This is a genomic window from Streptomyces krungchingensis (assembly GCF_054729265.1).
In genome coordinates this window covers 8,340,357-8,398,027 of sequence record NZ_JBPUKY010000001.1, presented here as the reverse complement: position 1 = coordinate 8,398,027, position 57,671 = coordinate 8,340,357, and the positions used below count along the sequence as shown (strand labels likewise).

Sequence of the window (57,671 nt, the reverse complement as noted above, 5' to 3'; positions counted from 1 at the left end):
CGGCCCGGGCCGCCCCGACGCTCCCACCTGGATTGATGGGTGCTGCGCGACGGGGCTGCCCATCAATGGTCCGGCGTCTGGACTCGGCGGTGTACGCCCTCGGGCCCCGTCAGCGGGGGCCGCGAGGTTCCGCCACGCACCGGAGCCGGTCATCGCCACCACACACACTTCCAGACCGCCGCACGCCCCCGAACGGTTGACGGCACCCGCGCCCCGCGCACCCCTCCCGGTGCTCGTTCCCACCGTCGTGTCCCTCGCCCTCGGGCTCTGGGGCGTACGGCGGGGCGGCACACTGTGGCGCGACGAGGCGGTCACCTACGACATGGCGCGGCGCGCCCTGCCGGACCTGTGGGCGACGCTCGCCGGTGCCGACGCCGTGCACGGCCTGTACTACCTGGTGATGCACGCGCTGTTCGCGGTGTGCGGCGGACTGGACCCGCTGCTGGTGCTGCGGCTTCCCTCGGTCCTCGCCACCGCGGCGGCGACGGGCGCGGTCGCCGCGCTCGGACGGCGCCTGGCCGGGCCGGGCACGGGGCTGCTGTCGGGAACCGTGTTCGCCCTGCTCCCGCAGGTCCAGCGGTACGCGCAGGAGGGGCGGTCCTACGCCCTGGTGTGCGCCCTGGTCGTCTGGGCGACCCTTCTGCTGGTGCGGGCCGTGGAGCGGCCGGGCCGCCGGGCCTGGGCGGGCTACGGAGCGGTGCTGCTCACGGCGTGCCTGCTGCACGAGTTCGCCGTGCTGGCGCTGGTGGGACACGCTCCGGTGGTGCCGCGCGCGGTCCGCCGCGGCTGGGCCGTGACCGGCACCGCGGTCCTGGCCGCGGTGGCGCCGCTCGCCGTGCTCAGCGCGGGGCAGTCGGCGCAGGTGGCCTGGATCGGACGGCCGGGCACCGGGGCGATCGCCGGCTTCGCGGGCACCGGCGTCCTGGCCCTGGCCTGTGCGCGGGCGCTCGGGCGCGGCGGCGCGCACCGCGCCCGGCTGCCCGTGCTCGCGCTGTCCCTCCTCGTGCTGCCCGCCCTGCTCCTGCTGCTGGTGTCCCTGGCCGAACCCCTGTACGTGGACCGGTACGTGCTCTACTGCCAGGCCGGCACCGCTCTCCTGGCCGGCGCCGCCCTGGACCGGCTCGTACGGGCCCGGCGGACCCGCGTGGTGGCGGCGGCCTGCGCGGGCGCCGCCGTGCTCGCGCTGCTTCCCGCGAGCCTGCAGCTGCGCACACCGCAGAGCCGCACCGACGACGTCACGGCGGTCGCCCGCGCTCTCGCGCAGGCCAGGACGGGCGGCGGCGGTGTGCTGTTCATGCCGGCCCGGCGCCGGGTGTGGTCCCTGCCGGATCCCGGTTCGGTGCGCGGGCTGCGCGACCTGGCCCTGGACCGGAATCCGGTCGCCTCGCACACCCTGTACGGCACGGAGGTGCCCGCGGAGGTGATCCGGGCGCGCATGCTGGCGGCGCCCCGCATCGTGGCCGTCCGCGACCCGGCGGGTCAGCCGCTCGACGCGGCCCCGGGCGAGGCCGTCAAGCGGCTGACCCTCGCGGAGCACTTCGTGGAGTGCGGCACACGACGGGTGCGGGGCGCGCGGATCACGGTGTTCGCCCGCCCTGGCCGGTGCCCGGGGCGTGTCTTTCGGACCAGGTCGGGTCAGCCCGCGGCGTCCGGTGCCGTGCATCGCAACGCCGAGGAGGGAGTCCATGCGGAGCATCGGCGACTGACGAGAACGCCGCGAGGCGCGGTGCCGGGCGTCGCGGGCCCGGCATGATCCGAACGACACGACCCAGTCTCGTGATCACGCGGGCTTGACGCCGACGTGGACGGTCATCGCCGTCAGCAGGAAGGCGTCGGGGCGGTGGTGCACGCTCGCCTTGTCGTCCGGGTCGACCAGCCGGTCGAGGGTGGCGACGTCGTCGGCGTCCAGGGCCTCGGCGAGGCCGTCGCGGCGCCGGGTGAGGGAGCTGACGACGAAGGCGCGCGCCTCGTCGGAGAGCGGGGCGGGCAGGTCGAGGAGGAATGTACGGGTCGCCGTGTGGCGCAGCCCGGCCGCGGTCAGCAGTGCGGGCCAGTCCTCCGGCTCGGTCACCGCGCCGGGCAGGTCGGCCCGCATCCTCGCGAACCACTCCTCCTGCGCCGCGTCGACCCGGGCCTGGAGACCGGGTCGGCCGATGCCGAAGTCGCGCGGCAGGAACCGGCTGGGCAGTCCGCCTTCGAGGAGGGCGAGCACGCCGCCGGGCGCGAGGCCTTCCGCGAACCCGGCGAGAGCGGCGCGCTGGTCGCCGACGTGGTGCAGCGACCTGCTGGCCCACACCAGGTCGGCCGGATAGTCCAGGAAGCCGAGCCCGTCGGCGAGTTCGGCCTCGACCGTGCTGAACCGGTCGGCGACGCCGAGCCGCTCGGCGCGGGCGCGGGCCTGCGCCAGCAGGGATCCGGCCACGTCCACGGCGACCACGCGCGCCGCCGGGAAGGCGTCGGCGAGGAGGCAGGAGATGACGCCGGGGCCGCTGCCCGCGTCCACGACCAGTTCGGCTCCGGGGCGTACCTCCCGCAGCCAGGCCGCGGCCTCGACGTAGGCCGGGGCGTACAACTCGGCCTCCTGCACGAGCAGCGGGAGCATGTCGGCGAAGTCCACATGGGTGTGGTCGTGCGGGGCGTGCCCGTGCGAGGTGTGGTCGTGCGAGGTGTGGTCGTGGTGCTGTGGCATGGTCGCGGGCCTCTCGTTCGGCATGCCGACAGCGTGCGCCTGCGCTCCCGGAAACGGCCAGCCGTATTGCTCGAACGGCAAAATCCCGGCCCGTCCGCCCGTCCGTCCTCCGTCCGACCGGGGCGTCCCCATGAGTGGCGGCGCGGTGCGGTGCCGCGTCGCCGAGGACCGCCGCGGTGGGTGCGCGATCCACCGGGGCCCGGCCGTTGCGGCCCGGCCCCGGCGGATCATCCGTTCGCCGGGACTACAGCGCCGGGTAGGCGTTCGCCATCAGTTGCTGGAACTGCGCGGAGAACCAGTGCCCGGACAGCGGGGCGTTCGGCAGGGCGCCGGACAGGTTGTTCCCGTTGCGGGCGTTGCCCGTGTACGTCGGGTCGCACATGCGGTCGAAGCCCTTGCCCTCGTCGTTCGAGATCGCCGAGCTGGAGCCGTCGGACTCACCCGGGGGCTTCATCCACACGTAGGCGTCGATGCCGGTCGCCGGGGCGGCCTGCGGACGCTCGCCGAGGCCGGCACCGGACTGGTTGCACCAGTTGCCGATGTGGATGCGGCGGTCGTAGCGTCCGCCGTCGACGTAGGTGTCCACGCTGGTCGTGGCGCCGGGACCGGTGGGCCGTGCGCTGCCGCCCCAGCCGTTCCTGGAGGTGTCGATCAGCATGCCGATGCCGGAGTTGAAGCCGACCGAGACGAGCTGGTTGCGGAAGGCCTGCGCGTAGGACAGCTCGTCGACGTAACGGTTCCAGTCGACCCACTTGGACTGGCGCACCGTGGTGCCGTTCACCGAGTCGTTGACGGTGAAGTTGTTCTCCTTGAGCGCGCTGTAGTTGGCGGTGTTGGTGATGAAGCCGTGCACGTCGTCGACGGTCGCGCCCTCACTGGTCGCCGCCTGCTTGAACAGGGTCGCGGACGGGCCGAAGTTGTCGTCCCAGCCGAGCCAGCCGTGGTGCCCGGCGTCGATGTAGTTGTAGACGTTGGGGATCGCGCCGAGCTTGGCCAGGGCGTAGCCGACGCCCTTCACGTAGTTGCCGTTGGCCTGCATGGTGTCGCACTGCGGGGTGGCAGTGGCGCGGCTGCCGGTGTTGGTGACGAGGTTGGGCAGCGAGTCGATCTCGATGGTGGTGACGATGCGCAGCGAGGCGTACTTGCTGTCCGAGAGGATCGCCGCGATCGGGTCGATGAACTGCGTCTTGTACTTGTCGATCTCCGTCGGGCCGAGTTCGCCGTTGGACGCGAGGGCCGCGCAGTCACGTCCGGGCAGGTCGTAGACGACGAGCTGGACGACCTCTTCGTTGCTGCCCTTCTGGGCGAGCGCCGCGTCGAGGTGGTTGCGCAGGCCCATGCTGCCGCCCGCGCCGTTGATGGCGGCGATCCGGTCGAGCCAGACACCCGTGGGCTGGTTGGAGATCCGGCTGCCGCCGGGTTCGGCCGCGGCCTTCGCGGACCACTCGGGATTCACGTACACCTTGGCGCCGGCGTACGGGTTGTCGACCCTGCCGGAGGGGTCCGGACCGGGGTCGGGGTCGCCGCCGCCACCGTCGTCGACGTTGCAGGTCACGCCGTCGAGCGTGAAGCTGGTCGGCAGGGCGTTGGTGCCGCTGTAGGAGGCGTTGAAGCCGAAGCTGACCGAACCGCCGCTCGCCAGAGTGCCGTTGTAGCTCTCGTTGGCGGCGGTGACGGCCGTGCCGCTCTGGGTGATCCTGGCGTTCCAGCCGGAGGTCACCTTCTGATTCCCGGCGTACGACCATTTCACCGACCAGGACGACTTGGCGGCCGAGTTGTTGGTGACGGTGACGGCGGTGGTGAAGCCGGTGTCCCACTGGTTCTGCACCTTGTAGTCCACGGTGCAGGGGACGGCGGCGATGCCGGGCTCGGGGGCGACGACGGCGGCCGCGGTGCCGGTCGTGGTCGCGCCGCCGAGGAGGACCAGGCTCGCCAGTAACGCTGTTCTGGTGCGACTCATGAGTGCGGGTGTCCTATCCGTTGACGTGTGTGTCTCATCCGTTGAGGGCGCGCAGGTGGTCGCGCAGCCCGATGCCGTACGAGGTGGGGGTTCCGTCGTAGTCGGAGATCAGGGAGGGGCCCGAGGAGCAGTCCCAGGTGTTCCAGGTCCAGCCGAGGTAGGAGAGGTTCCGGTCGTCGAACCACTTCATGACGGTGTCGACGAAGCCGTGGGAGCAGGTGTTCTCGCCGATCTCCCCGGCCACGAGCGGGACCTGGGCCGCCACCGGGGCGAGTGTCGAGTTCCAGCAGCTCTCGCTCGCACAGGTGTTGAAGTTGTAGACGTGGTAGGCGGCGACCAGATTGCCGGTGGGATCGGACGGCTTGTACGTGAGCCACTGGCTGAGGTCGTTGGAGTACGCGAGACCGCCGGCCAGGATGAGGTTCTTGGCGCCGGTGCCGCGGACGGCGTCGACCAGGTCCTGCATCCCGGCGACCTCGTAGGAGATGCCGGGGCAGGTGCCGCCGTCCCGCCAGCAGGTCCACGCCTGGGTGGTCGTGGACGTCGCGCGGTCCGGGTAGGGCTCGTTGAACAGGTCGAACGCGACGGCCGGGTCGTCCTTGAAGGTGCCGGCGACCGAGGCCCAGAACGACGGGGTGTACTGCGCGTCCGGCATCGGCTTCTGGCAGGTGGCGTGCACGTCGGAGCAGCCGGCGGAGTTGCCGGTGTACTGGCCGTAGCTCCAGTGCAGTTCGACGAGCGGGGTCATGCCGTGCGCCTCGACCTTGGCCACCAGGTCCTTGACGGCGGCGATGTAGTTGGCGCCGCCGTACTCGGGTTTGATGTTGGACAGGCCGAGCCAGCACTCCTCGTTCAGCGGGATGCGGACCGTGTTGGCCTTCCAGTCGGCGATCGCCTCGACGGCGGCGTCGTCGACCGGTCCGTCGAAGATGCCGTAGCCCTGGACGCACATGAACTCGCCGCCGGAGCGGTTGACTCCGAGCATCCGGCGGGTGGCGCCGCTTGCGTCCACGAGCTTGTTCCCGGACACGTGGAGCTTCGGCGCCTCGCCGGTGGGCGGCGGATCGGTGGGCGGCGGATCGGTGGGCGGTGGATCGGTGGGGGTCGGCTCGCCGTCCACATTGCACGCCGTGCCGTTGAGCTTGAATCCGGTCGGTGCCGTGTTGCTCCCGGACCACGAGGCCAGGAAGCCGGCGCTGACGCTCGCGCCGGAGGCCAGCGAGCCGTTCCAGCTCTCGTTGGCCGCCGTCACCGACGTGCCGGACTGGGACCACTTGGCGTTCCAGCCCTGGGTGACCTCCTGGCCCTGGGCGAAGTCGAAGGTGAGGCTCCAACTGCTTACCGAGGCCATGTTGTTGGTGATTTTCACGGAGCCCTGGAAACCGGCGTCCCACTGGTTGGTGACGGAGTACTCCACCGTGCACGCGGGAGTGGCTCCCGAGGCCGTGACCGTCGGCGCGATCGCCGTGCCCACGAGGGCGACGGCGGCGCCGACGAGTAAAAGTCCTGAACGCGGGGGGTGTCGCATGAGCGACTCCTTGCAGCTCGGGCGCGTCGTGACGGACGCGTCGACTGATGGAATCGCTCCCACTGGTGCGGATGAAGTTAGCGCCAAGTGTCCGCAAAGGACAGAGGTGTTGCGTTGTTGATCAATCGAATCATTTCGACTCACCGAGCACCTTGACCGCTCACAGCCCGCTCTCCACTATGGGAGCGCTCCCACTGGTTCAAGGCTTGTTGCTCCTCCCCCATTCTCCGAGCCGCAAGGAGGAACCAGCACATGCTCCCCAGACCGGGACGTCGCACGTCGCGACGTCTGTGGACCGCTGTCGTGGCGGCCCTGGCACTCCCCCTGACGACCTTGGCGACGGGTACAACTCCCGCACACGCAGCGGCAGTTCAGTGCAGCGTCGACTACAGGACCAATGACTGGGGCTCCGGATTCACCGCGGATCTGACGATCACCAACCGCGGCACGGACGCGATCGCCGGCTGGACCCTCAGCTACGCCTACACGGGCAACCAGACCCTCACCAACGGCTGGAACGGCACCTGGTCCCAGTCCGGCAGAACGGTCACGGTGAAGAACGCGGACTGGAACGGGACGATCGCCGCCGGGGCCGCCGTCACCACCGGCGGCCAGTTCACGTACAGCGGTACCAACACCGCCCCCACGTCCTTCACGGTCAACGGCACCACCTGCGCCGGCGCGCACCAGCCGCCGGTGACCGTGCTGACCAGTCCCACCGCGGGAGCCGTCTACTCCCAGGGCGACGCCGTGCCGCTGGCGGCGACCGCGGCCGCCGCCGACGGAGCGACGGTCAGCAAGGTCGAGTTCTACGACGACACCACGCTGCTCGGCACCGACACGAGCTCGCCGTACACGCTGTCGGCCAATGGCTTGACCGTGGGCAGTCATTCACTGATCGCGAAGGCGTACGACAGTCTCGGCGCGTCCGCCGACTCCACGCCGGTCGGCATCACCGTCGCCTCGGGTCCCGCCGTGGTGGCCTCGCCCTCCCAGCTCGGCGTCCAGCAGGGCAAAACGGGCACCTTCGACGTGAAGCTGTCCACCCAGCCGTCGGCGAACGTGACGGTCGCCGTGGCCCGGACGGACGGCAACACCGGCCTGTCGGTCACGGGCGGCTCCTCGCTCACCTTCACACCGTCGAACTGGAACACCGCGCAGAAGGTGACGATCACCGCCGACGCCTCCGGCACCGGCGCCGCCACCTTCACGGCCTCGGCCACCGGCCACACCAAGGCCACCGTCACCGTGACGGAACTGGCCGCCTCGAAGGCGTACGACGCGCGGTTCCTGGACCTCTACGGCAAGATCACCGACCCGGCGAACGGCTACTTCTCCCCCGAGGGCATCCCCTACCACTCGGTGGAGACGCTGATCGTCGAGGCGCCGGACCAGGGACACGAGACGACGTCGGAGGCGTACAGCTATCTGATCTGGCTGCAGGCCATGTACGGGAAGGTCACCGGCGACTGGTCCAAGTTCAACGCCGCGTGGCAGACCATGGAGACGTACATGATCCCCACGCACGCCGACCAGCCGACGAACTCCTTCTACAACGCCTCGAAGCCGGCGACGTACGCCCCTGAGCTGGACACCCCGAACGAGTACCCGGCCAAGCTCGACACCGGCGTCTCCGTGGGACCGGACCCGATCGCCTCCGAGCTGAAGAGCGCGTACGGCACGGACGACGTGTACGGCATGCACTGGCTCCAGGACGTCGACAACGTGTACGGCTACGGCGACGAGCCCGGCAAGTGCGAGGCGGGCCCGACCGCGACCGGCCCCTCCTACATCAACACCTTCCAGCGCGGCGCGCAGGAGTCGGTGTGGGAGACGGTGCCGCAGCCGACCTGTGACGCGTTCAAGTACGGCGGAACCAACGGGTATCTGGACCTGTTCACCGGCGACTCGTCGTACGCGAAGCAGTGGAAGTACACCGACGCGCCCGACGCCGACGCGCGCGCGGTGCAGGCCGCGTACTGGGCCGACGTGTGGGCCAAGGCGCAGGGCAAGGGCGGCGACGTGTCCAGCACCGTCGGCAAGGCCGCGAAGATGGGCGACTATCTGCGCTACGCCATGTACGACAAGTACTTCAAGAAGATCGGCAACTGTGTCGGCCCGTCGACGTGCGCGGCCGGTACCGGCAAGGACGCCTCGCACTACCTGCTGTCCTGGTACTACGCGTGGGGCGGCGCCACCGACACCTCCGCGGGATGGGCCTGGCGGATCGGCTCCAGCCACACGCACGGCGGCTACCAGAACCCGCTGGCGGCCTACGCGCTGAGCTCGAACGCCGACCTGAAGCCCAAGTCGGCCACCGGACAGGCGGACTGGGCCAAGTCGCTCGGCCGGCAGCTGGAGTTCTACCGCTGGCTCCAGTCGGACGAGGGCGCGATCGCGGGCGGCGCGACCAACAGCTGGGCGGGCCGCTACGCGACCCCGCCGGCCGGCACCCCGACCTTCTACGGCATGTACTACGACCAGCAACCGGTGTACCACGACCCGCCGTCCAACCAGTGGTTCGGCTTCCAGGCGTGGTCGATGGAGCGGGTCGCCGAGTACTACCAGCAGACGGGGAACGCGAGCGCCAAGGCGATCCTCGACAAGTGGGTCTCCTGGGCGCTGTCCAAGACGACCGTCAACCCGGACGGCACCTATCAGATCCCGTCCACCCTCCAGTGGTCCGGCGCCCCGGACACCTGGAACGCGTCGAGTCCCGGCGCCAACAGCGGACTTCACGTCACCGTCGCCGACTACACGAACGACGTCGGGGTGGCCGCCGCGTACGCCAAGACCCTGTCGTACTACGCCGCCAAGTCCGGCAACGCCCAGGCGAAGACGACGGCGAAGGCGCTCCTCGACGGCATGTGGAGCAACTACCAGGACGGTCTGGGCATAGCCGTCCCGGAGACACGCGCCGACTACAACCGCTTCGACGACGGCGTCTACGTCCCGAGCGGCTTCAGCGGCACGATGCCGAACGGCGACAAGATCAACTCTTCCTCGACCTTCGCCTCGCTCCGGTCCTTCTACAAGAACGACCCGGCCTGGTCGAAGATCGAGAGCTATCTGGCGGGCGGCGCCGCGCCCTCCTTCACGTACCACCGTTTCTGGGCCCAGGCGGACATCGCACTCGCCATGGGCTCGTACGCGGAGCTGCTCGAATAGTCCCCGCTGAGGCTCCGTGTACACGGCCCTGTCCCTGACGGCAGGGCCCCGGCCGGGCGGTCCCTCACCCGCACTGAGGGCCGCCCGGCCTTCGCGCCTTTCCCTCCCCCCGCATTCCCCCGGAGAGGACCCCACCGTGCGCAGAACCCGCAATCTGACGGCCGTGCTCGCGCTCGCGGCCGGATTACTGGCCGGCACCCCGCCCGCACTCGCCGCGGACGCCCCGACGGCCACCGGCTCCCCGGACACCGCACAGACGGCGCTCGCCGCGGACACCTACACCTGGAAGAACGCCCGGATCGACGGCGGCGGCTTCGTCCCCGGCATCGTCTTCAACCGCTCCGAGAAGAACCTCGCCTACGCCCGCACCGACATCGGCGGCGCCTACCGCTGGGTCGAGTCCACCAAGAGCTGGACGCCGCTGCTCGACTCGGTCGGTTGGGACGAGTGGGGCCACACCGGAGTCGTCAGCCTCGCCTCGGACTCCGTCGACCCGGACAAGGTGTACGCCGCGGTCGGCACGTACACGAACAGCTGGGACCCGACCGACGGCGCCGTGCTGCGCTCCTCCGACCGGGGCGCCAGCTGGCAGAAGGCCGACCTGCCGTTCAAGCTGGGCGGCAACATGCCCGGCCGCGGGATGGGCGAGCGGCTGGCCGTCGACCCCAACAGGAACAGCGTGCTGTATCTCGGCGCGCCCAGCGGCAAGGGGCTGTGGCGCTCCACGGACTCCGGGGCGAGCTGGTCGCAGGTCACCGCCTTCCCCAACGCCGGCAACTACGTCCAGGACGCCACCGACACCAGCGGCTACGCCTCCGACAATCAGGGGATCGTCTGGGTCACCTTCGACGAGTCGACCGGCACGAAGGGCAGTACGACGCAGACGGTCTACGTGGGCGTCGCCGACAAGGACAACGCGGTCTACCGCTCGACGGACGGCGGCACGACCTGGTCCCGGCTCGCGGGGCAGCCCACCGGCCACCTCGCCCACAAGGGCGTGCTCGACGCGGCGAACGGCTACCTGTATCTCGCCTACAGCGACAAGGGCGGACCGTACGACGGCGGCAAGGGCCGGCTGTGGCGGTACGCGACCCGCGGCGGGACCTGGACGGACATCAGCCCGGTCGCGGAGGCCGACACCTACTACGGGTTCAGCGGACTGACCGTCGACCGGCAGCACCCCGGCACCGTGATGGCGACGGCGTACAGCTCCTGGTGGCCGGACACCCAGATCTTCCGGTCGACGGACAGCGGCGGCACCTGGACGAAGGCCTGGGACTACACGTCGTACCCGAACCGCTCGAACCGCTACACGATGGACGTCTCCTCCGTGCCCTGGCTGACCTTCGGAGCGAATCCCGCACCGCCCGAGCAGACCCCCAAACTCGGCTGGATGACCGAGGCGTTGGAGATCGACCCGTTCGACTCCGCACGGATGATGTACGGAACCGGCGCGACGATCTACGGCACCGAGAACCTCACCGACTGGGACACCGGGGGCCGGTTCACGGTCGAGCCCATGGTCCGGGGACTGGAGGAGACGGCCGTCAACGACCTCGCCTCTCCCCCGTCGGGTGCTCCGCTGCTCAGCGCGCTCGGTGACATCGGCGGATTCCGGCACACGGATCTCACCGAGGTCCCCTCGATGATGTACACCTCGCCGAACCTCACCACCACGACCAGCCTGGACTACGCCGAGACGAACCCGAACACGGTGGTCCGGGTCGGCGACCTCGACTCCGGCCCGCACATCGGCTTCTCGACCGACAACGGCGCCAACTGGTTCGCGGGCACCGACCCTTCGGGCGTCACCGGCGGCGGCACGGTCGCCGCGGCCTCGGACGGCAGCCGCTTCGTGTGGAGCCCGTCCGGCACCGGGGTGCAGTACACCACCGGGTTCGGTACGTCGTGGTCGGCGTCCTCCGGCATTCCGGCCGGGGCGCGGGTCGAGTCCGACCGGGCCGACCCGAAGACCTTCTACGGCTTCAAGTCCGGCACGTTCTACGTGAGTTCTGATGGCGGCGCCACCTTCACCGCGTCCCCGGCGAGCGGACTGCCGAGCGGCGACAGCGTGCGCTTCAAGGCACTGCCCGGCACGAAGGGCGACGTGTGGCTGGCGGGCGGCGCGAGCGACGGGGCGTACGGGCTGTGGCACTCGACGGACGGCGGCGCGACCTTCACCAGGCTGGCCGGCGTGGAGCAGGCCGACACCATCGGCTTCGGCAAGGCCGCCACCGGCGCCTCCTACCAGACGCTCTACACCAGCGCGAAGATCGGCGGAGTGCGCGGGATCTTCCGGTCCACCGACAAGGGCGCGACCTGGACCCGCATCAACGACGAGGCTCACCAGTGGGGCTGGACCGGCGCGGCCGTCACCGGCGACCCGCGGGTCTACGGGCGGGTGTACGTGTCGACGAACGGGCGCGGGATCGTCTACGGCGACACCTCCGGCACGAGCGGCGGCGACGGCGGCGGGACCGATCCGACACCGGCGGGTGCCTGCGCGGTGACCTACCGGATCACCAACCAGTGGTCGGGCGGCTTCCAGGCGGACGTGTCCCTGACGAACACCGGCACGAGCGCCTGGGACGGCTGGACGCTCGGCTGGACGTTCCCCGACGGCCAGCGGATCACCCAGCTGTGGAACGCGGACCACACCCAGGACGGCACGGCCGTGACCGCGCGGAACGTCAGCTGGAACGCCACCGTGGCACCGGGTTCGTCGGTGGGCTTCGGCTTCACGGGCAGCTGGACGGGCTCGAACACGAAACCCACGTCGTTCCGGCTCGACGACCGGACCTGCACGGTGACCTGACCGGCCGGGGATCCGGACACGCCCGGGGCAGCCGCGCGACGGGATCGCGCGGCTGCCCCGGCCCGTTCTCCGCGGGCGCCGCCTCAGCGGATCACGGCGCGGTGCGGCACATGGGCGACGCCGAGAACGCGCCCTGACAGCAGCGAGCCCCCGCGCCGGGCATCACGTTGGGGCATGACCGACCTCGGCATCGCCCCAAGCACAGCCGGGCTATGACCACAGAGCGTTCCGGACACGCCGTTCCCAGGCACCCTTGACGGTCGCCACACAACCGCTTCGCGGCTGCTGCCGGATGCCGCACCTGCCCTGGTGCGGGACCCGGCAGCCGGACTACTTGGTCACGACCGCCTGATCATCGATCTCGATGGCTCCAGGGGTCATGTCCGAGAAGGCATCGGCCTTCATACCTGCTTGGATCTTCTGCCGGTATCGGCCGATCGCCTCCGCGCCATATGCATCGACGAGGGCCACATGCAGAGTCACGGCAGTGTCCTTCGGGTCCGCCGAGTTGGCCGGCCGGACCGTCGGGCAGTGCCAGTCGATCCCGTTGTCGTCGATGTTGCACGAACTGAAGGTGGGGTAAAAGTGGTTGCTGTCCACCTCGACGAACGCCCACAGCGCGTAGCCCTTCGGCACGTGCTGGATGCTCCCCTTCAGAATGACGCTCTGTCCCACTGCCCTCCCGTCCAGGCTGGTGATCTTCCCTGTTGGCTTAGGCGCCTCGGCAGCAGCGACCGGAGCGTCCCTGTCTGCCGGGTTGATGATCGCCGTACCCACGACTCCGATGATCGCTCCGATGGCAGGCGGCACGATCCGCTTAGCCCACTTGCCCCACCGTGGCCCACGCCCCGATCCCCCGGTTCCTCCTGCAGCCATGGCGTCCCCTCCCTGTTAGTGCGTGGGCGGTAATCTGCCCTAGTTTTGGGAGGGATTAAGACTGCTTTTTGTCGCAGTTCTGCCACATGTGGTGATCAATACCGGAAGTATCCTTGGAATGCCGATGTATGGGTTGCCCCGAGCTCGGGTCAGGGCGCCAGCTCGTACTCCACCGTCCGCTGCCCACAGTCCGCGGCGAGCGTGCCGAGGGCCTCGCGTTCCCGATCGTCGCCGGTCAGCTGCCAGCGAAGCTTCGCCGCAACCCAGTCAGCGGGATACGTGCAGCGGGCGTCGAGTAGCAGCGGCAGCCAGTCGACGGGGTCCTGATCAGCCTTGCAACGGTCGGCGCGGGCCGTCACCGCGACGAGACTGCGGTCGGCGTCAAGGTCGTTGCGTAGGCCCCGCGCCGCTCCACGGCCCAGGCGCCCGAGTCCCAGGCTTCGGCGAGCGGCAATAGGTGGTCGATGTCCAGGTCGCCCGGCGTGGTGACGGTGACGCCGTCGTAGTACGAGCAACATCCCCCCGCAGTCACGTAGACGCGTGGAATGACCGGATCGACCGCGAACGCCGAGCCACTCAGGATCCGCTTGCCTGAGTCAGGCCATGCACGAGCACTCGCGTCAAGTTGAGGCCGGTGCAAGGCTGAACGTTGGTTCATGGCGCCAGTAGCGGCAGCCGAGCGGACAGGGTTCATTGAACGCTGCAGCGTTGGGCGGCCCCGCTTTACCGGACGTCCCAGGATGGCGCTGTCACCAGCGACAGACGGGAGGGGCCGCAACCAGAATGGGGAGAGTTCGGCAGTCAGCAGACGATCCTGCCGAACTTGGCCAGCTGTCGGTCCACTTCCTCAACGGTTCGCGGGGGACGGTTTCGGCAGACCGCCTCGCTGCCGTTCGATCCCCGGTAGCTGCCCGCCACGCCCCCGTGATGACTGCACGCGCCCCGGCTACCGATCGAATCCGACGGCCAGCCATCCGCGCACACCGACCCCAGAAACGTCCAATCGATGGGCGTCGACGGCGACTGTGCCGGGGGCTTGGGGGGCGTGGGCGCTGGCCCAGCCTGGTCTCCGTCGCCGTACAGAAAGCCCACCACGAGCAGCCCGACGAAGACCGGAATGAACATGATTGCGCAGAACATGCCGAACCAGCGCCAAGCAGTCTGAGCAGCTCGAACCAAGCGACGCCACACCCGCGACACCCCCCAAAGTGGCGGCAGCATAACCGCATGCGGGAGCCCCACCGAGACGGGGGGGCCGGCGGGGCCTGAAGGCAGTGTGGCACGCGGCGGTGTTCCGCGTACCGGTGGCAGCACCTGACTCAGGAGGGGACATGAGCATCATCGCCTGGGGATGGCCCACGGTTCCTGGGCCACGGGTTCTTGCCCTGCTTCGGCTCGACGTAGGTCACCTCGGCCGCCGGGATGAGCCCAGCCTCGGCGAGCGCCGGCTTCCACTACTTCGTGAGGCGATCGGGTGGTTCGTGTCCGCCGAGCTGGACGAGGCCCCTGAGGAACCTGAGGCGACCTCTGAAAATAGATCTCCCCAATTCCTCCCCGGAGATCAAACACGCGAAGGCGACGGCCACGATGACGGGCTGCGCGACCGCCGCCTCCGGCGGCAAGCTAGAGATAGTTCTCCCGGCTCAGGCCAGCTAAGGCGCGTACACCACGGGCCGTGGAGCCGTCGGCATACCGTCGCCCAGGAAGAAGCTCGGGTGCGGGGGCTGGTTGTAGGCGGTGTTCTGCCAGGCCAGCGCGGTGCGGTACTGGGTGTCGTGCAGCAGGGTGGTGATCTTCGTGGTCGTCTCGTACGGCGTCGAGTAGATGCGCAGCGCCGTGTTGTCGGTCGTCGGCCACACGACCTCCTCGCGCCAGTCGCCGAACAGGTCTCCGGACAGCGACGGGGTTGCCTTGGTGCCGTTGTTCGCGTGGACGCCCGCGCCGGTCAGCAGGCGGGTGTCGGCGGACGTGCCGTACTTGTCGACGTGGGTGCCGTCGAGGAGTTCACGGACCGGGTCGCCGTCCCACCAGGTCAGGAAGTTGACGCTGCCCGGCTTGCGGCTCGCCACCACGGTCCCCTTCGGGTTGCGGACGCCGTCGGCCCTGGAGGACCAGGACTCGGCCCCCGCGCTGCCCGCCCAGACGTCCCCGGACACGCCCCTGCCGTTGTCGCCGTCGGCGGCCGTCGACCACAGGACGGCGCCGGTCCTCGCGTCCGCCATCCACGACGACGGCTTGCCGGCGTCCTCGTCGACCTTGAACTCCTCTAGGCCCGCGCGGGACGGATCGAGATCGCCGACGTGCATCGCGTCGCCGTGGCCGTTCCTCGTCGTCCACAGCCCGGAGCCGTTGTCGTCCACCGCCATCGAGCCGTACACGATCTCGTCCTTGCCGTCGCCGTCGACGTCCGCCACGGACAGCTGGTGGTTGCCCTGTCCGTCGTACCCCTTTCCGCTGTTGGTCGAGGAGTTGGTGTCGAACGTCCAGCGCCGGGTGAACGCGCCGCCGCGCCAGTCCCAGGCGGCGACGACGGTCCGGGTGTAGTAACCGCGCGCCATGATCAACGAGGGCCGGCTGCCGTCCAGATAGGCGGTCCCGGCGAGGAACCGGTCGACGCGGTTGCCGTACGAGTCGCCCCAGGACGAGACGGTGCCGCGGGCCGGGACGTAGTCGACGGTGCCCATGGCCGCTCCCGTCACGCCGTTGAACATGGTCAGGTACTCGGGTCCGGACAGCACGTAGCCGCTGGAGTTGCGGTGGTCCGCGGAGGAGCTGCCGATCACCGTGCCCCGGCCGTCCGTCGTGCCGTCCGCCGTCTTCATGGCGACCTCGGCCTTGCCGTCGCCGTCGTAGTCGTACACCTGGAACTGGGTGTAGTGGGCGCCCGAGCGGATGTTCCTGCCCAGGTCGACGCGCCACAGGCGGGTTCCGTCGAGCTTGATGCCGTCGACGATCGTGTTGCCGGTGTAGCCGGACTGGGAGTTGTCCTTGGCGTTCGTCGGCTGCCACTTGAGGACGAAGTCGAGCTGTCCGTCGCCGTCGAGGTCGCCGACGGAGGCGTCGTTGGCCTCGTAGGTGTAGGCGACTCCGTCGGGTGTGGTGCCGCCGGCGGGCGGGGTGAGGGGCACGTCCTTGTAGCCGGTGCGGAACTGGACGGCGTGCACGGAGTCGCCCTGCTCCACGCCGTTCACGATCGCGCGGACCGTGTAGTCGGCCTGCGCGGGCGCCCCGGAGTGGAAGTAGTTCGTGGAGCCGGTGACCGGGGACGGGTTCACCTTCGTGCCGGCCCGGTAGACGTTGAAGGACACGTCGTTCGGGTCGGTGCCCAGCCAGCGCCAGCTGACCAGGTTGCCGCTGTCGGTGTGGACGCTGACGACGCCCCGGTCGAGGGACTCGACCTGCCGGGCCGTGGCGGCTTCGGCCGTTCCGGTTCCGAGGGCGGTGAGTCCGGCGGCGACGAGTGCCGCCGCGGCCGCCGTCGCCGAGCCGATCACGCGTCTGCGGTGCTGCCTGTGCGGGTGCTGCACGGTGGGTACCTCCTGGGAGGACAGACGGATTCCGTCCCCTCAGTCGCCGCCACCCGCACGGGAGTTGCCGCTTCTCAGCAAGCGCTCTCTATCCGTATCGGCGCGCCAGCTCGCGCACCGTCGCGGCGATCCGCTCGCGCAGCTGCGGCGGCTCCAGGACCTCGACCGCCGCACCGAGCCGCAGGAAGTCGTCGTGCGCCTGGTCCACGGACTCGATGGGCACGGTCACCCGTGTCCAGCCGTCCTCGTCCCTGCGGCCGCCGGCGGCCACCGCGTCGGCCAGCGGTCCGCTCGGACGGCTTCCGGGAGCCAGCCGGACGACGGCCCGGCCCCGGCGCAGCCGCCGGTGGAAGTCCTGCTGGTAGGCGGTCCAGTACGCGGCCAGGTCGAAGTCCTCGGGACAGTCGAACTCCTCCTCCGTCGTGGTCAGTTCGAGGATCTGGTCGACCCGGTAGGTGCGCGGGCCCGGTCCCGCCACCACGTACCAGCGACCCGCCTTGAGGACGAGACCGTACGGCTCGAGCCGGCGCTCCACGTCGGTCGGCTCGCGCCAGCGGCGGTACAGGATCCGCAGGACGCGCCCGTTCCACACGGCGTCGGCCACCGCCGGCAGGTACGGGGTGTCGTCGGCATCCGCGTACCAGCCGGGCGCGTCCAGATGGAAACGGCTGCTGATCCGGTCCGCGTGTCCGCGCAGCTCGTGCGGGAGGGCGGCGCGCACCTTCAGCCGGGCGGCGGCGAGGACCGGGCCGAGGCCGAGTTCGGCGGCCGGTCCGGGGACGCCCGCGAGGAAGAGGGCCTCTGCCTCCCCGGCGGTGAAACCGGTGAGACGCGTGCGGTAGCCGTCGAGGAGCCGGTAGCCGCCCGCGTGGCCCGCGTCTCCGTACAACGGCACGCCGGCCGCGCCCAGCGCCTCGACGTCGCGGTACACGGTCCGCACCGAGACCTCCAGCTCCTCGGCGAGCTGGGCGGCGGTCATCCGGCCGCGGGTCTGCAGCAGGAGGAGGATCGAGACGAGTCGGCCGGCTTTCACTGACACAGGATGTCAGTGGAGCGGGCCTAGCGTCCGGTCATGGCTTCGACGACCTTCTCGGCCTCCCCTGATCCCCGGGAGACCGCACCGCACCACGGGAAGACCGCTCCGCACGCCACGGCGACCGCTCCGGATGCTCCGGATGCCGGAGAGACCGCCCCCGGCGTACCGGTGACCTCCCCTGGCTTCCGGGAGAAATTCCTGACCGTGCCGCCGCCCATCGAGGTGGCGGGGCGGCACATCAAGCGCTATCACGTCACCGCGGATCCGGCCGGCATCGCGCCCGAGGTCGAGCGGGCGGCGTACGCGATACTGCCGCGCCTGCTCCCCGAACCGGACGGCACCCCGCCGGCCGGCTTCGTCGTGCTGCACCGCGGCGGCGACGACGGCGCGTACCTCAACGTCTACAGCTGGGTGTGGGACAACGTCCTGCAGTTCGGCGGCGCGGCGGCGGGCCAGCCGGTACTGGGCTGCCCCGACCGTGACCCCACGCACTTCGTGGTGCCCGGCCGGCCCTGGATCGGCTGTGTCTGGGAGCTGCCGCCGATCCTGCACGAACGCGACGCCTGGGTGCGGCATCTGCTCGCCCCCGACACCCCCGACCTGGAGGCCTACCTGGCCGACTCGCTGCCCGAGGGAACCACGGGAGACCGCTCATGAGCACCCCGCACGACTTCGACTTCCTGCTCGGCGACTGGGACGTCCACAACCGCCGGCTGACCGACTTCCTCGACCCGGACGGCGGCTGGGAGGAGTTCCCCGCCACGAGCCACTGCCGAAGCCTGTTCGACGGGGCCGCCGACATCGACGAGATCGACGTGCCGGACCTCGGCTGGAAGGGGCTCACCCTGCGGCTCTTCGACCCGGAGACACGCCGGTGGTCGCTGCACTGGTCCAGCAGCCGCAGCGGCAGGCTCTTCCCCCCGGTGTCCGGGCGGTTCGGGCCCGACGGGCGCGGCGAGTTCTTCGGTGACGACACGCACGACGGGAAGGACGTACGGGTGCGCTTCGTCTGGTCGGGGATCTCGGCGACCACCGCCCGCTGGGAGCAGGCCTTCTCGGTGGACGGGGAGCGGACGTGGATGACCAACTGGGTCATGGAGTTCACCCGCCGCGAGCCGGTGTGACGGCGGGCCGGTTCAGACCCGGCGGTACGCCCGCAGGGTGAACTCGGGGTCCGGGCGCGGCAGGTCCGGGTCCGGCAGGGCCTCGACGCGGTCGGCGAGTTCGGTGCCCCCGGCGGGGTACATCGCGCCGTCCCGGATCCGGCGGGCCAGCCGGCGCGGGACGCGGCCCTGGCCGTGCCCCGGGAAGCGGGCGGTTCCGCTCGGCAGGAGGCCGTGCGCCGCGGCGTACGCCGTGACGAGCGCGGCCTCGTCCGTGGCGGGCCCGGTGCGGTAGGGAGCGGCGAGCACGTCGATGTCGCTGTCCACGTGGTGCGCGGCGTCCTTGTCGACGGTGGTGACGAGGACGCCGCCGGGCCGCAGGACCCGTGCGGCCTCGGCCACCACGGCTTCCGCGTCGGCCAGCAGGTGCAGCAGCCAGATGACCGTGAGCGCGTCGAACGAGCCGTCCGCGAAGGGCAGTCGACGGGAGTCGCCGAGGACGACGGCGCCCGGAAGACGCGACGCGGCCGTGCGGGCCATGCCCGCGGAGGAGTCGACGCCCGTCACGCGCAGTCCGGGCCGGCCCGCGGCGAGGCGTCGCGTCACGATCCCCGTGCCGCAGGCGACGTCGAGCAGGCTGCGCGCGCCGGCCGGCACCAGCCCGAGGGCCGAGCCGGCCGCCGCGGCGGCGCGTGGCTCGCCGCCCCGCGTCGCGTCGTAGTCGTCCGCTTCCCTGTCGTAGTCCAGCACGTGGGTCAGTGTGCCCCGTGCCCCGGTGCGAGGTCCTCCACCCTGCGGGCGAGACGGAAGTCGAGTTCGGTGACCGCGCCGCCGATGCTGTGCGTGTTCACGGTGAGGTGGATCGTGTTGTAGCCGAGGGTGAGGTCGGAGTGGTGGTCGAGCTCCTCCTGCACCTGGGCGATGTGCACCACCATCGCGGTGGCCGCGAAGTGCGAGCCGAGCCGGTAGGAGCGGGCGAGGCGGTCGCCGTCCAGCGACCAGCCCGGCAGCTCGGCCAGCCGGTCCTCGATCTCCTTCTGCGACAGCGGCTCGACGGCCATGACCTCGCTCCTCTCGGGGGAAGGGGGCTGCGGGTTCCCGCATTCCTCAGCGTGCCACAGGGGCTCGCGCCCGGCTCCGTGGACGCCGGGCCGTTGTCGGGGTCTCGGGCCTGGGCCGGCCTCGTTCGCCGGGTTCCGGAGGGGCCGACCTCGTTCGCCGGGTTTCGGGAGGACCGGCCTGGTTGCCTGGGGTCCGGAGGGGCTGGCCTCGTGCCCCGGGGTCGGGAGGGTCGGTCTCGTTGCCCGGGCTCCGCAGGGGCCGACCTCGTTCCCCGCACTCCGGAAGGGCGGACCTCGTTCCGCGGGGTCGGGAGGGGCTGGCCGCGTTCCCCGGGCTCCGCAGGGGCCGACCGCGTTCCCGCGCTCCGGAAAGGCGGACCTCGTTGCCCAGCGCTCCGGAAGGGCCTTCCCGCGCTCCGCAAGGGTCGCAGGGGCCGTCCCGCTGCCTCGAACACCGGAACGGTGGCGGGCTGCCCCGACCGGGGCCTTCGCCGACCGGGGCCTCCACCGGCTGAGGGCTCCCCCGACCGGAGCTCTGCCCGGCCGGCGCTTCCCGTGGCCGAGGCCTTCCCATGCCGGGCCTTCCCATGCCGGGGCTTCCAGTGCCGGGGCTTCCAGTGGCCGGGGCGTTCCCGTGCCGGGCCTTCCCGTGGCCGGGCCTTCCCCGGCACGGGACCCCTGCCGGGGACGCACACCGCGACGGTGGCCGACACGGCTGCTCAGCGCCGAACGCACTCCGCCGCGAAGTCGTCGGCCGTCACGGCGATCCACGCCCGTCCCTCGACACGCTCCAGCCACTCCTGCGGAAGCCCGTGGTCGCCGTGGCGCGCGCCGAGCAGGTTGCCGCAGATGGCGCCGGTGGAGTCGCTGTCACCGGAGTGGTTGACCGACAGCAGCAGTGCGTCGGCCACCCGGGGGCGGGCCAGCGCGCAGTACACCGCGATGGCGAGGGCCTCCTCGGCGACCCAGCCCGCGCCGAGCCGCTCCACCTGCTCCGCGCCGGGCTCACCCGCGTCTGCCAGGTCCAGGGCGCGCCGCAGGGCGGCCGACGTCTCCTCGTGGCCGGGGTGCCGGGTGAGCAGCCTGAGCGCCCGCAGGACGGCGCTCTCGACGGACTCCCCCGCGACCAGGTGCACGACCATCGCGGCCAGCGCACCGGCGGCGTAGTACCCGGTGGGGTGGCCGTGGGTCATCTGGGCGCAGCGGGCCGCGAGCCCGAAGGCGACGTCCTCCGTCACGGGGCCGAGCCCGAAGGGCGCCGAGCGCATGACGGCACCGCACCCCTTGGACTGGGGGTTCACCGCCCCCGGTGGACCGAGCCGCAGAGCGGGGTCGGGGACGTGGTCCTGTTCGAGCCCGGAGAGGCAGGCGTTGCCGGGGGCGCGGCGGGCGTAGAGCCAGGACTGCGCGGCGAGACCACCGGTGGGGCCGCCGTATCCGCCGGGGCCGTGTCCTCCTGAGCCGGAGAACGCGCTGTCCGCGGGGCCGGGCCTGCGTTGGGTCTCCAGCCACCGTTCGTAGGCCCAGCGCACCAGCCGCGGGGCGCCGCCGCCGATGCCCTTGCGGCGCTCGCGTGCGTGCGCCTGCCGGAGCCCCTCGACGGTGAACAGCGTCATCTGTGTGTCGTCGCTGACCCGTCCCACGACTCCGTCGGCGTCGGGCACGAGACCGGTCACGCCCCGGGGGCCGTGTGCGGAGCGGATCCCTTCGAGGGAGACGAACTCGATCGGATAGCCGAGGGCGTCGCCGATCGCGCCGCCGAGCAGGCAGCCGCGCACGCGCGCGCGGTAGACCGCCTCGGTCTGCCAGTCCGGACGCCCGATCCCTGTCACACTCACGCGCCGTCCTCCGTACCGCTCACTCGCTGTCCTCCGCACCGTTCACTCGCCGATCTCCGCACCGCTCACGCGCCGTCCTCCGCACCGCTCACTCACCGATCTCCGCACCGCTCACTCACCGATCTCCGCACCGCTCACTCACCGATCTCCGTCTCCCTCACGAGCCGTTCCTCGGCCGCGGTGGCTGCTGCCCGGCCGCCGACGCCCTTCCTCGACTACCGTCCTCGTATGAGGATTGTCGCGTCCGGAGCCGCCATGCTTCCCAGTGCCCCCGCCGGCAGAGGCGCCGTGCCCGGCGCGGGCAAGGAGCGCCGTCCCGAGGAGGGCGTCGGCCCGCTGCTGCGCGGCTGGCGGGAGCAGCGGCGGGTGAGCCAGCTGGAGCTCGCGCTGCGCGCGGGATCCTCGGCCCGTCACATCAGCTTCATCGAGACGGGCCGCTCCCGCCCCAGCGAGGAGATGGTGCTGCGTCTCGCGGAGCACCTGGACATCCCGGTGCGGGACCGCAACGCGCTGCTTCTCGCGGCCGGTTACGCGCCGCACTACCCGGAGACACCGCTCGACGACCCCTCGATGGACGCCCTGCGCGAGGGCATGGAACGGCTGATCCAGGGCTACGAGCCGTATCCGGCGCTGGTGGTGGACGCCACGTACAACGTCCTCGCCGCGAACCGGGGCATCGCCATGCTCCTGGACGGCGTACCGGAGCACCTCCTCGAACCCCCGCTGAACGCCATGCGGCTCACCCTCCACCCGGAGGGTCTGGCACCGCGCATCCGCAATCTGCGCGCGTGGCGCGATCATCTCCTCGCCCAGATGGACCGTCAGATCGCCCTGCGCCGCTCGGAACCGCTGCGTGCCCTGTACGAGGAGGTGGCGGCGTACCCGGTCCCGGAGCCGGAGGAGGACGACGAACCCATGAGCCCGGTCCCGTACTTCGCGCTGCCGATGCAGATCGAGCACGAGGGGCGGACCCTGTCGTTCATCTCGTCCATCTCCACCTTCAACACGCCGATGGACGTGACCGTCGCCGAGCTGGCCATCGAGACGTTCCTCCCGGCCGACCCCGCGACGGTCAAGTACCTTCGATCGATGCTGTCCTGACGCTCCAACGGCTCAGGCTTCGCGCGCCCGCAGTGCCGCGTACTGGAGCGCCGCGAAACCCGCCACCGTGAGCGCCTGCAGCACGCCCCACACGACGCCCGCGGTGCTCGGCGACAGCCACAGGGCGACGGCTGCGAAACTCAGCAGCGTCCAGGCGAGGTTGGTCTCGATCACGGCACGCACGGCCCAGGTGGAGGGCTCGGGCCGCGAAGCGAGCAGGCCGACGGCCGCCGCGTACACCGCGAGGACGAGGCCGAGTTCGAGCAGCAGGCCGGACCCGACGCCGAGCAGCCTCGCGAGCGGGCCGGAGGCGGCCAGGTAGGCGACCGCGTTGCCGCCGGTGACGAGGGCGTCCAGCACCAGGAACCGGCGCAGCGCGATGCGCGGCTCGGTCGTGCGGGCCAGGGCTGCGAACTGGGTTGCGGACATGGCGGATCACCCTCCGTCGAGGTCGGATTCCAGCGGGACTCCTGCAGGCATTCCTGCAGTGGGGATGCCTGGCCCCCGGACCGGAGTGCGCCGGCCCGGGAACCAGTACGCCCACCATGCCGGGCGGCCCGGGTGCCGGTCGATTACGTCGGAGGTAATGGCGAGGGGGCACGCCGCGGACTCTCCGTACCAGGTCACAAGTGTGCCTTCAGAACAGCATGTGCGCCGAGGAGCCACATCGGGAACCAAGCGCCGTCCTCTCCCGGCCCCAGCCCCGCACACCCCCTGGCCCCACGCCGGCCCCCGAACCCGCAGACGCGCCATGACACAGCAACCCTTTGTCATGTCCTCTACTAGACGGCAGGGTGAGTGTCCCCGAGGCGGTCAGGTCGTCGCGGGGGCGCCGGGCCGTCACCGGGCGGGCCGGTCACAAGGAGGGGATTCCGTGCGGGTTCTTCACGGACGTCCGCGCACGCCCACGCGCACCACGGCGTACAGCCGAGGTCGCCGACAACTGTCGTCAGCCCTACTCGTCGTGCTGCTGGGCCTGTTGGCCGCCCTCGTCGCACCCGCCACCGCGAGCGCCGACCCCGGCGATCCGAATCCGAACATGATCGACTGGACCGTCGTCGACTCGTTCCGGGGCACGGCGGGCAACGACATCCCGTTGCGGGAGGGGCAGAGCGACTGCAAGGCGCCGCAGTGCAACCCTCCCGTGGACGGTTTCGGCAGGCGGCACATCCTGGAACACGGTGTGGTGCCCGACCACGACGACATCCAGGAGACCGTCGGTACCGAGGGGTTCTGCGTCCCCGCTCCGGACAACCGGGTGATCTGCACCAACACGGACGCCAGCCTCGTCGTCGTGTACGTCACCCACAACGATCCGCGCTCGGGCGACGGAAGGCCGTTCGGGATCATCACGGCCTACTACTTCCTGCCCTGCCTCCAGGCTGCCGCCTGCCCCGGTCCGGAGCAGCCCCACAAGGTGGACACGGCCCTCACCTACACCGGCGCCGACAGCGCGGTGAACGGATCGCCGGCCCGCCTCTCGGCGAAGCTCACCAACGACTTCGGGACGCCGGTCGGCGAACGTGCCGTGCGGTTCGCCCTCGGCACGGGGGCCACGCAGCAGACGTGCACCGGCACCACCACGGCATCGGGCACGGCGACCTGCACCATCGACCCGGTCGACCAGCCGCAGGGGGCGTCGAACGCCGTACCTGTCGCCGTCAGCTTCGGCGGCGACGACGACTACAACCCGTCCGGCACGTCCGCCGAACTGGGCCTGACCTCGCCGACCGACCTCGACTACACCGGCGTGACCCACCTGGCCAACGGGACTTCCGCCCGGCTGGCCGCCGAGCTCACCGACTTCCGCGGAGACGCGGTGGCGGGGCGCACCGTGCGCTTCGCCCTCGGCACCGGGGACGACGAGCAGACGTGCACGGGGACGACGAGCGACACCGGGACCGCTGCCTGCACCGTAGCGTCGGTGGACCAGCCGCTGACCGACGCCGCCACCGTCCCGCTGCGCGCGTCCTTCGCCGGTGACGCCGGCTATCTCGCCTCCGACACCTCCGCACAGCTGAAGCTGCAGTACGCGACAGGGCGCGCCTACGGCATGTCGGCGCACGTCGGTCTCCTCGGCGTACCGCTGCTGGAGATCGAGCCGCAGCCCGACACCGGAACCGTCCGCACGGCGGACGCGACCGCGACCGACACCCCGTGCTCGGCCGCGTACACCTCGCCGCTGCTGTCCGCGCAGAAGCTGTGCCCCGAGGTCACCACGACGCTCGCTCCCGGCAGGGTCACGGCGGTCTCGACCGTGGCGCAGGCCCGCATCGGACTGCCCGGGGTGCCCGTCATCGAGGTGTCCGGGCTCAGCGCGACCGCCGCGAGTCAGTGCGGCAAGGCCACGGGCAGCACCGCACTCACCCTGAAGATCGCGGGAGTTCCGGTTAACGTGTCGGGTGATCCGAATACGGAGATCCCGCTCGTCGGAGGTGGCCGGCTCATCGTGAACGAACAAGTGCCCTCAAGCGCCGCCGACTCGGGCGTCAAGGTCAACGGCGTCCACCTCGTCCTTCCGGCCGGCGGCGGTGACGTCGTCCTGGCCTCGGCGGACAGCGCGATGCACAACTGCGGTGACTGACGACCACGTCGAGCCGGGCGGGCCGCAGGAATACACGGATGTGTTCCTGCGGTCCGCCCGCCGGGCCGTCCAGGACCTGTGCGAGCGGCGGGGCGCCGAACTGGAGTCGCTCACCTGCGACGTCGCGCCCGGCGCCGCGGGCGACGTGGTCGTCGCCGCCACGACGGTGCTGCACTTCCGCGGTCGCCGTTGCGTCTTCCGCCGGGGGATCTGGCCGCCGAGCCACCCCGCCGCCACCCGGGCCGCCATCTACGCGTCCGTACTGGAGGAGTGCCTGCTGACGCGGGTGCGCCCCCCGTTCGGCGGCGACGGGTCGCCGGTCGATCTCTGATCGCGCACTCACCGGCGCCCGCTCCCAGGAGGTCACAAAGCCCGCTGCCCACAGGCCCGTTGGCCCGGACCCCCTGAGCGTTCCCCGCGAACATGACACACTGCACGCAGACTTCGGCGCGTGGGGAGGCGTGGCGTGAGTGAGCGGCGGGCTGCGCCCACCGTGGGGCAGGTGGTGCTGGGGCGGCGGTTGCAGGAGCTTCGGGAGGCCGCCGGGCTGAAGCGCGAGGAGGCGGCCAGGGTGCTGCGGGTCGCCCCGGCGACGGTGCGGCGCATGGAGATGGCCGAGGTCGCCCTCAAGATCCCCTACGTACAGATGCTGCTGGAGACGTACGGGGTGGCCGACGGCGAGGTGAGCGCGTTCGTCGCGCTGGCCGAGGAGGCGAACCAGCCGGGCTGGTGGCAGCGTTTCCACGACGTGCTGCCCGACTGGTTCAGCATGCACGTCAGTCTCGAGGGCGCCGCCCGGATGATCCGCTCGTACGAGCCGCACTTCGTTCCCGGTCTGCTGCAGACCGAGGACTACGCGCGCGCCGTGCTGGAGGCCGGGACGGTCGGACAGACCGGCCCCGAGGCCATAGAGCGGCATGTCGCGCTGCGCATGAACCGGCAGAAACTGCTCACCCGCGAGAACCCGCCGCACCTGTGGGTGATCATGGACGAGACGGCCCTGCGCCGGCCCGTGAGCATCGACGGCGGGGTCATGCGCGACCAGATCGACCGGCTTCTCGCGGCCATGGAGGGTGATCACGTCACGCTCCAGGTCGCCGAGTACGCGAGCGGCCCGCACCCGGGGACGTACACGTCGTTCGCGCTGTTCCGCTTCGCGGAGCCCGAGCTGCCGGACATGGTGTACAGCGAGTACGTCACCGGCGCCCTGTACCTCGACTCGCGCCCCGAGGTGTCGCAGCACCTGGAGGTCCTCGACCTCATGTCCGCCCACGCGGCGTCCGTGCAGCGCACCAGGAAGATCCTCCAGGAGTTCCGCGAGAGCTTCTGAGTCGCCGTCGCACCCATCGAGCATCTTGAGGAGCAGCCGCATGACCGACCGTGAAGCCGCGCCCACCCGCGTGGACACCAGCCGGCCCCACCCCGCTCGCGTCTACGACTGGTGGCTGGGCGGCAAGGACAACTACCCGGTGGACGAGGAGCTGGCGCGCAGGATCCTCGCGGCGGACGGCACCGCGGTGCGCGGGGCACGCGCCAACCGCCGGTTCATGCACCGGGCGACGCGGGCGGCCGCCGACGCGGGGATACGCCAGTTCCTGGACATCGGGACGGGCATCCCCACGGAGCCGAACCTGCACCAGGTGGCCCAGGGCAGCGCGCCGGAGTCGAGGATCGTCTACGCCGACAACGACCCGATCGTGCTGCGTCACGCGCAGGCGCTGCTGCACGGCACCGCCGAGGGTTCCACCGAGTACGTGCACGCCGACGTCCGGGACCCCGGGACGATCCTGCGGCTGGCCGGTGAGTCCCTGGACCTCACCCGGCCCGTCGCGCTGTCGCTGGTCGCGCTCACCCACTACCTGGGCGACGCCGGCGAGGACGACGTGTACGGGCTGCTCAAGGGGTATGTCGACGCGCTCGTGCCGGGCAGCTTCCTGGTGCTGTCCCAGGTGACCTCCGACATCAGCCCGGAGGGGGTGGCGAAGGCCGCCGAGCTGTTCCGCCGGAGCGGCACGCCCTTCTACCCCCGTTCGCGGGCCGAGTTCACACGGTTCTTCGACGGTCTCGAGCTGGTCGACCCGGGCGTGGTCGCGGTCTCCGAGTGGCGCCCCGAGGAGGAGGACCTGGCGGCGCAGGCGGAGGGTCCCGTCCCGGTGTACGCGGGGGTCGCCGTGAAGTCCTGACCCGTACGGGTGCCGTGAACGGGTGCGCTCCCGCGCCCGCCCCTAGGTTCGAGACACGGGGTGAGCAAGGGAGCGCACGTGACGGACACGCGGACACCGCCCACCGAACCGGGCGCGGCGCTGCTGCGTGCCGGACGGTTCTTCCGCCACGGCACAGCGGCACCCGACCTGCACAGCATCGGTCTGACCGGCGGCCGCGAGGCGGACTCCTTCTACCGGGACCGCTGGAGTCACGACAAGGTCGTGCACTCGACGCACGGGGTGAACTGCACCGGCTCCTGCCGTTGGAAGGTGTACGTCAAAGACGGCATCATCACGTGGGAGACCCAGGAGACGGACTACCCGTCGGTGGGGCCCGACCGTCCCGAGTACGAGCCGCGCGGCTGTCCCCGGGGCGCCGCGTTCTCCTGGTACACGTACTCCCCCACCCGGGTCCGTCACCCCTACGTCCGGGGCGTCCTGCTGGAGATGTTCCGGGAGGCGAAGGGGCGGCTGGGCGATCCCGTGCTGGCCTGGGCGGACATCCAGGGCGACCCGGAGCGCCGCCGCCGCTACCAGCGGGCGCGCGGCAAGGGCGGCCTGGTGCGCGCCGGCTGGGACGAGGCGGTCGAACTGGTCGCCGCGGCGCACGTCCACACGATCAAGGCACACGGCCCGGACCGCATCGCCGGGTTCTCCCCCATCCCCGCGATGTCGATGGTGTCGCACGCGGCCGGGGCGCGTTTCATGAGCCTGATCGGTGCGCCGATGCTCTCCTTCTACGACTGGTACGCCGATCTGCCGGTCGCATCGCCGCAGGTCTTCGGCGACCAGACCGATGTGCCGGAGTCGGGCGACTGGTGGGACGCCGCGTACCTGATGATGTGGGGTTCGAACGTCCCGGTGACCCGGACGCCGGACGCGCACTGGATGGCGGAGGCCCGCTACCGCGGCCAGAAGGTGGTGGTGGTCGCGCCGGACTACGCGGACAACGCGAAGTTCGCGGACGAGTGGCTGCACCCCCACCCCGGCACGGACGGCGCGCTCGCCCTCGCGATGGGGCATGTCGTCCTCAAGGAGTTCTTCGTCGACCGTCGGACGCCCTTCTTCACCGACTACGTGCGGAAGTTCACCGATCTGCCGTTCCTGGTGACGCTGACGGAGAAGGAGGACGGCGCGTACGTCCCGGCGAAGTTCCTGCGCGCCACCGAGGTGGGCCAGGCCGGTGAGGGCGCCGAGTGGAAGACGGTGGTGCTGGACTCGGTTACCGGCCGGGCGGTGGTACCCAACGGTTCTCTCGGGTTCCGCTGGACGGAGTCCGGCAAGGGCCGGTGGAACCTCGAACTGGGCGACATCGAGCCCGAGTTGACGCTGTACGAGCATGAGGCGGCGGGCGGGGTCGAGGTGCTGCTGCCGCGCTTCGACACCGAGGGCGGCGAGCACGGCCAGGGCCGCGGCGACGTCGTGCGCCGGGGTGTTCCGGCGACGCAGCTGGGCGGGCGCGGGGGTCCGCTGGTGACGACGGTCTTCGATCTCCTGCTCGCCCAGTACGGGGTCGGACGGCCCGGTCTGCCGGGCGACTGGCCGTCCTCGTACGAGGACGCCGGGACGCCGGGAACGCCGGGCTGGCAGGAGGTCCACACGTCCGTCCCGGCGGCCAAGTGCGTAAGGATCGCACGGGAGTTCGCGCGCACGGCCGAGCGGTCGCGGGGCCGCTGCATGATCCTGATGGGCGCGGGGACCAATCACTGGTTCCACTCCGAGACGATCTACCGGGCGTTCCTCGCGCTGCTCCAGCTCACCGGCTGTCAGGGCCGCAACGGCGGCGGCTGGGCGCATTACGTCGGTCAGGAGAAGTGCCGCCCGGCCACCGGCTGGGCCACGCTCGCGGGGGCCGGGGACTGGAGCCGGCCGCCGCGGCAGATGATCGGCACCGCGTACTGGTTCCTCAACACCGACCAGTGGCGTTACGACCGGTTCGCGGCCGACGTGCTCGCCTCCCCGCTCGGCGAGGGCCGTTTCGCGGGCATGACGGCGGCGGACTGCCTGGCGCTGTCGGCGCGCGTGGGGTGGATGCCGTCGTATCCGACGTTCGACCGCAATCCGCTGGAGCTGGGTGCGGCGTTCGGCGATCCGGTGGCGAACGCGGTGGCCGAACTCCGGGCGGGCACACTGAAGTTCGCCTGCGAGGACCCCGACGCGCCGGAGAACTGGCCGCGCGTGCTCACCCTGTGGCGCGCCAACCTGCTCGGTTCGTCGGCGAAGGGCGCCGAGTACTTCACCCGGCATCTGCTGGGCACCCACTCGTCGCTGCGCGCCGAGGAGGCGGAGCCCGGGGTCCGCCCCCGGGACGTGACCTGGCGCGAGGAGGCCCCCGAGGGCAAGCTCGACCTGCTGCTCTCCCTCGACTTCCGGCAGACCTCCTCGACGTTGCTGTCGGACGTGGTCCTGCCCGCGGCGACCTGGTACGAGAAGCACGACCTGTCGACCACCGACATGCATCCCTACGTGCACTCCTTCGCCCCGGCGGTGGACCCGCCGTGGCAGGCCCGCACCGACTTCGAGACGTTCAAGGCGCTGGCCGAGCGGCTGAGCGAACTCGCCGTCGACCATCTCGGCGTGCGCAAGGACCTGGTGGCCACCGCCCTCCAGCACGACACTCCCGGCGAGGTCGCCCAGCCCGGTGGGGTGGTACGCGACTGGAAGCGCGGCGAGTGCGATCCGGTGCCCGGCGAGACCCTGCCGAACCTGGCGGTGGTGGAGCGCGACTACACGGCGATCGGCGCCAAGTTCGCGGCGCTCGGCCCACTGGTGGAGCGGCTGGGGCTGCCCGCGAAGGGCATCGCCCTGCGGCCGGACGAGGAGGTCGGGCACCTGCGGGAGCTGAACGGCGTCGTGCGCGGCGGCCCAGCCGACGGGCGGCCCGCGCTCGACACGGCGGTGAAGGCGGCGAACACGATCCTCGCACTGTCCGGGACGACCAACGGGCGCCTGGCCACGCAGGGGTTCCGCACCCTGGAGGCGCGCACGGGGCAGGACATGGCGCACCTGGCGTCCGAGCACGAGGGCAAGCGGATCACGTACGCGGACACCCAGGCCGCGCCGGTGCCGGTGATCACCTCACCGGAGTGGTCGGGCAGCGAGTCGGGCGGCCGGCGCTACACCGCGTTCACCCTCAACACCGAGCACCTCAAGCCCTGGCACACCCTCACCGGACGTCAGCACCTCTTCCTGGACCACGACTGGATGCACGAACTGGGCGAGGCGCTGCCGGTGTACCGGCCGCCGCTCGACATGCACCGGCTGTTCGGCGAACCACGCCTCGGAGCGGACGGACAGGCGGAGGTGACGGTCCGTTACCTGACGCCGCACAACAAGTGGTCCATCCACTCCGAGTACCAGGACAACCTGTTCATGCTGTCGCTGTCGCGGGGCGGCCAGAACATCTGGATGTCCCCCGAGGACGCGGCGGCGATCGGCGTGCGGGACGACGACTGGATCGAGGCGGTGAACCGCAACGGCGTGGTGGTGGCCCGCGCGGTGGTCTCGCACCGGATGCCGGCGGGCACGGTCTACATGCACCACGCCCAGGAACGCACGGTGAACGTCCCGAAGACGGAGGCCACCGGCAAGCGCGGCGGCATCCACAACTCGCTGACGCGGCTGCTCCTCAAGCCGTCCCATCTCATCGGCGGTTACGCCCAGTTGTCCTGGGCGTTCAACTACCTGGGCCCGACGGGCAACCAGCGCGACGAGGTGACGGTCGTCCGTCGCCGCAGCCAGGAGGTCGAGTACTGATGCGCCCGATGGCCCAGATCGCGATGGTCATGAACCTCGACAAGTGCATCGGCTGCCACACCTGTTCGGTGACCTGCAAGCAGGCGTGGACCAACCGCAGCGGCATGGAGTACGTCTGGTTCAACAACGTCGAGACCAGACCGGGACAGGGATATCCCCGCCGCTACGAGGACCAGGAGAAGTGGCGCGGCGGCTGGGAGCTCAACCGGCGCGGCGCGCTCAGGCTCAAGGCCGGCGGACGCCTCCACAAGCTCGCGGGAATCTTCTCCAACCCCGAACTCCCGGAGATCAAGGACTACTACGAGCCCTGGACGTACGACTACCGGAACCTCACCGAGGCCCCGCTCGGCGACGACTTCCCGGTGGCGCGGCCCGTCTCGCAGCTGACCGGGAAGCCGATGAAGATCGAGTGGTCCTCGAACTGGGACGACAACCTGGCGGGTGCCCCGGAGCTCGCCGAGCAGGACCCGATGGTGCAACGCCTGCGCGAGCAGGCCTCGGAGAAGGTGAGGTTCTCCTTCGAGGAGACCTTCATGTTCTATCTGCCGCGCATCTGCGAGCACTGCCTCAACCCGTCGTGCGTGGCGTCCTGCCCGTCGGGTGCCATGTACAAGCGGACCGAGGACGGCATCGTCCTGGTCGACCAGGACCGCTGCCGGGGCTGGCGCATGTGCGTCACCGGCTGCCCGTACAAGAAGGTGTACTTCAACCACCGGACCGGCAAGGCCGAGAAGTGCACGCTGTGCTATCCGCGGGTGGAGGTCGGGCTGCCGACCGTCTGCTCCGAGACGTGCGTGGGCCGGCTGCGCTACCTCGGGGTGATGCTCTACGACGCCGACCGGGTCACCGCCGCCGCGTCCACCGCCGACGACAAGGCCCTGTACGAAGCCCAGTTGGGCGTGTTCCTCGACCCCGAGGACCCGGCCGTGCGCGGTGCCGCCGAGGAGGCCGGGATCCCGCACGACTGGGTGGAGGCGGCCCGGCGCTCCCCGGTGCACGCCCTGATCAGCAAGTACCGGGTGGCGCTGCCCCTGCATCCGGAGTACCGCACGATGCCGATGGTCTGGTACATCCCGCCGCTGTCCCCCGTCGTCGACGCGCTGACCGGGACCGGGCACGACGGGGAGGACCTGGACAACCTGTTCGGTGCGATCGACACCCTGCGCATCCCCCTCGAATACCTCGCCGAACTCTTCACCGCGGGCGACGTCGGGCCGGTCCGCGCCTCCCTCGGCAGGCTCGCCGCCATGCGCTCCCACATGCGTGCCCTCAACCTCGGCGACCAGCCCGACGCGTCGATCGCCGCGTCGGTCGGCATGAGCGGCACGGAGATCGAGGAGATGTACCGGCTGCTGGCGATCGCCAAGTACGAGGAGCGGTACGTGATTCCGACGGCCGCCGTCGGGGACGCCCGGCGCCTGGAGGAGTCCGCGCTGCCCGACGGATGCAGCCTCGACTACGAGGGCGGTCCCGGCATGGGTGGCGACGGGCCCTTCGGCCAGGACTCGGGCCGCAGACGGCTGCCGCTCGTGTCCGTGGAGAACTTCCACGTCCTGCGCCGGCGGCAGACGACGGACCGGGAGGACACATGAAGCCGCACGCCGTGCTCTACCAGGCCGCCGCGTACTGCCTGTCGTACCCGGACGAGACGTTCCGCGAGCGGCTCGGGCTGCTGCGCGCGGCGGCCCCGGAACTCGCGGAGTTCCTCGATCACGCGGCCGCCGAGCCGGCCCAGGACCTCGCCGCGCACTACGTCCAGGTCTTCGACTTCAAGAACCGGCACAGCCTCTACCTGAGCTGGTGGCGCGACGGCGACACCCGGCGGCGCGGCATGTCGCTGGTGCGCTTCAAGCAGGTGTACCGGGACCACGGCATGGAGTTCACCGGTGAGGAGCTGCCGGACTTCCTCCCGGCGGTCCTGGAGTTCTCCGCGCACGCCGGGCCGTTCCTGCTGCGCGAGCACCGCGCCGGGCTGGAGCTGCTGCGTCTCGCGCTCACCGACTTCGGGACGCCGTACGCGTCCGTGCTCGACGCGGTGTGCGCCACGCTCCCCGGTCCCTCGCCCAAGGACCGTGCCGAGGCCCTCGCGCTGGCCCGGTCGGGGCCGCCGCGCGAGGAGGTCGGCCTCGAACCCTTCGGCGGCCTCGAACCCTTCGGCGGTCCCGAACCGTCCGGTGGCCTCGGTCCCTTCGGCGGCCGGGCGCCGTCCGGGCCCGCCGCCGAAGACCTCGCGGGCATCGGAGAGAACTCATGAGCACACTCCTGTGGGGCGCCCTGCCGTACATCGCCTTCGCGCTGCTCGTCGCGGGACTCGTCTGGCGTCACCGTTACGACAAGTTCGGCTGGACCACGCGCTCGTCCCAGGTCTACGAGTCGAGGCTGCTGAACATCGCCTCCCCCGCCTTCCACTACGGGATCCTGTTCGTGCTCGCCGGGCATCTGGTGGGGCTGTTCGTCCCGGAGACCTGGACGCGGTCGCTCGGTGTCGGCGAGCACACCTACCACCTGTTCTCGCTGTACGGGGGCACGGCGGCGGGTGTCCTCACGGTGCTCGGCATCGTGCTGCTGATCTACCGCCGGCGCACCAACTCGCCGGTCTTCCGCGCGACGACCGTCAACGACAAGCTGATGTACGTGGTGCTGCTCGGCGCCATCGTGATGGGCATGGTCGCCAAGCTGGCGCACACCTCGGGCGACGGCTACAACTACCGCGAGACCATCGCCCCCTGGGCGCGCAGCCTGTTCACACTGCGGCCGAGGACGGAGCTGATGGACAGGGTACCGGTGCTGTACCAGGTCCACGCGGTCATCGGGATGGCGCTCATCGCGCTCGTCCCGTACACGCGCCTCGTGCACATGTTCAGCGCCCCGGTGCAGTACCTGTTCCGGCCGTACATCGTGTACCGATCCCGCGACCCGAGGCAGCTCGGGCCGCGGCCCGCACGGCGCGGCTGGGAACGGACGGACGCCTGACCCGCACGCGGCCGGGCTCGCTCGCCCGGCGGCCGGTCAGGCGGCGCCGCCCTTGGCCTCGCCGTCCCTGGTCTCGTCGACGATCTCCGCGTCCACCACGCCCTCCTCGTCGCCCTGTGCCTGCTCTGTGGGAGGCTCGTCCTGCGGAGGCCGGGTCTGCTGGGCCCGCGCGTACATGGCCTGGCCCATCTGCTGGCTGACGGTGGCCAGCTTCTCGATGCCTTCGCGCAGCACGGCCGTGTCGGTGGTGCCTTCCAGGAGCCTCTTCAGGTCGGCCGCCGCGGCCTGCACCTCCGTCCGGGTGTCCGGCGGAACGCGGTCCTCGTTCTCGCGGAGGAACTTCTCCGTCTGGTAGACGAGCTGCTCGGCCTGGTTGCGGGTCTCCGCCTCCTCCCGGCGCCTGCGGTCGTCCTCGGCGTACTGCTCGGCCTCGCGCATCATGCGGTCGATGTCGTCCTTGGGCAGCGCGGAACCACCGGTGACGGTCATCTTCTGCTCGCGACCGGTGGCGAGGTCCTTCGCCGAGACGTGCATGATGCCGTTGGCGTCGATGTCGAAGGCGACCTCGATCTGCGGGACCCCGCGCGGCGCGGGCGGCAGCCCGGTGAGGTCGAAGACGCCGAGCTTCTTGTTGTACGCGGCGATCTCCCGCTCGCCCTGGTAGACCTGGATGCCCACCGAGGGCTGGTTGTCCGCGGCCGTGGTGAAGATCTCCGAACGCCTGGTCGGGATCGTCGTGTTGCGCTCGATGAGCTTGGTCATGATGCCGCCCTTGGTCTCGATGCCGAGGGACAGCGGCGTGACGTCGAGCAGCAGCACGTCCTTGACGTCGCCGCGGATCACTCCGGCCTGCAGCGCGGCGCCGACGGCGACGACCTCGTCGGGGTTGACGCCCTTGTGCGGGTCCTTGCCGGTGAGCTCCTTCACCAGGTCGGTGACGGCCGGCATCCGGGTGGATCCGCCGACCAGGATGACGTGGTCGACCGCCGACAGCTTCACGCCCGCGTCCTTGACCGCCTGGTGGAAGGGGGTGCGGCAGCGGTCGAGCAGGTCCGCGGTGAGCTCCTGGAACTGCGCCCGGGTCAGCTTCTCGTCGAGGTGCAGCGGGCCGTCGGCGGTGGCGGTGATGTAGGGCAGGTTGACGGTCGTCTCGGTCGAGCTGGACAGCTCGATCTTGGCCTTCTCGGCGCCCTCGCGCAGCCGCTGGAGCGCCATCTTGTCGTGGCCCAGGTCGATGCCGTGCCCGGCCTTGAAGCGCTGGGCGAGGTGTTCCACGATCCGCTGGTCCCAGTCGTCGCCGCCGAGCCGGGTGTCGCCGTTGGTGGCCTTCACCTCGATGACGCCGTCGCCGATCTCCAGGAGCGAGACGTCGAAGGTTCCTCCGCCGAGGTCGAAGACCAGGACGGTCTGCTCCTCGCCCCGGTCCAGCCCGTACGCCAGGGCGGCCGCCGTGGGCTCGTTGATGATGCGCAGGACCTTGAGCCCCGCGATCTCGCCCGCCTCCTTGGTGGCCTGGCGCTGCGCGTCGTCGAAGTAGGCGGGCACCGTGATCACGGCGTCCGTGACGTCCTCGCCGAGATACGCCTCGGCGTCGCGCTTCAGCTTCTGCAGCACCCGCGCGGACAGCTCCTGCGCCCGGTAGCGGGTGCCGTCGACGGAGCCGCTCTCCGGGAAGCGCCAGCTCACGTCGCCCATGTGCCGCTTCACGGAGCGTGCCGTGCGCTCCACGTTCGTGACCGCCTGCCGCTTGGCGACCTCGCCGACGAGCACCTCGCCGTTCTTGGCGAAGGCCACCACGGAGGGTGTGGTGCGCGCGCCCTCGGCGTTCGCGACCACGGTGGGGTCGCCGCCCTCCAGGACGGCCACCACCGAGTTCGTCGTCCCGAGATCGATCCCGACCGCACGTGTCATGTCCGTCCCCTTCCGCGAACTCTGCCCAATATCCAGCACAAAACTTGAGTGCCTGGTTGTCAATGGGACGGATGGCCCTCCGGGGGCCGCCGCGGCCCGGCAGGACCGCACGGGGCCGTCGCGACGGCCCTCCCGGCGGGCCGCGGCGGTACGGCGGCCCGGACACGGCGCTGCCGCGGCCCCCGGCAGGGGGACCGCGGCAGCGATGCGGACGGCTGTCAGGCGAGCTTCGCCGACAGGGTGATCGTCGTGCCGGTCAGAGCCTGGCTGACCGGGCAGTTCTTCTTGGCCTCCTCCGCCGCCGCGACGAAGCCGTCGTTGTCGAGGCCGGGCACCGTGCCCTCGACGGTGAGGTGGATGCCGGTGATGCCCTCGCCGGGCTGGAACGTGACGTCGGCGTTGGTGACGAGCTTGGCGGGCGGGGTACCGGCGCCGGCCAGGGCGTGCGACAGCGCCATGGAGAAGCAGCTGGAGTGGGCGGCGGCGATCAGTTCCTCGGGGCTGGTCTTGCCGTTCGCGTCCTGGGCCCGCGACGCCCACGTCACCGGCTGCTGGCCGATGCCGGAGGAGTCGAAGGTGACGACGCCGTTGCCTTCGAGCAGGTTGCCTTCCCACACGGTGTGTGCGGTGCGCGTGGTTGCCACGATGTGTCCTTTCGCGTGTGGTCCCCCTCGCGGGGGCCGTGTCCTCATCCGATCACACCCGGACCCCGCGCACCCACCGGATACGACGCCGACCTGCCGGACCGTGCAGGTGATTTCCCCGGCGGGGGCGAAGGCCGGGGTGAAGTGCGGGGGGTGAAGTGCGGGCCCGTCGGCCCGAGCCGGTGCGGGCCGGGTCAAGTGGTCGGGGAATCACGGGATTCGGCGGGGTGTCTCACGGACCGGGCGCGCCGCGGCCCGCGGCGGACGCGTCACCGCACCCGGAAAACCGGCCCGCGCGCGGTGAAGGGGAGCCGTGCGCCCTGCGGGATCAGGTACGCGTGCTCGCGGCGCACCCGCAGCACGTCGCACTCACCGTCCGTGATCACCAGCACGGGCGCGCCCGGCGGGAAGTCGTCGGCGCGGTGCAGCAGGTCGATGCCGGGCTGCAGCACCGTGCCGCCGCGTCCGTGCACGCGGACGCGTCCGGCGATGTCGGTCGGCGGCAGATAGCCCGCGTCGTGCGGCGCGGCGTCGCAGAAGACGACCCGGGCGGCGGGCACGTCACGGGCGTCGGCGTACGAGGCGATCGCGCCCAGGGCCTTGCCGAGCAGGGTGCGGTCCATGGAGCCCGAGGTGTCGAGGACGACGCCGAAGGTGCAGCGGGCGATCTCCTCGGGCGGGAAGTGGCGGCCCGCGCGCGGGATGTCGGGGGTGGACGCCTGGCGGCGCGCAGGACGCGCGTAGCTGCGCACCGGTTCGGGACGGGGCACGAACTCGTCGAACCAGCGGGCCAGTCGGGCGTCCCAGGGCAGCGGGGGGTGGCTGAGTGCGCGGATGTCCTCCACCAGTCCGCCCGGCAGGTAGCCGCGCTCGTGCTGCTGGTGGAGGTCGAGGCCCTGGGCGAGTCCCCGGCGGTAGAACTCGTCGAGGTCGACGTAGTCGCGCGGCGCGCCGAGCGGGCCGCCGAGGATGTCGCCGGCGCCCTTGCCGCGCAGCGTGGACAGGCGGCGTACCCGTCGCAGGTCGCCGGCGATCCGGTCGTAGACCTCCTCCGCGGACAGGTCCTTGAGGTCCGGGTCGTACAGCAGTCCTTCGGGCATCGTGCCGATCTGCATCTCGCACAGCCAGCCGTTGACGACGTAGTCGGCGGCGACGTTGAAGAGGTAGGGGTCGCGGGGGCCGCAGCGGTCGCCGTGTCTGAGGGCGGCGTGCAGCATCTCGTGGGCGAGGACGAACCGCCACTCCTCGTCGTCGAACCGACGGAGCGGGTTGATGTAGATCTCGGCGGCCTCCGCGTCGACGGCGGCGACGGAGATGCCGTGGGCGCGGGCGAGTTCGGCGTCGGCGACGAGGGTGATGCCGGCGGCGACGCCGCCGAGCAGCGGGTAGGAGGAGACGAACCAGCTCAGCGCCCGCTCCCAGGGCTGGAGCCGGACGGGTCCGCCGCGCATGGAGGCCCGGCGGCCGCCGGCCAGGTCCATGGCCGCGGACACGGTGCGGGTCAGGGCGTGCGCGAAGGCGGTCGGCCAGTCCGGCGGGCTGCCGCCGCTCCAGCTGTTCCACGGCACGAGCACCTGGTCGGGCCCGTCGCCGACCGTGCCGCAGTGCTCATACATGGGCGGGATGCCGTCCCGGCGCCAGCGTGCGGCGAGCTTCTCCTCGTCGCCGTCGGGGTAGGAGGCCGGCAGGTCCTCGGGGGTCAGGCCGATCGGGAAGCCGAGCAGGAAGCGGTTGACCACGACACAGCGGGCGGCGAGGGCGCAGCGGTCGGGCTGTTCGCGCTCGCCGGTCGCGGCCGGTACGTGGCCGAAGCCGAGGTGGATGACGGCGTGGGCGACGGCCCAGGCCCACGCGGCGGGTTCGGCGCGGCGGGTGGGGTGGACATGCAGGACGCCGTCGGAGTCGACACGCACCAGTCCGTCCCGGGGCGCCCGCACGCAGCTTTCCTGACGGCAGGTGCTGAATCCGACGGCGGCCAGCGCACGGTTGGCGCGCACCAGCCGCATGCCCTCGGCGAAGGCCTCGGCGGCCGGGTCCGGCTTGTCCTCGGGGCCCTGGGCGTGGCGCCGGCTCACTGCCGGGCCTCGACCAGGCGCGGCATGTCCCGGGCCGCCTCCACCAGGAACCACGCGGGCAGGACGGGATTGCCGTCGGCGTCGCCGGCGATGACGGTCTGGGCGACCTCGACGGAGATCTCGGCGAGCTGGACCAGGAGGGACTTGGCCCGGTAGGCGGTCTGGCGGCCGTTCTCGGAGAGATGCCCCCGGTCGGCGGGCAGTTCCTTGACGAGACGGCCGCGGAAGGACTCGGCGAGGTAGTAGAGCAGGTCACGGTCCTCGGGCCGGTGGGGCCAGCGGGCGTCGCCCTTGACGATCGCCTCGATGCCGAAGCGGCTGCGCACGATCTTGACGTAGCCGCAGAAGGCGACGGCGTGCGCGGGGGTCAGCGTGCCGTGCGCGATCACCTTCAGCGTGGCTTCGTCGAGGGCGGCGCCGAAGGAGTGGAGGGCGTCGGAGAGCATGTGCCAGGAGCGGGGCGTGGAGAAGGGCTCCTCCGTCTTCGGCGGTTTCGACCACAGGTGGTCGGGCCGGTCGGCGAGGTGGTCGAGGACCCAGGGGTGGATGTCGTGGGCGGCGGCCCAGGCGAGCCAGTCCTTCGGCGACGCCTCCAGGTGCACATGGGTGAGGCGGTTGACGAGGGCCGAGGCGATGGGCCGGGCCAGCGCGTTGTCGGTCGCGCGGTTGCCCGCGCCGATCACGATGGAGCCCTTCGGCAGTTCGTAGTTGCCGATGCGGCGGTCCAGGATCAGCGAGTAGAAGGCCTTCTGCACGTCGGGGGTCGCCGCGTTCAGTTCGTCGAGGAACAGGCAGTACGGCTCGTCGCGGGCGATCGCCTCGGGCGGGCAGAACACCGAGCGGCCGTCGCGGATCTGCGGCACTCCGATGAGGTCCTCGGGGGCCAGCTGGGTACCGAGCAGGCTCACGCACTCCAGGCCCAGCGATTCGGCGAACTCCCTCACGAGGGAGGACTTCCCGATGCCGGGCGCGCCCCAGATGAAGACCGGCCGTACGGTCGCGAGACCGAGCAGCAGTTCCGGTATGCGGGCGGGGGTGACGGTGACGGCTGCCTGCACGCGCAAGCTCCTCGGTGGTGTTCGACAGGGGGCCGCAGGTGCGCGGTGTCCGATGCGAACAGTGTGGGCACCGGTGACCGGCCGTCGCAGCCCATTTTCTCGTGTGCGGGACCGCTCCCCGCCGCTCGCGGGACCTATCCCGAAGCGGCACCTGAGGCGCCGTTGCATGCCCGGGGCGCTGCCCCGATGGCCGGTATGCGCGCTGGGCAAACCCCTGCCGCGGTGACATTTTGAGGCCCCCTCGCCCCTCCGGGACCGAGCGCGGCGAGGTGGACCATCAGGGGGTTTGACCATGCGCATGATCTACTCGGACCGTGGTCCGTCACCGCTCGACTCGGGCAAGCCCGTTGCGGCCGGCCGGGATTCGACGTTCGGCTGGTGGGGCGCGTTCAGCATCCAGAAGTTCGTGAACCAGAACCCGCTCTCGCACACGCACGAGGACGCCACCGGGTGGCTCGCCTATCTCCAGCAGTTCTACGACCGCAACTTCTGGTTCGCGGACGGTGGCGCGCAGGTGTGGGCGTACGAGCAGGCGTACGACAACTGGCAGGACCGCTACGGTGTGGACGCCGTCGTCGCCGTCTACCACTCCGGACACGGCGGCATGGACGGCAACGGGGTGTTCTTCGCGCCGCTCGGCGCGGTGTGGGACGGCCGCAGTGACGCCGTGTCCAACCGTATGGCGTTCGGCGACGAGAAGGCGAACTACGTCTTCTGGTCCACCTGCAACTCGGTGCGTGTGCTGGACGGGCACACCCCGATCCGCACCTGGGCGGGCCCCAACCTCGGGTCGCGGATGCTCTTCGGGTTCGAGTCGACGAGCATCGACAGCCCCGACTACGGCCGGAAGTTCTGGGAGAAGTGGCGGGCCGGACAGACCTTCTGCGACGCCTGGCTGAACGCCTCGTGGGACATCTACCACGGGCAGGCCCCGTCGGTCGCGGCCACCGGCCCCACGCAGGCCGAGGCGACGAACCGTCTGAACTCCGAGCGGACCTTCTTCCGCGAGCACGTCTCCGACGCGTGGTACGCCTGGCGTTGGTACTACGCCCGCAGCAGCCTGCGCGAGGCGGCGACCGTCGTGCCGGAGCGGACCGTGCAGCTCGCGCCGCGCGATCCGAGCGCCGAACTCACCCGGCTCGGCCGGCTGGCGGACTTCCCGCCGGCCGCCCTGCAGGAGGTCCAGGTCGAGCGGCAGGGCGTGCTGAGCGCGGGTTCCGGCGACCGGTACGTGGCGACGGCACCGCTCGCCGCGCGCTGGGTGCGGCTCGCGGAGGCCAACCACCGCAACACCGAGCAGCTGGACACCGGCCGGGCGGTGGAACTGGCGCGCGCCTTCGCCGAGCAGCACGCGGACGGCGCCGAGCTGGCCGTGGAGTCCGTGCACGACCTGTGGCAGAACTCCGGCACCAAGGACGGCTCGCGGCTCGGTGAACCCGTGTCACTGGAAACACATGTGACGTTCCGTCAGGTCTTCGACGGGATCCCGGTGATCACGCCGGGCCGGGGCGAGATCCGGGTGGCGCTGGACAACGACGGGACCGTGGTGCAGGCCCACCTGTCGACGCGTGAGACAGCGGGCTCGACGCGCACGCCCAGCTCCGTGGTGGCCCCGCCGTCCGGTGAGGGGCCGCGGGCCGCGGTGGCGCCGCTGCCCCGCGACCCGGCCGAGTCGCTGGCCGCGGCCCAGCTCCGGCTGGTCGAGCATCTCGCCGTGGTGGGCTCGGACGCCGAGCGCCCGGCCGACGAGGTTCGCCGTCGGCTGGAGATCCGCGACGTGCCGGGCACCTCGCAGGTGGGCTACGAGATCGACGGCAACGAGGCGTTCCCGGCGGCCCGCAAGCTCATCGAGATCGGGCAGGCCGACAGCATGTTCAGGACGCGGCGCTGGGTGGTCGCACCGCTGGCGCGCTGACGGGGCGGAGGACGCCCCGCGGGCCCGGCCGGACGGTACGCGCGACACCGCACGCCGACGGCCGGGCCGTCAGGCGGCGCGCTCCTTCAGGCGCACGTCACAGGCGGCACGCTCCTTCAGGCGCACGTCAGGCGGCACGCACCTTCAGGGCCGTGTCAGGCGGCACGCTCCTTCAGGCGCACGTCAGGCGGCACGCTCCTTCGGGGGCGCCGCCAGCGGCACCTGAGGGCCGTCGCACTCGCGCAGCCACCGTCTCAGCACCTGGTGCACCTGCTCCGCGCCGACGAGTACGGCGCCGTCCCCGGCCGGCGGGGACAGCGTGACCGGTGACAGCAGGAAGGGCCGCCCCTGGGCGCCGCCGAGTCCGCCGTGCGAGCCGATCTGCTCCTCGAAGGCGAGCACCTCGCCCTCCTCGGGGTCGTACCAGGAGTTGACCATGATGTCGGCGGTGTGCGGGAAGGAGTGCGTGCGCCGTACGGCGTCGGCCGCGCCCGGCCCGAAGTCGGCGAGCGGGCCGGGGTGTTCGTCGTCCAGCTCGTCCAGCGGCACCTCCGCGCCGTTCGCGGCGAGGACCAGTGCGCCGTACTCCTCGCTGCGCACGAGCACGAAGCCGACACCGGGGTGGTTGGCCAGCGTGGACAGCAGCGCGGGATGACGGCGGTCGATCTCCTCCCGGCTCATCCGGTGCGGCACGTCCGGGAAGGAGACCAGGCCGAGGTTTCCGGAGGCCAGCACGATGGGCTCGGATCGGCGCCGCGCGGGCAGGTGCCGCTCGCCGCCCTCCTCGACGGGCCGGCGCAGCGCGGCCCGTACGGCGGCCCTCGCCTCGGCGCCGCTGTGCGTGCGCTGCGCCTTGCGTGGCACGGGCAGTCCGCAGCCGGCGCGGACCAGGTTGCCGAGACTGAGGCCGTAGCGGGTCAGGAAGGTCTCGCCGGGGCTCTGGCCGTGGTCGGACAGCAGCACGATCCGGTAGGGCCGGGGGGCGTGCTCGGCGATCTTCGCGATCAGCGCGAGCGAGCGGTCCAGCCGCTCCAGCACCTTCTCGGCGTCCCGGCCGCGCGGTCCGGAGTGGTGCGCCACCTCGTCGTAGGCGACCAGGTCCGCGTAGACGGCGTTGCGGCCGGCGAGCATGTCGCCGATCACCGCGGCGACGACGACGTCCCGCTCGACGACGGTCGCGAAGGCGCGGACGACGGGGTAGAGCCCGCCGCGCTTGACGCGTGGCCGCCGCTTCTTCGCCCGGGCCCGGGTGGACTGGCCGATCTCCCGGAAGACCTCGGCGACGAACGACATGGCGGTCCGTACGGCGTTGGCGGGGTCGGAGAAGTAGGCGAAGTACCCGGCCCGCGAGCGGTTCTCCCGGCCTCGGCGCGCGGCCACGGAGAGGACGAGGGCGAGTTGGTCGGCGCCGCCGCTGAACAGGTTGCCGCGGCTCGCGCCGTCGACGGTGAGCAGCCCTCCGTCGCCGGTGTGCTCGACGGCCCGGCGCTGGAGTTCGGCCGCGCTGGTGGGCCGGTTGCAGACCATGACCTCCTGGCTGTCCTTCTCGTACCACCGGAAGGCCGGGATGTCGTGGTTGCTGCCGTGCAGGATGCCGAGCTGGCTGGCGCCGGTCTGGCTGGACCAGTCGGTGCGCCAGGGCGTCAGCCGGTGGGTGGGGCGGTCGCCGCCGAGCCACCGCGCGACGGTCGGCATCAGCCCCTTCCCGGCGGCCTGCACGAGGAGGTCGTGTCCGACCCCGTCGAGCTGGATGAAGACGGCGCCGGGAGTCGAGGGCCCGGCCTGCCCGTCGCCCCGGCGGCGGCGCCGGTCGGCGAGCCGGTACAGCCGGCGCCGGTACGCGTCGTCGTCCCGTACGGCCAGGGCGCCGCCCGTGGCGGAGGCGACGGCGGACATCACGGCGGCGACGACCACCGCGGTCTCGGGGGCGACCTCACCCTGCCCGGAGGGGCTGATCCGCAGGGCGAGCAGCAGCAGCGAGCCGTTGAGGAAGAACACGAGCAGGCCGAGCACGAGGGCGGGCACCAGCAGCAGGGCCCGTACCAGCAGCGGCCACACCAGCGACGACAGCAGACCGAAGACACCCGCACCGGCCGCGGCGGTGACGGCGATCTGCGTGGCGCTGTCGCCGTCGTCCGACTGGAGCTGGAAGTCGGGCAGCAGACCGGCGAGGACGAGCATCGTCGCCGTGGACGCGGCCCAGACGGTGATGCTGCGCCACACTCCGCTGAGGAACCGCCGCCAACGTCCTCCACCCACGCCCAGTCCACCTCGCCTCGCGGCCCGCACGGTCCGCGAGGCCTGCTCCCACCCTGTCACACCGGCGGCAGCGGACCACGGGCCGTTCGCCGCGCGGGACGCACGTCAGCGGCCGTCGTAGCCCGCCGTCGGCATCGACAGACGGCGGTGGATCCGGGCCTTCATCTGGGCGTCGTACGAGGGTTCGGCGCAGCCGACGGTCTCCACGCGCACCCCGCGGCGCACGCACTCGGCGGTGAACTCGTCGACGGAGACGAGAGCGCGCTCCAGGACCCGGCGGCTCGGTGCGACGAAGAGGTCGACGAGACCCGCCTCGACGTCCTCCCACAGGGTGCGGTGATCGGTGCGCAGGCCGCCCACGAGCAGTTCCCGCGTGACCACGTAGCCCCGCTCGGCGGCCCAGCGGGCACAGATCGCGTGCTGGCTGCGGGAGTCGACCAGGAACGGGTCCGCTTCGAGCTCCTCCAGAGGGATCAGGCTGGCGATCGCCGTGACCCGCAGCGCCCGTGAGCGGTCCCGGTCGAGCGGGTGGTCCGGCGTGTGCGGGCCGCGGGCACCGCCCGGTCCGAGCGGACGGTCCGGCGCGTGCGGGCCGGGGCCGCCGTGCTCCGGCGGGAACCGGCCGGTGTGCGGGCCGGCGCCGCTCTCCTCCGGCGGGAACCGGCCGGCGTGCGGGACCGAGGCACCGCGCGCGTCTCCCATGGCGTCCCCCTCACCTCCGGGTTTCGCCGCCGACCCTACTCCTGCCCGTAGGCTCGGGGGGAGTCGCGCGAAGGAGGCAAAGAAGTGCCGGTGGAGATCACCTGGTGGGGGCATGCCACCTGCACGCTGGAGGACTCCGGGACACGCGTGCTCACCGACCCCCTCTTCGCGCGCCGGCTCGCGCACCTGCGGCGCAGGCGCGGGGCGCCGCCCCCGCCCGAGGCGGCGGTCGCCGACGTGGCGCTCGTCTCCCATCTGCACGCCGACCATCTGCATCTGCCCTCGCTCGCGCTGCTCGCGCCCGGCACCCGGCTGCTCGTGCCCGAGGGCGCGCCGCGCGCGGTGCCCGGGCTGCGCCGGCTGCGTCATCTGCTGCTCACGGAGGTGGCGCCCGGCGACCGGATCCAGGTCGGTGACCTGGTCGTGCGTGCCGTCCCGGCACGGCACGACGGACGCAGGCTCCCGGTCGGACCGCACCGCTCCCCGGCCCTCGGATACGTGGTCGAGGGTGAGGCACGCACGTACTTCGCCGGGGACACCGGCCTGTTCCCGTCGATGGCGCAGGAGGTCGGACCGGTCGACGTGGCGCTGCTGCCGGTGGGCGGCTGGGGACCGTACCTCGGTGAGGGCCACCTCGACGCGGGGCGGGCCGCGCAGGCGCTCGCCCGGTTGTCGCCGCGCAGCGCGGTGCCGGTGCACTACGGCACGTACTGGCCGATCGGGATGGATGCCGTGCGCCCCCATGAATTCCATGCGCCAGGAGAGGAGTTCGTGCGCCTCGCCGCCGAACACGCGCCCCTGGTGTCGGTGCACCGGCTCGGTCACGGCGAGAGCGTCCGGCCGGAGGTCGCGCGGTGACGGCGGTGACGGTGACGGAGCTGTCCCGGGGCCCGGTGCGCCGCGCGGGGCACGGCGACGGCGCACGACCGGGGGCCGATCGGTGATATCCCTGTCCGCCGCGGCCACCAGCGTGTCGCCCGAGTCGACCCAGCAGGCCATCGGGTATCCCACGCTGTTCCTGCTCGTCCTGGTCGGCGCGCTCGTCCCGGTGGTGCCGACGGGAGCGCTGGTGAGTTCGGCGGCCGTGGTGGCCTTCCACCAGACGGCGCCGTTCGCGCTGCTGATGGTCTTCGCCGTCGCGTCACTCGCGGCCTTCCTCGGGGACGTCGCGCTGTACTGGCTCGGCCAACGCGGCATGCGGTCCAAGAACGGCTCCCGGTGGCTGGCGACGCTGCGCGACCGCGCCCCCGAGGAACGCCTCGGCCAGGCGCAGGAGAAGCTGCACGACCACGGCATCGCCGTCCTCGTGCTGTCCCGTCTCGTCCCGGCGGGCCGCATCCCGGTGATGCTGGCCTGTCTGCTCGCGAAGATGCCGCTGCGTACCTTCGCCCGCGGCGACGTGCCCGCTTGCCTCGCCTGGGCGGTGACGTACCAGCTGATCGGCATACTCGGCGGTTCGCTGTTCAGCGAGCCGTGGGAGGGCGTGGTCGCGGCGGTCGCGGTGACGCTGGCGATCAGTGCCGCGCCGAGCCTGTGGCGCAGGGTGCGGAAGCCGGCCACGTAGACCGGGGCCCGCTTCCGCGGCGGCGCACCGGGCCCGAAGTCGGCTGTCGGGCCCCGATACCGCCGGGGCACGCGGCAGGCCCGGCGTCCGCGCAGGCGCGGGCCCCGCGGCTCAGTCGGGGACGCGTGAGGCCTCCAGCACGCGTGAGGCCCCGACCGGCAGGTCCCACAGGTCCTCCCGGGGCAGCCCCTCCTTCTCCCAGGCCGCCCGCACCCGGGTCAGCGGCTCCAGGACGGGCTCGGCGGACAGGACGAACGTGCCCCAGTGCATGGGCGCCATGCGGCGGGCGCCGAGATCCACCGCCGCGCGGACCGCCTCCTCGGGGTCGCAGTGCACGTCGCTGAGCCACCATCGGGGGTCGTACGCCCCGATGGGCAGGAGGGCCAGGTCGATGCCCGGGTAGCGGTCGCCGATCCGGGAGAACCAGTGGCCGTAACCGGTGTCCCCGGCGAAGTACACGCGCCGGCCGTCGGGCGCGGTCAGCACCCAGCCGCCCCACAGCGTGCGGCAGGTGTCCGCGAGGCCGCGCTTGGACCAGTGGTGCGCGGGGACGAAGTCGAAGCGGACTCCGCGCAGTGCGGCCGCCTCCCACCAGTCGAGCTCGGTGACCTGGCCGAACCGGCGGCGCCTGAACCAGCCGCCGAGCCCGGCCGGTGCGAACACGGGTGTCTCGCGCGGGAGTCGGCGCAGGGTCGGCGCGTCCAGATGGTCGTAGTGGTTGTGACTGATCACCACCGCGTCGATCCGCGGCAGCGCGCTCCAGGCCACGCCGACCGGGGTGATCCGGGCCGGGGTGCCGAGGATCTTCCGCGACCACACCGGGTCGGTGAGGACGGTGAGCCCGCCGATCCGGACCACCCAACTCGCGTGCCCCGCCCAGGAGACGGCGACCGTACGGGCGTCGGCACGGGGCAACGGCCCCGGCTCGAAGGGCAGTCGCGGGATGTCGGCCAGTCCCGCGGACCCGGGGCGCAGCGCCCCCTCGCGCGCGAACCGGGCGAGGGCCCTCAGCCCCGGCAGCGGCGCGGTCAGCCGGTCCGCGAAGGACCGTGGCCACAACCGCTTCTCGCCGAGCGGGCGGGGCTCCGCGAGGGGACGGGGACCGGCGGCGGGACCGGGGGCGGCAGCAGGACGGGGATCGGCGGGAAGACGGGGATCCGCGGGAGGACGGACGCCGACGAGGGGGCCGGTCTCGGCCGGCGCGGCGAGGGGAAGGGGCGAGGACAGGTGCCCGGCCGCCGCCGGGCTCGCACCGGACGCCGGATCGTCGGCGTCCTCGGTGGTCGTGCTCGCGGTCGACTCGGACTGCTGCGTCATCGAGGAGACTCCCATCGCTGAGCGTCGTCGCGGAGATCGTCGAAGACCGACCCCAACAGGGTCAACGCCTGGTGCACATGCGGCAGTTCCAACGGCGAGGGGGCGGTGAGGCATGCCGCCCGCTCCTCGTCCGTGGTGCCGAGAAACGGCCCCGTGCCCAGCCGTACGCGCAGCGCGGCGAGGTCGTCGCCGAAGCGGTGGCCGCCCGGCGCGGGCATCCCGAGCCGGGCGGTGAGGAAGTCCTCCAGGTCCTGGGCGTCGCCCACACCGTGCGCGCCGAGCGCGGTGCGGAACGGGCCGAGGTCCACGTACAGGTGTCTGCCCGTCTGCGGGGGCCGCGCGAGCGCGCCCGCGCCGACCACCGCGCGGTGCGCGGCCCGGGCCACGTCCGCGTGCAGGCGTACGGCGGCCGCGAGCCGCTCGGTGACCGCCTCCGGCTCGCCGAGCGCGTACGCGGCCGCCGCGGCGACCGGTTCCGCGACGCGCGCTCCGAGCACGGTGAGGACGTCGAGGACCTGCGAACGCAGCCGCGCCCCCAGGTCGTTGTCGGGGAACCGGGCGACGGCGGCCGGCCAGCCCTGCGGCAGGAACGGGCCCGCGAGGTCCGTGAGGACGGTGACCCGGTCGGGCAGCATCTCGGCCGGGCTGAGCAGCATGGTGTCGTGCGCCCGGTGCAGGGTGTCGCGCCACGTCTCGTCGCTGACGACGTGCAGCCCCTCGCCCGCCGCCGCCTCCACGGTCTCGTGCACCAGTTCGGGCGGTGCGACGGTGGCGGTGGGGTCGTCGGCCACCGACAGGACGACCATGCGCGGATCGCCGCCCTCCGCGCGGATCCGGCGGACGGTCTCCAGGAGGGCGTACGGGTCCGGGACGCCGCCGCACTCCGCGGGTGTCGCCACATGGAAGACGGACCGTCCCAGCAGGCGGGCCTGCGGCTCCCACCACGCGGCGCAGGGACGCGGCACCAGGACGTCGCCGCCGAGCGCGCCGGTCAGGGCGAGGAGCAGCGCGGGAGCGCCGGGCGCGGCGGCCACCAGGTCGGCCGTCGCGGGCAGCCCGCGGCGGTTCCAGTACGCGCAGGCCGCTGCGAGGAGTTCGGGTCCGCCGCCGCAGGGCTCGGCACCGGCCGGGCCGGCGGCAGCGGCGAGCACGGAGCCGAGGGCGGGCAGCACGGGCAGGCCCTGGCCGGGCAGGGGCGGGCCGTAGCGGACCGGCCCGTGGTCTTCCGGATCCGTCCGCCGCATGAGTGCCTCCGCGCAGTCCGTGGTGCCGTGCCCTGTCCGGGTTTCCGTGCCGGCACGGCCCTCGGCCGTCTCCGTACCCACGGTGCCCCCGTCCCATGGGCACCCGGCCGGGCCGGGCCCCGCCGCGGTGTCAGCGGCCCCAGGTCCTGCGCCGGCGGCGCAGGCGGTGCACCGCCGCTCCCAGGGCCCCCGCGATGAGGACGCTCCCGCAGATCAGGGCCGGGACGGAATCGGTGAAGGTGCCGCCCGAACCGGCGTCCACCCCGCGCTGGACGGCCGCGGCGCCGTACTCGTCGGTGGCGCCGTGTTCCCCGCCGGTGCCGTCCTCACCGGCCTTGCCGTGGTCCTCGGTGCCGCCCCCGTCCTCGGCCGTCCCGTGTTCCCCGCCGGTGCCCCGGGCCACGGAGTAGGAGGCGCTCCAGGGCTTCGACCGGCCGCCGGACTCGGCGGGGCAGGCACCGTCGACGCCCCATTTGGAGTCGGCGTCGGAGGCGCTGTCCCCGGTCGGGATACGGGCCGTGCCGCGGTACGAGACGGCCGTGGCGCCACCGGGTTCGGCCACGCCGGCCGTGCCTCCGGCGTCGGTCGATCCGGACGAACTGCCCGGATCCGTGAGGCCGTTCGTACCGCCGGGATCCGTCAGACCTGACGTGCCTCCGGGATCAGTCGGGCCCGTCCCGGTGCCCGGGTCCGTCAGACCGGCCGCGCCGTCCGGGTCGGTGAGGCCCGCCGAACCGTCGGGGTCCGTCAGACCCGCCGAACCGTCGGGATCGGTGAGGCCCGCCGAACCGTCGGGATCCGTCAGACCCGCCGAACCATCGGGATCCGTCAGACCCGCCGAACCATCGGGATTGGTCAGGCCCACGGAACCATCGGGATTGGTCAGACCCCTCACGCCTCCCGGATCCGTGAGACCCGCCGCGCCACCGGGGTCCGTCACACCGGGTGGTGTGCCCGGCGCCTGCGTCGGACCGGGCACGCCACCCGGTTCCGCGGTGCCCGACGTCCGTCCCGCGCCCGGCGCGCTCTGCGGACCCCCCGCTCCGGTCGCGCCGTCCTGGACGCGGTGCAGCTGGACCTTGCCCTCCTCGAACCCCTTCGAGGTGGCGTCGATGGACTCCGGCGGGGCACCGGTGAGCTCGTCGCAGGTCACGGAGATGGTCACGGTGCCGCCGGGTTCCACGGACCCCGGGCTGACCTTCGCGTCCGGATCCGCGGACGCGGCCGACGCGGAGGCACCCAGGGCGGCACCGGCCAGGGCGAGGGCGGACAGGGCACGGGCGGTGCGGCGCATGGAGGGGGCTCCTTCGGCAGGGCGATTTCCCGAGGAGCACGGCCGTCGCGCTCCTCGGGCCCATCACAGCCCGCCCCGCCGCCGGGCGCGCGCGGCCGGACACCATTCGCGGGAAAACGGGCGTCCGTGCGGGTGACACCGCACGGCACGCCCGGTGTCCGCGGGCGCCGCGCGGGACAGCCGCCGGCCGGCGCCCACGGCCGCTCAGTCGGACAGGGAGAGCAGCTCGCGCTCCAGCCCGCGGCCGCGTCTGTCCACGACGGCGGAGGCGACGTCGGCGAGTTTCCGGTTGGTGCCCTGCGAGATCCGGCGCAGCACCGCGAAGGCCCGGTCCGCGTCGCAGCCGAGGACGTGCATGACGATGCCGCAGGCCTGGTCGACGACGGGCCGGGAGCGCAGGGCCGTGCCCAGCTGGTCCAGTTCGGTGAGGGCGGCACGGTAGGAGAGGTCGCGGACCAGGCAGCTCGCGGCGAGGTCGCCGAGCGCGCGGGCGGGGCCGTGCGGGGCGTCCTTCAGGGCGCCGGGCCGGAAGCTGTAGAGGCTGAGAGTGACGGTCAGCCCGGACCGCCGGAAGGGGATGGTGACACTGGAGCGGACGCCCGAGTCGAGGGCCATCGCCCGGTACTCCGGCCAGCGCTCCTCGACGAGCAGATCGGCCGAGTCGACGGGGGCGCCGCGTTCCACGGCGGCCGGGATCGGTCCGTCGCCGGACCGCAACTGCACCGAGACGAGCCCGGCGAGATCGGGGTGGGTCACCGCGGCGGGGCGCTCCGCGCCGCCGCGGGACACCGTGCTGCTCGCGCCGCAGCAGTCGGCGGTGCAGCGCGCGGCCTGCTCGGCGAGTTCCGACAGTCGGCGTCCCGGATGGGCCGAGTCGGGTGACTCCGCGCCCAGACCGCCGAGTCGACCGTTCTCCGGCGTGATCGGCATGATCGCCTCCTCCGCTCCCTCCACTCCTCCCTCTCGGCGCCTTCCCGCTCACCTGCGCGGAAAACCGAGGCCGGCGGGATCTCCCCCCGGCCCACCCGGAAGGGCGGGTTCGGGTTACGTTCGTCGCATGGCGGAGACGGACGAATTCGGTGAACAACTCGCGGATTTCGTACGCCGCGTCGCGGAGTTGAGGGCGGCGCGGTCCGTTCCGGCCGGCGACCTGCCGACCGTCCTCGACGCGGCGCTCTTCGAACTCGACCATGTGGTGGACCGGTTGTGGCCGTGGTTCCAGCGGCTGTCCTCGGACGGCGCGGCCGCCGCGGCCTCGGTGGACCGCCAGGAGCAACAGCTCCTCAAGGCGCTCTTCCAGCGGGTGCCGGTGCCCGTCGCGCTCGTGGACAGCGAGACGGTGGTGCGCAGAATGAACTTCGCCGCGACCGCGTTCACCGGTGTCCGCGCCGGTTACGCGACCGGCCGCCCGCTGACCGGGTTCCTGGCGCACGCCGACCGGGCCGCGTTCCGTTCGCAGGCGGCGGCGGTGGCGCGCGGCGAGGGCGACCGCAGCCTCACCGTGCACCTCCAGCAGGAGCCGTCGGTGCCGGTGCGGGCTACGCTCACCGCGCTGCGCCCCGGCGGGGAGCCCCGGACCGCGGTGCTCGTCGTGCTGCAGCCCGCGGACGACCTGGTGCCGTCGGGGCAGGGCGCGCCGGGCCCCACGGTGCCGAGTCTGTCCGAGACCACCCGGCGCGCGGCGCTGATGGACCTGGTGGACGCCATGGCCACGGCGCTGCTGAGCCTGCCCGGCGAGGGCGCCGCACCGGCCCTCGAACGCGCGGCGGGGGTGCTGCACGGGCGGTTCGCGGACTGGGTGGTGGCCGACGCGGGCGCCGCGCACCTGGCCCGTACGGCGGTCCTGGGGCCGTCGGAGTGCGCCGAGGAGGTGGCGGCCCTGGCCGGACAGGATCCCGCCGCGTGCCCCCTCGTGGTCGAGGCGGCGCGCGGCGGTTCGACGGCACTCCAGGTGCGGCCCGAGGACCCGGAGGCCTTCGGCCGTGACACCTCCGGCGCTCCGGTCCTCGTCCGCGCGAACGTGACGTCGTTGCTGTGCGTGCCGCTGACCGGCGCGTCCGGGACGGTGCACGGGGTGCTGACGCTGTTCAGGAGCGGGACCGGGCCGGCGTTCTCGATGGCGGAGGCACAGGCGGTGGACATGATGTCGCGTCACATAGCGCTGGCCATGGCGCGGTTGAACTGACCGGCGGCCCGGGGGCTACGCCGCGTCGCGCATGACCTGGTCGCGCAGCCGGTCGCAGCAGCGGCTGATCAGCCGGGAGACGTGCATCTGGGAGATGCCGAGTTCGTCGGCGATGCGGCTCTGGGTCATGTCGCCGAAGAACCGCATGTAGAGGATGGCTCGTTCGCGTTCGGGCAGGGCCTGGATGCGGGGCTTGACGGCCTCGCGGTCGACGACGGTGTCGAGGGCCGGGTCGGCCGAGCCGAGCGTGTCGCTGAGCGAGTAGCCGTCGTCGCTGCCCGGCAGTTCGGCGTCCAGGGAGAGCGCGGTGAAACTCTCCAGGGCCTCCAGGCCGGTGCGCACGTCGTCCTCGCTCATCCTGGCGTGGTCGGCGATCTCGGCGATGGTGGGCCTGCGCCCCGGCACGGTCTGCGCGAGGTCCTGGCAGGCGAAGCGCACCCGGTTGCGCAGGTCCTGGACCCGGCGCGGCACGTGCAGGGTCCACATGTGGTCCCGGAAGTGGCGCTTGATCTCGCCGGTGATGGTGGGCACGGCGTAGCTCTCGAAGGCGTTGCCCAGTTCGGGGTCGTAGCGGTCGACGGCCTTGACCAGGCCGAGGGCGGCGACCTGGCGCAGGTCCTCGTAGCTCTCGCCCCGGCTGCGGAAGCGGCCCGCGAGCCGTTCGGCCATGGGCAGCCATGCCTCGACGATCCTCTCGCGGAGCAGGTCGCGCTCCGGGCCCGGGGGGAGCCCGGCGAGTTCGCGGAAGGCCCCGACGGTGTCGGGGGCGTCGTCGTGCGGATGGTGCGTCGCGCTCGCTTTGGTTCGCATGATGCGTCGCAACTCCCTCGGGGGGTGCCTTGAGTTGGACAGTCACCGTGGGAGCGCGCCCGTGCGCCGGACGGGTACACCCGTGGCGCGGTTCGCCGCTCCCACGGACGTGCCTCCTGTCCGAAGCACTGGGGCTGCGTCTGCCCCGCCGCATGCGGGGCAAACGCCCGGCTCCTCAGAGGACTTACGCCCGGCCGCACGCGGGACGAAGGTCATGCAGCGCGCGGGGCGAGTGCCTGCCGCACGGAGAACGAGCTCCCCCGCCTGCCGGGAGCGCGGCCGAGCAGGCTGCTGACCAGGCCGATGTACGCGCGCGTGAACGGGCGTGCGTACGCACGTGTCGAGCGCGGGCCGTCGGGTACGCGCTCACCACCCCCGAACCTCTGGAGGGACAGATGCAGCGAGGCAGTGACCGCTTGAGCGTCCACCGGGACGAGGAGATGAAGCACGAACTGCGGGACATGCTCAGGTCGGGACACCCGACCCGGACCGACGAGTGGCACGATCCCGAGCCCGTCGCCGACGACGATCCGCCGATCACGCTCGGCCCCGTCGTGCCGAACCGGTCACCCGGCTCCCTGGAGACGCTCCGGCTGGAGCTCGCGCGGTTCCTGGGCCGGACGTCGTTCCCGGCCGGTCCCCGCGAGCTGATCGGCGTACTGCGCGGCAAGAACGCACCCGACAGCCTCGTCGAGGCGCTGGAACTGCTGCCGCTCGACGACCGCTACGGCACCGTCCACGAACTGGCCGAATCGGTCGTGGGAGCCGTCCGGGCGCGTTAGCGAGGGCATGGCCGCCGGGACCGGGGGTACTGCGGGTGGCATCATCCACCACCCGGACACCCCCGGTCCGGGACGGCAGGAAGGCCGGCAGACATGGCAGTTTTCGTCAGGGACGTCATGACGCCGGGCGTCGTCGCGGTCCGCCCGGACGCCTCACTGGTGGAGGCGGCCCAGCTGATGCGCGCCCAGGACGTCGGTGACGTCCTGGTGGCCGATCACGAGCTCGTCGGGATCCTCACCGACCGCGACATCACCCTGCGCGCCGTGGCCGACGGCGCCGATCCGCTCACGGTGAGCGCGCGGGCCGTGTGCACACCACATCCGGTGGTGGTCGGCCCGGACGACGCCCTGGTGACCGCGGTGACGCTGATGCGCGACCACGAGGTGCGGCGGCTGCCGGTGGTCGAGGACGGACGCCCGGTGGGGATGGTCGCCCTCGGCGACCTCGCCGCGGCGCTCGACCAGGACGTCTAGGCCGCGACCAGGACGTCTGGGCCGCGAAGGGTTCCCCCGGGCCGGTCCGTGCCCAAGGGTGCGGAGCCGGGGCCGCGCCCTTCGGGGGGCTCAGGGCCGGCGCCCCAGCAGGCACAGCAGCTTCGTCTGTTCGTCCGCGCCGGGCGGCGGCTGCACCGGCTCGGCGAACAGTCCGCTCTCCGCCAACCGGGCGACGTACGGGGCCACTTCACGCATCGTGAGGGCGACGAGGTCGGCGGGGAGCTGCTCGTCCGCGCCGATCGCGCGGGACAGGTCCCAGGTGTGCACGACGAGGTCGGCGGTCATCTGCGCGCAGTAGGCGTCGGCGCCGGTGTCGCCGTACGAGAGGTGGACCGTGCGGTCGAGGGCGCGCGGCGCCCCGAACGCCTCACGGGCGGCGTGGGCGGCCGTCTCCCAGGACGCCGCCGGGTCGGACCCGAGCATGTCACCGTCGAAGGTGTCGCCGATCGCCTCCACGGTGGCGCCGTACCGCACCAGCGCGGGCACCCACAGCTGCTCGGAGACGAGGTGGTTGACCAGGTCGCGCACCGTCCACTCCGTGCACGGCGTGCCCGCCTCCCACTGGTCCGCGCGGACCTGGCGGACCCGGTCGCCGAACAGGTCCAGGGCCTGCGCGTGCCGTGCCAGCAGGGGATCAGGACCCGGGGTGGCGAGCGGGCCGGTCCTGTGTTCCGTCGTGGGAGTCATGCGGATCAGGCCCCTCCGGGCGTCCGCTCGCGGGCGCCGTCGCGTGTGCGGCCCGCGACGACCCGGCGGCGCGGATGGCGGCGCAGGTATTCGCCCTCCAGCTGCGCCATGCGTTCGTTGTGGACGCGCAGGGCGTCGTTCGAGCCGTGCAGGAGCGTGTCATGGCGCGTGCGGTGGATCGTCTCCAGCTCCTTCATCAGCTGCTGGTCGTCCAGACGGCCCGGGTCGACTCCGGTCATGGTGGTACCCCGCTCGTCGTGTCCTACGGTGCGGTCCGGGTACCGGCCCGGCGAGCTTGGTCCGAGCGGCATCCGGGAGGGGCCATGGAGCTCGCCTTCCTCCCTCCACCTTACGAAGATCCGCGGCCCTCGGCCTCCGTGTGCGCCGAGGGAGCAGTGCGCCGGAGGCCGGGACGAGCCCGGGCGGATGTCCCGGGCCGAGCCCCGCACGGCCCTGGATCAGCGGCTCACCTGGCACGCTCCACGCGACGCTCGTCCCACACCGGCTCCTGCGTCTCGCGCACCCGCCCGTCGGACCCGAAGACCAGATAGCGGTCGAAGGAGCGGGAGAACCAGCGGTCGTGGGTGACCGCGAGAACCGTGCCCTCGTACGCCTCCAGCCCCTCCTGGAGGGCCTCGGCGGACTCCAGGTCGAGGTTGTCGGTCGGCTCGTCGAGGAGCAGGGCGGTGGAACCCTCCAGTTCCAGGAGCAGGATCTGGAAGCGGGCCTGCTGGCCGCCGGAGAGCCTGTCGAAGCGCTGCTCGGCCTGTGCGGTCAGCTCGTAGCGGCGCAGCCGGGACATCGCGGCGCCGCGGTCCTGGGAGTGCTCGGTCCACAGGATGTCGAGCAGGGTGCGGCCCTCCAGTTCCGGATGGGCGTGCGTCTGCGCGAAGTGACCGGGCACCACACGGGCGCCGAGCTTCCACTCGCCGGTGTGGGCGACGGTGTCGCCGGCGAGCAGGCGCAGGAAGTGCGACTTGCCGGAGCCGTTCGAGCCGAGGACGGCCACCCGTTCGCCGTAGAAGACCTCCAGGTCGAAGGGGTGCATCAGCCCGGTGAGCTCCAGACCCTTGCAGGTGACGGCCCGCACGCCGGTGCGTCCGCCGTGCAGCCGCATCCGGATGTCCTGTTCGCGCGGCGGCTCCGGAGGCGGTCCGGCCTCCTCGAACTTCCGCAGCCGGGTCTGCGCGGCCTGGTAGCGGGACGCCAGCTCATGGCTGATGGACGCGGCCTGACGCAGGTTCAGTACGAGCTTCTTGAGCTGGGCGTGCTTCTCGTCCCAGCGGCGGCGCAGCTCCTCGAAGCGCGCGAACCGCTCCCGGCGCGCTTCGTGGTACGTCTCGAAGCCCCCGCCGTGCACCCAGGCGTCGGCTCCCGTGGGGCTGGGCTCCACGCTCACGATCTTCTCGGCCGCGCGGGCCAGCAGTTCCCGGTCGTGGGACACGAAGAGGACGGTCTTGCGGGTCTCCTTGAGGCGTTCCTCCAGCCAGCGCTTGCCGGGGACGTCGAGATAGTTGTCCGGTTCGTCGAGCAGGAGCACCTCGTCGGTGCCGCGCAGCAGGGCCTCCAGCACCAGGCGCTTCTGCTCACCGCCGGACAGGGTCCGCACCAGACGCCACTGCGCCTTCTCGTACGGCACGCCGAGCGCCGCCGTGGTGCACATGTCCCAGAGGGTCTCCGACTCGTATCCGCGCACCTCGGCCCAGTCGGCGAGGGCCTGCGCGTAGCGGAGCTGGGCGGCCTCGTCGTCGACGGTCATGATCGCGTGCTCGGCGGCGTCGACGGCCCCGGCCGCCTCGCGGATCCGTGGCGGTGCCACCGACACCAGCAGGTCCCGTACGGTCGTCTCGTCCCGCACGGAGCCGACGAACTGGCGCATCACGCCCAGTCCGCCCCCGACGGTGACGGTCCCCCCGTGCGGTTTGAGCTCTCCCGAGATCAGCCGCAGCAGGGTCGTCTTGCCGGCCCCGTTGGGCCCGACCAGGGCGACGACGGCCCCTTCTCCCACCCGGAACGACACATCGCCGAGCAGCGCCCTCCCGTCGGGCAGGTAGTACTCAAGGTGCGCGGCTTCGAGGTGTCCCATGGGGAGGCATTCTCGGTGGACCCGGTGCCGCGGGGCAAACGCGTATTCGGCGCGACGCCGGACATCGCGGGAGGTCGGGGGGTCGCGAGGTGTCCGGGGACGTCGGAAGTGCCCTGGGCGCCCGAAGGCGACAGGGGACGCCGGGCGCGCGGGCGGGTACCCGAGGGCGTCGGAGGACGTCACAGGAGGCCGGGGGCGAGAAATCGCCGGTCCGGGGTATGCGGTGTGCCATGACCCTGACCCCAGACGTCGACCTCACGCTCCGTCCCCCGGGCCGCCACGTCCTGCGGGACCGCCTGCTCTCCACGGACTCCGGCCTCTTCGAAGCGGTCGCGGCGCGCCACTGGCCGGGCGGCGACCGTGTGCTGCCCCGTCTGAGCCGCAGTGCGAACCACGGCGTGCTGTGGTTCGCCACGGCCGCGGC

General features: G+C 72.2%; 47 protein-coding genes (1 of these 47 only partly in view). 21 read left to right on the top strand and 26 right to left on the bottom strand.

Annotated elements, in window-relative coordinates:
- Positions 1-229 precede the first annotated feature (229 nt).
- On the top strand, positions 230-1,753 hold the full coding sequence (locus ACSYGO_RS36535; protein ID WP_460389197.1) for a glycosyltransferase family 39 protein: 1,524 nt from the start codon (positions 230-232) through the stop codon (positions 1,751-1,753).
- Between the two features lie 27 nt (positions 1,754-1,780).
- Here ACSYGO_RS36535 and ACSYGO_RS36530 read toward each other — a convergent pair whose 3' ends face one another.
- The 3 genes from ACSYGO_RS36530 to ACSYGO_RS36520 form a co-directional block, all read right to left on the bottom strand.
- The gene (locus ACSYGO_RS36530) at positions 1,781-2,689 is read right to left on the bottom strand and encodes a class I SAM-dependent methyltransferase (protein ID WP_460389805.1); all 909 of its coding nucleotides are present in this window, start codon (positions 2,687-2,689) and stop codon (positions 1,781-1,783) included.
- Positions 2,690-2,933: 244 nt separating this feature from the next.
- The gene (locus ACSYGO_RS36525; protein ID WP_460389196.1) at positions 2,934-4,649 is read right to left on the bottom strand and encodes a glycoside hydrolase family 6 protein; all 1,716 of its coding nucleotides are present in this window, start codon (positions 4,647-4,649) and stop codon (positions 2,934-2,936) included.
- Between the two features lie 34 nt (positions 4,650-4,683).
- A complete protein-coding gene (locus tag ACSYGO_RS36520) occupies positions 4,684-6,177 on the bottom strand; it encodes a cellulose binding domain-containing protein (protein WP_460389194.1) in 1,494 nt (497 codons plus the stop codon).
- Positions 6,178-6,429: 252 nt separating this feature from the next.
- Between ACSYGO_RS36520 and ACSYGO_RS36515 the strand changes: the two genes are divergently transcribed.
- On the top strand, positions 6,430-9,345 hold the full coding sequence (locus ACSYGO_RS36515) for a glycoside hydrolase family 48 protein (protein WP_460389193.1): 2,916 nt from the start codon (positions 6,430-6,432) through the stop codon (positions 9,343-9,345).
- A gap of 136 nt (positions 9,346-9,481) precedes the next feature.
- Positions 9,482-12,160, top strand: coding sequence for a cellulose binding domain-containing protein (locus ACSYGO_RS36510; protein ID WP_460389192.1), 2,679 nt, complete (start codon positions 9,482-9,484; stop codon positions 12,158-12,160).
- A 330-nt stretch (positions 12,161-12,490) separates the two neighbouring features.
- On the opposite strand, the gene ACSYGO_RS36505 is transcribed toward ACSYGO_RS36510, so the two are convergent.
- The 5 genes from ACSYGO_RS36505 to ACSYGO_RS36485 form a co-directional block, all read right to left on the bottom strand.
- Positions 12,491-12,937: a hypothetical protein gene (locus tag ACSYGO_RS36505; RefSeq protein WP_460389190.1), complete on the bottom strand. Its 447-nt coding sequence runs from the start codon at positions 12,935-12,937 to the stop codon at positions 12,491-12,493.
- 248 nt (positions 12,938-13,185) lie between these two features.
- The gene (locus ACSYGO_RS36500; protein WP_460389188.1) at positions 13,186-13,395 is read right to left on the bottom strand and encodes a hypothetical protein; all 210 of its coding nucleotides are present in this window, start codon (positions 13,393-13,395) and stop codon (positions 13,186-13,188) included.
- A complete protein-coding gene (locus ACSYGO_RS36495; protein ID WP_460389186.1) occupies positions 13,392-13,694 on the bottom strand; it encodes a hypothetical protein in 303 nt (100 codons plus the stop codon). The genes ACSYGO_RS36500 and ACSYGO_RS36495 overlap by 4 nt, the downstream gene beginning before the upstream one ends.
- Positions 13,695-14,688: 994 nt before the next feature.
- Positions 14,689-16,563 carry a rhamnogalacturonan lyase gene (locus tag ACSYGO_RS36490; protein ID WP_460389184.1) on the bottom strand — a complete coding sequence of 625 codons (1,875 nt, stop codon included), beginning with the start codon at positions 16,561-16,563 and terminating at the stop codon, positions 14,689-14,691.
- Between the two features lie 88 nt (positions 16,564-16,651).
- Complete coding sequence (locus ACSYGO_RS36485; protein WP_460389182.1) at positions 16,652-17,596, bottom strand: helix-turn-helix transcriptional regulator; 945 nt, start codon at positions 17,594-17,596, stop codon at positions 16,652-16,654.
- Positions 17,597-17,767: 171 nt separating this feature from the next.
- On the opposite strand from ACSYGO_RS36485, the gene ACSYGO_RS36480 reads away from it, so the two are divergent.
- Positions 17,768-18,256, top strand: a complete 489-nt coding sequence (locus ACSYGO_RS36480; protein WP_432176031.1) for a hypothetical protein — start codon at positions 17,768-17,770, stop codon at positions 18,254-18,256.
- Positions 18,253-18,723, top strand: a complete 471-nt coding sequence (locus ACSYGO_RS36475) for a hypothetical protein (RefSeq protein ID WP_460389180.1) — start codon at positions 18,253-18,255, stop codon at positions 18,721-18,723. The genes ACSYGO_RS36480 and ACSYGO_RS36475 overlap by 4 nt, the downstream gene beginning before the upstream one ends.
- 12 nt (positions 18,724-18,735) lie before the next feature.
- Here the strand turns inward: ACSYGO_RS36475 and ACSYGO_RS36470 are convergent, their stop codons facing one another.
- The 3 genes from ACSYGO_RS36470 to ACSYGO_RS36460 form a co-directional block, all read right to left on the bottom strand.
- A complete protein-coding gene (locus ACSYGO_RS36470; protein ID WP_460389178.1) occupies positions 18,736-19,452 on the bottom strand; it encodes a class I SAM-dependent methyltransferase in 717 nt (238 codons plus the stop codon).
- 5 nt (positions 19,453-19,457) lie between these two features.
- The gene (locus ACSYGO_RS36465; protein ID WP_432190170.1) at positions 19,458-19,763 is read right to left on the bottom strand and encodes a 4a-hydroxytetrahydrobiopterin dehydratase; all 306 of its coding nucleotides are present in this window, start codon (positions 19,761-19,763) and stop codon (positions 19,458-19,460) included.
- Positions 19,764-20,482: 719 nt separating this feature from the next.
- Entirely contained in the window at positions 20,483-21,595 is a 1,113-nt protein-coding gene (locus tag ACSYGO_RS36460) for an ADP-ribosylglycohydrolase family protein (protein ID WP_460389804.1), read from the bottom strand.
- A 234-nt stretch (positions 21,596-21,829) separates the two neighbouring features.
- Here ACSYGO_RS36460 and ACSYGO_RS36455 point away from each other — a divergent pair, with 234 nt between their 5' ends.
- Positions 21,830-22,702: a helix-turn-helix domain-containing protein gene (locus ACSYGO_RS36455; protein WP_426680864.1), complete on the top strand. Its 873-nt coding sequence runs from the start codon at positions 21,830-21,832 to the stop codon at positions 22,700-22,702.
- 12 nt (positions 22,703-22,714) lie between these two features.
- Here the strand turns inward: ACSYGO_RS36455 and ACSYGO_RS36450 are convergent, their stop codons facing one another.
- The gene (locus ACSYGO_RS36450) at positions 22,715-23,131 is read right to left on the bottom strand and encodes a hypothetical protein (protein WP_426680865.1); all 417 of its coding nucleotides are present in this window, start codon (positions 23,129-23,131) and stop codon (positions 22,715-22,717) included.
- A 445-nt stretch (positions 23,132-23,576) separates the two neighbouring features.
- Between ACSYGO_RS36450 and ACSYGO_RS36445 the strand changes: the two genes are divergently transcribed.
- From ACSYGO_RS36445 to narI, 8 genes are all read left to right on the top strand, one after another.
- Entirely contained in the window at positions 23,577-25,286 is a 1,710-nt protein-coding gene (locus ACSYGO_RS36445; RefSeq protein WP_460389176.1) for a choice-of-anchor P family protein, read from the top strand.
- The gene (locus ACSYGO_RS36440) at positions 25,279-25,617 is read left to right on the top strand and encodes a hypothetical protein (RefSeq protein ID WP_460389174.1); all 339 of its coding nucleotides are present in this window, start codon (positions 25,279-25,281) and stop codon (positions 25,615-25,617) included. The genes ACSYGO_RS36445 and ACSYGO_RS36440 overlap by 8 nt, the downstream gene beginning before the upstream one ends.
- Positions 25,618-25,752: 135 nt before the next feature.
- Positions 25,753-26,616, top strand: a complete 864-nt coding sequence (locus ACSYGO_RS36435) for a helix-turn-helix domain-containing protein (protein WP_426680868.1) — start codon at positions 25,753-25,755, stop codon at positions 26,614-26,616.
- A gap of 40 nt (positions 26,617-26,656) precedes the next feature.
- Positions 26,657-27,469, top strand: coding sequence for an SAM-dependent methyltransferase (locus ACSYGO_RS36430; protein ID WP_426680869.1), 813 nt, complete (start codon positions 26,657-26,659; stop codon positions 27,467-27,469).
- Between the two features lie 78 nt (positions 27,470-27,547).
- Positions 27,548-31,246 carry a nitrate reductase subunit alpha gene (locus ACSYGO_RS36425; RefSeq protein WP_460389173.1) on the top strand — a complete coding sequence of 1,233 codons (3,699 nt, stop codon included), beginning with the start codon at positions 27,548-27,550 and terminating at the stop codon, positions 31,244-31,246.
- Positions 31,246-32,838, top strand: coding sequence for a nitrate reductase subunit beta (narH, locus tag ACSYGO_RS36420; RefSeq protein WP_426680871.1), 1,593 nt, complete (start codon positions 31,246-31,248; stop codon positions 32,836-32,838). Before ACSYGO_RS36425 ends, narH begins: the two co-directional genes overlap by 1 nt.
- Positions 32,835-33,500 (top strand): nitrate reductase molybdenum cofactor assembly chaperone, encoded by a 666-nt coding sequence (gene narJ / locus ACSYGO_RS36415; RefSeq protein WP_460389171.1) that lies wholly within the window; start codon positions 32,835-32,837, stop codon positions 33,498-33,500. The genes narH and narJ overlap by 4 nt, the downstream gene beginning before the upstream one ends.
- Complete coding sequence (gene narI / locus ACSYGO_RS36410) at positions 33,497-34,219, top strand: respiratory nitrate reductase subunit gamma (RefSeq protein ID WP_460389169.1); 723 nt, start codon at positions 33,497-33,499, stop codon at positions 34,217-34,219. The genes narJ and narI overlap by 4 nt, the downstream gene beginning before the upstream one ends.
- 36 nt (positions 34,220-34,255) lie before the next feature.
- Here narI and dnaK read toward each other — a convergent pair whose 3' ends face one another.
- From dnaK to ACSYGO_RS36390, 4 genes are all read right to left on the bottom strand, one after another.
- Positions 34,256-36,130: a molecular chaperone DnaK gene (gene dnaK, locus ACSYGO_RS36405; protein WP_426680874.1), complete on the bottom strand. Its 1,875-nt coding sequence runs from the start codon at positions 36,128-36,130 to the stop codon at positions 34,256-34,258.
- 218 nt (positions 36,131-36,348) lie between these two features.
- Positions 36,349-36,774 carry an OsmC family protein gene (locus ACSYGO_RS36400; RefSeq protein ID WP_095937620.1) on the bottom strand — a complete coding sequence of 142 codons (426 nt, stop codon included), beginning with the start codon at positions 36,772-36,774 and terminating at the stop codon, positions 36,349-36,351.
- Between the two features lie 269 nt (positions 36,775-37,043).
- Positions 37,044-38,780: a vWA domain-containing protein gene (locus ACSYGO_RS36395; RefSeq protein ID WP_460389803.1), complete on the bottom strand. Its 1,737-nt coding sequence runs from the start codon at positions 38,778-38,780 to the stop codon at positions 37,044-37,046.
- Between the two features lie 65 nt (positions 38,781-38,845).
- A complete protein-coding gene (locus tag ACSYGO_RS36390) occupies positions 38,846-39,907 on the bottom strand; it encodes an ATP-binding protein (RefSeq protein ID WP_432176006.1) in 1,062 nt (353 codons plus the stop codon).
- Between the two features lie 292 nt (positions 39,908-40,199).
- On the opposite strand from ACSYGO_RS36390, the gene ACSYGO_RS36385 reads away from it, so the two are divergent.
- Positions 40,200-41,822, top strand: a complete 1,623-nt coding sequence (locus ACSYGO_RS36385) for a DUF6345 domain-containing protein (protein WP_432176005.1) — start codon at positions 40,200-40,202, stop codon at positions 41,820-41,822.
- 183 nt (positions 41,823-42,005) lie between these two features.
- Here the strand turns inward: ACSYGO_RS36385 and ACSYGO_RS36380 are convergent, their stop codons facing one another.
- Positions 42,006-44,081 carry a phage holin family protein gene (locus ACSYGO_RS36380; protein WP_426680877.1) on the bottom strand — a complete coding sequence of 692 codons (2,076 nt, stop codon included), beginning with the start codon at positions 44,079-44,081 and terminating at the stop codon, positions 42,006-42,008.
- A gap of 105 nt (positions 44,082-44,186) precedes the next feature.
- Positions 44,187-44,582: a hypothetical protein gene (locus ACSYGO_RS36375; RefSeq protein ID WP_028801830.1), complete on the bottom strand. Its 396-nt coding sequence runs from the start codon at positions 44,580-44,582 to the stop codon at positions 44,187-44,189.
- A 285-nt stretch (positions 44,583-44,867) separates the two neighbouring features.
- On the opposite strand from ACSYGO_RS36375, the gene ACSYGO_RS36370 reads away from it, so the two are divergent.
- The gene (locus tag ACSYGO_RS36370; protein WP_435228513.1) at positions 44,868-45,641 is read left to right on the top strand and encodes an MBL fold metallo-hydrolase; all 774 of its coding nucleotides are present in this window, start codon (positions 44,868-44,870) and stop codon (positions 45,639-45,641) included.
- 82 nt (positions 45,642-45,723) lie between these two features.
- Entirely contained in the window at positions 45,724-46,347 is a 624-nt protein-coding gene (locus tag ACSYGO_RS36365; protein ID WP_426680879.1) for a DedA family protein, read from the top strand.
- Positions 46,348-46,458: 111 nt separating this feature from the next.
- On the opposite strand, the gene ACSYGO_RS36360 is transcribed toward ACSYGO_RS36365, so the two are convergent.
- From ACSYGO_RS36360 to ACSYGO_RS36345, 4 genes are all read right to left on the bottom strand, one after another.
- Positions 46,459-47,664, bottom strand: coding sequence for an MBL fold metallo-hydrolase (locus tag ACSYGO_RS36360; RefSeq protein WP_426680880.1), 1,206 nt, complete (start codon positions 47,662-47,664; stop codon positions 46,459-46,461).
- Positions 47,661-48,908, bottom strand: a complete 1,248-nt coding sequence (locus tag ACSYGO_RS36355; protein WP_460389802.1) for an aminotransferase class I/II-fold pyridoxal phosphate-dependent enzyme — start codon at positions 48,906-48,908, stop codon at positions 47,661-47,663. The genes ACSYGO_RS36360 and ACSYGO_RS36355 overlap by 4 nt, the downstream gene beginning before the upstream one ends.
- A 130-nt stretch (positions 48,909-49,038) precedes the next feature.
- Positions 49,039-50,202: a collagen-like domain-containing protein gene (locus ACSYGO_RS36350; protein ID WP_460389166.1), complete on the bottom strand. Its 1,164-nt coding sequence runs from the start codon at positions 50,200-50,202 to the stop codon at positions 49,039-49,041.
- A 204-nt stretch (positions 50,203-50,406) separates the two neighbouring features.
- On the bottom strand, positions 50,407-51,132 hold the full coding sequence (locus ACSYGO_RS36345) for an ANTAR domain-containing response regulator (protein WP_426680882.1): 726 nt from the start codon (positions 51,130-51,132) through the stop codon (positions 50,407-50,409).
- Between the two features lie 127 nt (positions 51,133-51,259).
- Between ACSYGO_RS36345 and ACSYGO_RS36340 the strand changes: the two genes are divergently transcribed.
- Positions 51,260-52,387, top strand: coding sequence for a PAS domain-containing protein (locus ACSYGO_RS36340; protein WP_432176000.1), 1,128 nt, complete (start codon positions 51,260-51,262; stop codon positions 52,385-52,387).
- Positions 52,388-52,402: 15 nt separating this feature from the next.
- Here the strand turns inward: ACSYGO_RS36340 and ACSYGO_RS36335 are convergent, their stop codons facing one another.
- Entirely contained in the window at positions 52,403-53,197 is a 795-nt protein-coding gene (locus ACSYGO_RS36335) for an RNA polymerase sigma factor SigF (RefSeq protein ID WP_432175999.1), read from the bottom strand.
- Positions 53,198-53,592: 395 nt separating this feature from the next.
- Here ACSYGO_RS36335 and ACSYGO_RS36330 point away from each other — a divergent pair, with 395 nt between their 5' ends.
- A complete protein-coding gene (locus tag ACSYGO_RS36330; RefSeq protein ID WP_432175998.1) occupies positions 53,593-53,979 on the top strand; it encodes a DUF2795 domain-containing protein in 387 nt (128 codons plus the stop codon).
- Positions 53,980-54,072: 93 nt separating this feature from the next.
- Positions 54,073-54,453: a CBS domain-containing protein gene (locus tag ACSYGO_RS36325; protein ID WP_095937607.1), complete on the top strand. Its 381-nt coding sequence runs from the start codon at positions 54,073-54,075 to the stop codon at positions 54,451-54,453.
- Between the two features lie 90 nt (positions 54,454-54,543).
- Here ACSYGO_RS36325 and ACSYGO_RS36320 read toward each other — a convergent pair whose 3' ends face one another.
- The 3 genes from ACSYGO_RS36320 to ACSYGO_RS36310 all read right to left on the bottom strand — a co-directional run bounded on the left by ACSYGO_RS36320 (position 54,544) and on the right by ACSYGO_RS36310 (position 57,247).
- A complete protein-coding gene (locus tag ACSYGO_RS36320) occupies positions 54,544-55,161 on the bottom strand; it encodes a TIGR03086 family metal-binding protein (RefSeq protein WP_426680886.1) in 618 nt (205 codons plus the stop codon).
- Between the two features lie 5 nt (positions 55,162-55,166).
- Positions 55,167-55,472 (bottom strand): DUF6158 family protein, encoded by a 306-nt coding sequence (locus tag ACSYGO_RS36315; protein WP_432175997.1) that lies wholly within the window; start codon positions 55,470-55,472, stop codon positions 55,167-55,169.
- Between the two features lie 155 nt (positions 55,473-55,627).
- Entirely contained in the window at positions 55,628-57,247 is a 1,620-nt protein-coding gene (locus ACSYGO_RS36310) for an ATP-binding cassette domain-containing protein (RefSeq protein ID WP_426680887.1), read from the bottom strand.
- A gap of 236 nt (positions 57,248-57,483) precedes the next feature.
- Between ACSYGO_RS36310 and ACSYGO_RS36305 the strand changes: the two genes are divergently transcribed.
- Positions 57,484-57,671, top strand: the 5' portion of a protein-coding gene (locus ACSYGO_RS36305; protein ID WP_460389801.1) for a phosphatase PAP2 family protein. 1,330 nt of this gene lie beyond the right edge of the window; the window shows 188 of its 1,518 coding nt (coding positions 1-188); its start codon is at positions 57,484-57,486; its stop codon lies off the right edge, out of view.

Bases quoted from the DNA above. Each gene is read 5' to 3' on its own strand.
- ACSYGO_RS36340 (WP_432176000.1), top strand. From the start codon at position 51,260: ATGGCGGAGACGGACGAATTCGGTGAACAACTCGCGGATTTCGTACGC.
- ACSYGO_RS36310 (WP_426680887.1), bottom strand. From the start codon at position 57,247: ATGGGACACCTCGAAGCCGCGCACCTTGAGTACTACCTGCCCGACGGG.
- ACSYGO_RS36320 (WP_426680886.1), bottom strand. From the start codon at position 55,161: ATGACTCCCACGACGGAACACAGGACCGGCCCGCTCGCCACCCCGGGT.
- ACSYGO_RS36335 (WP_432175999.1), bottom strand. From the start codon at position 53,197: ATGCGAACCAAAGCGAGCGCGACGCACCATCCGCACGACGACGCCCCC.
- ACSYGO_RS36515 (WP_460389193.1), top strand. From the start codon at position 6,430: ATGCTCCCCAGACCGGGACGTCGCACGTCGCGACGTCTGTGGACCGCT.
- ACSYGO_RS36525 (WP_460389196.1), bottom strand. From the start codon at position 4,649: ATGAGTCGCACCAGAACAGCGTTACTGGCGAGCCTGGTCCTCCTCGGC.
- ACSYGO_RS36330 (WP_432175998.1), top strand. From the start codon at position 53,593: ATGCAGCGAGGCAGTGACCGCTTGAGCGTCCACCGGGACGAGGAGATG.
- ACSYGO_RS36450 (WP_426680865.1), bottom strand. From the start codon at position 23,131: ATGTCCGCAACCCAGTTCGCAGCCCTGGCCCGCACGACCGAGCCGCGC.
- ACSYGO_RS36315 (WP_432175997.1), bottom strand. From the start codon at position 55,472: ATGCCGCTCGGACCAAGCTCGCCGGGCCGGTACCCGGACCGCACCGTA.
- narJ (WP_460389171.1), top strand. From the start codon at position 32,835: ATGAAGCCGCACGCCGTGCTCTACCAGGCCGCCGCGTACTGCCTGTCG.
- narI (WP_460389169.1), top strand. From the start codon at position 33,497: ATGAGCACACTCCTGTGGGGCGCCCTGCCGTACATCGCCTTCGCGCTG.
- narH (WP_426680871.1), top strand. From the start codon at position 31,246: ATGCGCCCGATGGCCCAGATCGCGATGGTCATGAACCTCGACAAGTGC.
- ACSYGO_RS36475 (WP_460389180.1), top strand. From the start codon at position 18,253: ATGAGCACCCCGCACGACTTCGACTTCCTGCTCGGCGACTGGGACGTC.
- ACSYGO_RS36395 (WP_460389803.1), bottom strand. From the start codon at position 38,780: ATGCGGCTGGTGCGCGCCAACCGTGCGCTGGCCGCCGTCGGATTCAGC.
- ACSYGO_RS36495 (WP_460389186.1), bottom strand. From the start codon at position 13,694: ATGAACCAACGTTCAGCCTTGCACCGGCCTCAACTTGACGCGAGTGCT.
- ACSYGO_RS36355 (WP_460389802.1), bottom strand. From the start codon at position 48,908: ATGCGGCGGACGGATCCGGAAGACCACGGGCCGGTCCGCTACGGCCCG.
- ACSYGO_RS36360 (WP_426680880.1), bottom strand. From the start codon at position 47,664: ATGACGCAGCAGTCCGAGTCGACCGCGAGCACGACCACCGAGGACGCC.
- ACSYGO_RS36350 (WP_460389166.1), bottom strand. From the start codon at position 50,202: ATGCGCCGCACCGCCCGTGCCCTGTCCGCCCTCGCCCTGGCCGGTGCC.
- ACSYGO_RS36465 (WP_432190170.1), bottom strand. From the start codon at position 19,763: ATGGCCGTCGAGCCGCTGTCGCAGAAGGAGATCGAGGACCGGCTGGCC.
- ACSYGO_RS36345 (WP_426680882.1), bottom strand. From the start codon at position 51,132: ATGCCGATCACGCCGGAGAACGGTCGACTCGGCGGTCTGGGCGCGGAG.
- ACSYGO_RS36520 (WP_460389194.1), bottom strand. From the start codon at position 6,177: ATGCGACACCCCCCGCGTTCAGGACTTTTACTCGTCGGCGCCGCCGTC.
- ACSYGO_RS36430 (WP_426680869.1), top strand. From the start codon at position 26,657: ATGACCGACCGTGAAGCCGCGCCCACCCGCGTGGACACCAGCCGGCCC.
- ACSYGO_RS36455 (WP_426680864.1), top strand. From the start codon at position 21,830: ATGAGGATTGTCGCGTCCGGAGCCGCCATGCTTCCCAGTGCCCCCGCC.
- dnaK (WP_426680874.1), bottom strand. From the start codon at position 36,130: ATGACACGTGCGGTCGGGATCGATCTCGGGACGACGAACTCGGTGGTG.
- ACSYGO_RS36325 (WP_095937607.1), top strand. From the start codon at position 54,073: ATGGCAGTTTTCGTCAGGGACGTCATGACGCCGGGCGTCGTCGCGGTC.
- ACSYGO_RS36530 (WP_460389805.1), bottom strand. From the start codon at position 2,689: ATGCCACAGCACCACGACCACACCTCGCACGACCACACCTCGCACGGG.
- ACSYGO_RS36385 (WP_432176005.1), top strand. From the start codon at position 40,200: ATGCGCATGATCTACTCGGACCGTGGTCCGTCACCGCTCGACTCGGGC.